This window comes from Putridiphycobacter roseus, assembly GCF_003234935.1.
In the GTDB taxonomy this organism is placed as follows: domain Bacteria; phylum Bacteroidota; class Bacteroidia; order Flavobacteriales_D; family Crocinitomicaceae; genus Putridiphycobacter; species Putridiphycobacter roseus.
This window is the reverse complement of record NZ_QKSB01000013.1, coordinates 1-57,671: the sequence shown is the minus strand read 5'-3', so window position 1 is coordinate 57,671 and position 57,671 is coordinate 1. Positions and strand designations below refer to the sequence as shown.

Annotated in this window: 56 protein-coding genes and 1 tRNA gene (1 of these 57 running past the window's edge); 27 read left to right on the top strand and 30 right to left on the bottom strand. The window is 34.5% G+C overall.

Translation table 11 applies throughout. The features are described 5' to 3' along the window. The 4 genes from DNU06_RS15315 to DNU06_RS15300 form a co-directional block, all read left to right on the top strand. Window positions 1–493 carry the 3' portion of a type 1 glutamine amidotransferase domain-containing protein gene (locus DNU06_RS15315; RefSeq protein ID WP_111064376.1) on the top strand. Its footprint begins 296 nt before the window's first position, so only the last 493 of its 789 coding nucleotides appear in the window; the start codon falls outside the window, past its left edge; the stop codon is at window positions 491–493. 26 nt (window positions 494–519) lie between these two features. Continuing rightward, window positions 520–1,026, top strand: a complete 507-nt coding sequence (locus tag DNU06_RS15310) for a GNAT family N-acetyltransferase (protein WP_111064375.1) — start codon at window positions 520–522, stop codon at window positions 1,024–1,026. Between the two features lie 157 nt (window positions 1,027–1,183). After that, window positions 1,184–1,753: a Crp/Fnr family transcriptional regulator gene (locus DNU06_RS15305; protein WP_111064374.1), complete on the top strand. Its 570-nt coding sequence runs from the start codon at window positions 1,184–1,186 to the stop codon at window positions 1,751–1,753. A gap of 90 nt (window positions 1,754–1,843) precedes the next feature. Continuing rightward, window positions 1,844–2,827 (top strand): NADP-dependent oxidoreductase, encoded by a 984-nt coding sequence (locus DNU06_RS15300; RefSeq protein WP_111064373.1) that lies wholly within the window; start codon window positions 1,844–1,846, stop codon window positions 2,825–2,827. A gap of 196 nt (window positions 2,828–3,023) precedes the next feature. Here the strand turns inward: DNU06_RS15300 and DNU06_RS15295 are convergent, their stop codons facing one another. Further along, complete coding sequence (locus DNU06_RS15295; protein WP_111064372.1) at window positions 3,024–3,230, bottom strand: hypothetical protein; 207 nt, start codon at window positions 3,228–3,230, stop codon at window positions 3,024–3,026. 11 nt (window positions 3,231–3,241) lie between these two features. Further along, window positions 3,242–4,426: an ammonium transporter gene (locus tag DNU06_RS15290; RefSeq protein ID WP_111064371.1), complete on the bottom strand. Its 1,185-nt coding sequence runs from the start codon at window positions 4,424–4,426 to the stop codon at window positions 3,242–3,244. A gap of 130 nt (window positions 4,427–4,556) precedes the next feature. On the opposite strand from DNU06_RS15290, the gene DNU06_RS15285 reads away from it, so the two are divergent. Then, on the top strand, window positions 4,557–5,030 hold the full coding sequence (locus tag DNU06_RS15285) for an Lrp/AsnC family transcriptional regulator (RefSeq protein WP_111064370.1): 474 nt from the start codon (window positions 4,557–4,559) through the stop codon (window positions 5,028–5,030). 24 nt (window positions 5,031–5,054) lie between these two features. On the opposite strand, the gene DNU06_RS15280 is transcribed toward DNU06_RS15285, so the two are convergent. From DNU06_RS15280 to DNU06_RS15265, 4 genes are all read right to left on the bottom strand, one after another. After that, window positions 5,055–5,276, bottom strand: coding sequence for a hypothetical protein (locus DNU06_RS15280; RefSeq protein ID WP_111064369.1), 222 nt, complete (start codon window positions 5,274–5,276; stop codon window positions 5,055–5,057). Between the two features lie 32 nt (window positions 5,277–5,308). Further along, a complete protein-coding gene (locus DNU06_RS15275; protein WP_111064368.1) occupies window positions 5,309–6,193 on the bottom strand; it encodes a diacylglycerol/lipid kinase family protein in 885 nt (294 codons plus the stop codon). Between the two features lie 108 nt (window positions 6,194–6,301). Further along, the gene (mnmE, locus tag DNU06_RS15270) at window positions 6,302–7,672 is read right to left on the bottom strand and encodes a tRNA uridine-5-carboxymethylaminomethyl(34) synthesis GTPase MnmE (protein ID WP_111064367.1); all 1,371 of its coding nucleotides are present in this window, start codon (window positions 7,670–7,672) and stop codon (window positions 6,302–6,304) included. Between the two features lie 60 nt (window positions 7,673–7,732). Then, window positions 7,733–8,203, bottom strand: a complete 471-nt coding sequence (locus tag DNU06_RS15265; RefSeq protein WP_111064366.1) for a Dps family protein — start codon at window positions 8,201–8,203, stop codon at window positions 7,733–7,735. Window positions 8,204–8,409: 206 nt separating this feature from the next. On the opposite strand from DNU06_RS15265, the gene sucD reads away from it, so the two are divergent. The 3 genes from sucD to DNU06_RS15250 all read left to right on the top strand — a co-directional run bounded on the left by sucD (window position 8,410) and on the right by DNU06_RS15250 (window position 12,942). Next, the gene (gene sucD, locus DNU06_RS15260) at window positions 8,410–9,288 is read left to right on the top strand and encodes a succinate--CoA ligase subunit alpha (RefSeq protein ID WP_111064365.1); all 879 of its coding nucleotides are present in this window, start codon (window positions 8,410–8,412) and stop codon (window positions 9,286–9,288) included. A 138-nt stretch (window positions 9,289–9,426) separates the two neighbouring features. Then, window positions 9,427–10,203 carry a GLPGLI family protein gene (locus tag DNU06_RS15255; protein ID WP_111064364.1) on the top strand — a complete coding sequence of 259 codons (777 nt, stop codon included), beginning with the start codon at window positions 9,427–9,429 and terminating at the stop codon, window positions 10,201–10,203. Between the two features lie 18 nt (window positions 10,204–10,221). Then, the gene (locus tag DNU06_RS15250; RefSeq protein WP_111064363.1) at window positions 10,222–12,942 is read left to right on the top strand and encodes an outer membrane beta-barrel protein; all 2,721 of its coding nucleotides are present in this window, start codon (window positions 10,222–10,224) and stop codon (window positions 12,940–12,942) included. 213 nt (window positions 12,943–13,155) lie between these two features. Here the strand turns inward: DNU06_RS15250 and DNU06_RS15245 are convergent, their stop codons facing one another. Beyond that, entirely contained in the window at window positions 13,156–14,178 is a 1,023-nt protein-coding gene (locus DNU06_RS15245) for a DUF6340 family protein (protein WP_146239274.1), read from the bottom strand. Between the two features lie 176 nt (window positions 14,179–14,354). Between DNU06_RS15245 and DNU06_RS15240 the strand changes: the two genes are divergently transcribed. After that, window positions 14,355–15,104 (top strand): hypothetical protein, encoded by a 750-nt coding sequence (locus tag DNU06_RS15240; protein ID WP_111064361.1) that lies wholly within the window; start codon window positions 14,355–14,357, stop codon window positions 15,102–15,104. Window positions 15,105–15,300: 196 nt separating this feature from the next. Here DNU06_RS15240 and rseP read toward each other — a convergent pair whose 3' ends face one another. Beyond that, a complete protein-coding gene (rseP, locus tag DNU06_RS15235; RefSeq protein WP_111064360.1) occupies window positions 15,301–16,617 on the bottom strand; it encodes an RIP metalloprotease RseP in 1,317 nt (438 codons plus the stop codon). 41 nt (window positions 16,618–16,658) lie between these two features. After that, window positions 16,659–17,519 (bottom strand): alpha/beta hydrolase family protein, encoded by an 861-nt coding sequence (locus tag DNU06_RS15230; protein WP_111064359.1) that lies wholly within the window; start codon window positions 17,517–17,519, stop codon window positions 16,659–16,661. Between the two features lie 60 nt (window positions 17,520–17,579). On the opposite strand from DNU06_RS15230, the gene DNU06_RS15225 reads away from it, so the two are divergent. The 4 genes from DNU06_RS15225 to DNU06_RS15210 are packed head-to-tail and all read left to right on the top strand — an operon-like array spanning window position 17,580 to window position 20,726. Next, window positions 17,580–17,963 carry a hypothetical protein gene (locus DNU06_RS15225; RefSeq protein ID WP_146239273.1) on the top strand — a complete coding sequence of 128 codons (384 nt, stop codon included), beginning with the start codon at window positions 17,580–17,582 and terminating at the stop codon, window positions 17,961–17,963. 1 nt (window position 17,964) lies between these two features. Then, the gene (locus tag DNU06_RS15220; RefSeq protein ID WP_111064357.1) at window positions 17,965–18,975 is read left to right on the top strand and encodes a hypothetical protein; all 1,011 of its coding nucleotides are present in this window, start codon (window positions 17,965–17,967) and stop codon (window positions 18,973–18,975) included. Continuing rightward, window positions 18,972–19,970 (top strand): 3-deoxy-7-phosphoheptulonate synthase, encoded by a 999-nt coding sequence (aroF, locus tag DNU06_RS15215; RefSeq protein WP_111064356.1) that lies wholly within the window; start codon window positions 18,972–18,974, stop codon window positions 19,968–19,970. The genes DNU06_RS15220 and aroF overlap by 4 nt, the downstream gene beginning before the upstream one ends. Window positions 19,971–20,000: 30 nt before the next feature. Then, on the top strand, window positions 20,001–20,726 hold the full coding sequence (locus DNU06_RS15210) for a hypothetical protein (protein WP_111064355.1): 726 nt from the start codon (window positions 20,001–20,003) through the stop codon (window positions 20,724–20,726). Window positions 20,727–20,729: 3 nt separating this feature from the next. Here DNU06_RS15210 and DNU06_RS15205 read toward each other — a convergent pair whose 3' ends face one another. The 12 genes from DNU06_RS15205 to DNU06_RS15150 form a co-directional block, all read right to left on the bottom strand. Beyond that, window positions 20,730–21,500 (bottom strand): class I SAM-dependent methyltransferase, encoded by a 771-nt coding sequence (locus DNU06_RS15205; protein WP_111064354.1) that lies wholly within the window; start codon window positions 21,498–21,500, stop codon window positions 20,730–20,732. Between the two features lie 105 nt (window positions 21,501–21,605). Continuing rightward, complete coding sequence (gene hisIE / locus DNU06_RS15200) at window positions 21,606–22,199, bottom strand: bifunctional phosphoribosyl-AMP cyclohydrolase/phosphoribosyl-ATP diphosphatase HisIE (RefSeq protein ID WP_111064353.1); 594 nt, start codon at window positions 22,197–22,199, stop codon at window positions 21,606–21,608. After that, entirely contained in the window at window positions 22,196–22,948 is a 753-nt protein-coding gene (gene hisF / locus DNU06_RS15195; protein WP_111064352.1) for an imidazole glycerol phosphate synthase subunit HisF, read from the bottom strand. The genes hisIE and hisF overlap by 4 nt, the downstream gene beginning before the upstream one ends. Then, on the bottom strand, window positions 22,942–23,655 hold the full coding sequence (hisA, locus tag DNU06_RS15190; RefSeq protein WP_111064351.1) for a 1-(5-phosphoribosyl)-5-[(5-phosphoribosylamino)methylideneamino]imidazole-4-carboxamide isomerase: 714 nt from the start codon (window positions 23,653–23,655) through the stop codon (window positions 22,942–22,944). Before hisA ends, hisF begins: the two co-directional genes overlap by 7 nt. Continuing rightward, window positions 23,652–24,230 (bottom strand): imidazole glycerol phosphate synthase subunit HisH, encoded by a 579-nt coding sequence (hisH, locus tag DNU06_RS15185; RefSeq protein WP_111064350.1) that lies wholly within the window; start codon window positions 24,228–24,230, stop codon window positions 23,652–23,654. The genes hisA and hisH overlap by 4 nt, the downstream gene beginning before the upstream one ends. After that, complete coding sequence (gene hisB / locus DNU06_RS15180; protein ID WP_111064349.1) at window positions 24,227–25,315, bottom strand: bifunctional histidinol-phosphatase/imidazoleglycerol-phosphate dehydratase HisB; 1,089 nt, start codon at window positions 25,313–25,315, stop codon at window positions 24,227–24,229. Before hisB ends, hisH begins: the two co-directional genes overlap by 4 nt. After that, entirely contained in the window at window positions 25,312–26,343 is a 1,032-nt protein-coding gene (hisC, locus tag DNU06_RS15175; RefSeq protein WP_111064348.1) for a histidinol-phosphate transaminase, read from the bottom strand. Before hisC ends, hisB begins: the two co-directional genes overlap by 4 nt. Continuing rightward, window positions 26,327–27,625 carry a histidinol dehydrogenase gene (hisD, locus tag DNU06_RS15170; RefSeq protein WP_111064347.1) on the bottom strand — a complete coding sequence of 433 codons (1,299 nt, stop codon included), beginning with the start codon at window positions 27,623–27,625 and terminating at the stop codon, window positions 26,327–26,329. The genes hisC and hisD overlap by 17 nt, the downstream gene beginning before the upstream one ends. Then, the gene (hisG, locus tag DNU06_RS15165; protein ID WP_111064346.1) at window positions 27,625–28,482 is read right to left on the bottom strand and encodes an ATP phosphoribosyltransferase; all 858 of its coding nucleotides are present in this window, start codon (window positions 28,480–28,482) and stop codon (window positions 27,625–27,627) included. The genes hisD and hisG overlap by 1 nt, the downstream gene beginning before the upstream one ends. A gap of 385 nt (window positions 28,483–28,867) precedes the next feature. Continuing rightward, on the bottom strand, window positions 28,868–29,632 hold the full coding sequence (locus DNU06_RS15160; protein WP_111064345.1) for a discoidin domain-containing protein: 765 nt from the start codon (window positions 29,630–29,632) through the stop codon (window positions 28,868–28,870). Window position 29,633: 1 nt separating this feature from the next. Further along, window positions 29,634–31,031 carry a DUF1501 domain-containing protein gene (locus DNU06_RS15155; protein ID WP_111064344.1) on the bottom strand — a complete coding sequence of 466 codons (1,398 nt, stop codon included), beginning with the start codon at window positions 31,029–31,031 and terminating at the stop codon, window positions 29,634–29,636. A gap of 6 nt (window positions 31,032–31,037) precedes the next feature. Further along, window positions 31,038–32,843 carry a DUF1800 domain-containing protein gene (locus DNU06_RS15150; protein ID WP_158526920.1) on the bottom strand — a complete coding sequence of 602 codons (1,806 nt, stop codon included), beginning with the start codon at window positions 32,841–32,843 and terminating at the stop codon, window positions 31,038–31,040. Between the two features lie 737 nt (window positions 32,844–33,580). On the opposite strand from DNU06_RS15150, the gene DNU06_RS15145 reads away from it, so the two are divergent. Then, complete coding sequence (locus DNU06_RS15145; protein ID WP_146239272.1) at window positions 33,581–34,693, top strand: T9SS type A sorting domain-containing protein; 1,113 nt, start codon at window positions 33,581–33,583, stop codon at window positions 34,691–34,693. A 176-nt stretch (window positions 34,694–34,869) separates the two neighbouring features. Here the strand turns inward: DNU06_RS15145 and DNU06_RS15140 are convergent, their stop codons facing one another. The 8 genes from DNU06_RS15140 to DNU06_RS15110 form a co-directional block, all read right to left on the bottom strand. Further along, complete coding sequence (locus tag DNU06_RS15140; protein ID WP_233503056.1) at window positions 34,870–35,889, bottom strand: WD40/YVTN/BNR-like repeat-containing protein; 1,020 nt, start codon at window positions 35,887–35,889, stop codon at window positions 34,870–34,872. Then, window positions 35,849–36,298, bottom strand: a complete 450-nt coding sequence (locus DNU06_RS17880) for a hypothetical protein (RefSeq protein ID WP_158526918.1) — start codon at window positions 36,296–36,298, stop codon at window positions 35,849–35,851. Before DNU06_RS17880 ends, DNU06_RS15140 begins: the two co-directional genes overlap by 41 nt. Before the next feature lie 31 nt (window positions 36,299–36,329). Continuing rightward, window positions 36,330–36,920 carry a hypothetical protein gene (locus tag DNU06_RS15135; RefSeq protein ID WP_146239271.1) on the bottom strand — a complete coding sequence of 197 codons (591 nt, stop codon included), beginning with the start codon at window positions 36,918–36,920 and terminating at the stop codon, window positions 36,330–36,332. 4 nt (window positions 36,921–36,924) lie between these two features. Next, window positions 36,925–37,605 (bottom strand): head GIN domain-containing protein, encoded by a 681-nt coding sequence (locus DNU06_RS15130; protein ID WP_158526917.1) that lies wholly within the window; start codon window positions 37,603–37,605, stop codon window positions 36,925–36,927. 7 nt (window positions 37,606–37,612) lie between these two features. Further along, window positions 37,613–38,467 carry a hydroxymethylglutaryl-CoA lyase gene (locus DNU06_RS15125; protein WP_111064338.1) on the bottom strand — a complete coding sequence of 285 codons (855 nt, stop codon included), beginning with the start codon at window positions 38,465–38,467 and terminating at the stop codon, window positions 37,613–37,615. Beyond that, complete coding sequence (locus DNU06_RS15120; RefSeq protein WP_111064337.1) at window positions 38,464–39,513, bottom strand: quinone-dependent dihydroorotate dehydrogenase; 1,050 nt, start codon at window positions 39,511–39,513, stop codon at window positions 38,464–38,466. Before DNU06_RS15120 ends, DNU06_RS15125 begins: the two co-directional genes overlap by 4 nt. A 73-nt stretch (window positions 39,514–39,586) precedes the next feature. Beyond that, on the bottom strand, window positions 39,587–40,387 hold the full coding sequence (locus DNU06_RS15115) for a hypothetical protein (RefSeq protein ID WP_111064336.1): 801 nt from the start codon (window positions 40,385–40,387) through the stop codon (window positions 39,587–39,589). Continuing rightward, complete coding sequence (locus tag DNU06_RS15110) at window positions 40,374–40,955, bottom strand: RNA polymerase sigma factor (RefSeq protein ID WP_111064335.1); 582 nt, start codon at window positions 40,953–40,955, stop codon at window positions 40,374–40,376. Before DNU06_RS15110 ends, DNU06_RS15115 begins: the two co-directional genes overlap by 14 nt. A gap of 211 nt (window positions 40,956–41,166) precedes the next feature. Here DNU06_RS15110 and DNU06_RS15105 point away from each other — a divergent pair, with 211 nt between their 5' ends. Then, on the top strand, window positions 41,167–41,505 hold the full coding sequence (locus tag DNU06_RS15105; RefSeq protein ID WP_111064334.1) for a hypothetical protein: 339 nt from the start codon (window positions 41,167–41,169) through the stop codon (window positions 41,503–41,505). On the opposite strand, the gene DNU06_RS15100 is transcribed toward DNU06_RS15105, so the two are convergent. Next, window positions 41,502–42,887: a choice-of-anchor Q domain-containing protein gene (locus tag DNU06_RS15100; protein WP_111064333.1), complete on the bottom strand. Its 1,386-nt coding sequence runs from the start codon at window positions 42,885–42,887 to the stop codon at window positions 41,502–41,504. The genes DNU06_RS15105 and DNU06_RS15100 overlap by 4 nt on opposite strands. Window positions 42,888–43,025: 138 nt before the next feature. Between DNU06_RS15100 and DNU06_RS15095 the strand changes: the two genes are divergently transcribed. From DNU06_RS15095 to DNU06_RS15040, 12 genes are all read left to right on the top strand, one after another. After that, entirely contained in the window at window positions 43,026–43,283 is a 258-nt protein-coding gene (locus DNU06_RS15095) for a type B 50S ribosomal protein L31 (protein WP_111064332.1), read from the top strand. Window positions 43,284–43,346: 63 nt separating this feature from the next. After that, window positions 43,347–44,480, top strand: coding sequence for a GlmU family protein (locus DNU06_RS15090; RefSeq protein ID WP_111064331.1), 1,134 nt, complete (start codon window positions 43,347–43,349; stop codon window positions 44,478–44,480). Between the two features lie 132 nt (window positions 44,481–44,612). After that, window positions 44,613–47,060 (top strand): endopeptidase La, encoded by a 2,448-nt coding sequence (lon, locus tag DNU06_RS15085; protein ID WP_111064330.1) that lies wholly within the window; start codon window positions 44,613–44,615, stop codon window positions 47,058–47,060. Window positions 47,061–47,147: 87 nt separating this feature from the next. Then, window positions 47,148–47,224, top strand: a tRNA-Met gene (locus tag DNU06_RS15080). A 495-nt stretch (window positions 47,225–47,719) separates the two neighbouring features. Then, window positions 47,720–47,950, top strand: coding sequence for a hypothetical protein (locus DNU06_RS17755; RefSeq protein WP_146239270.1), 231 nt, complete (start codon window positions 47,720–47,722; stop codon window positions 47,948–47,950). Window positions 47,951–48,172: 222 nt separating this feature from the next. Beyond that, entirely contained in the window at window positions 48,173–49,072 is a 900-nt protein-coding gene (locus DNU06_RS15070) for a hypothetical protein (protein WP_111064328.1), read from the top strand. Between the two features lie 406 nt (window positions 49,073–49,478). Further along, entirely contained in the window at window positions 49,479–50,870 is a 1,392-nt protein-coding gene (locus DNU06_RS15065; RefSeq protein ID WP_111064327.1) for a PP2C family protein-serine/threonine phosphatase, read from the top strand. A 4-nt stretch (window positions 50,871–50,874) separates the two neighbouring features. Further along, a complete protein-coding gene (locus DNU06_RS15060) occupies window positions 50,875–52,278 on the top strand; it encodes a PP2C family protein-serine/threonine phosphatase (protein WP_111064326.1) in 1,404 nt (467 codons plus the stop codon). A gap of 65 nt (window positions 52,279–52,343) precedes the next feature. Beyond that, on the top strand, window positions 52,344–53,288 hold the full coding sequence (locus DNU06_RS15055; RefSeq protein ID WP_111064325.1) for a tRNA dihydrouridine synthase: 945 nt from the start codon (window positions 52,344–52,346) through the stop codon (window positions 53,286–53,288). A 79-nt stretch (window positions 53,289–53,367) separates the two neighbouring features. Further along, window positions 53,368–55,857 (top strand): ATP-dependent helicase HrpB, encoded by a 2,490-nt coding sequence (hrpB, locus tag DNU06_RS15050; protein ID WP_111064324.1) that lies wholly within the window; start codon window positions 53,368–53,370, stop codon window positions 55,855–55,857. A gap of 522 nt (window positions 55,858–56,379) precedes the next feature. Then, window positions 56,380–56,793, top strand: a complete 414-nt coding sequence (locus DNU06_RS15045; RefSeq protein WP_111064323.1) for a hypothetical protein — start codon at window positions 56,380–56,382, stop codon at window positions 56,791–56,793. Window positions 56,794–56,858: 65 nt separating this feature from the next. Continuing rightward, window positions 56,859–57,671 (top strand): hypothetical protein (locus DNU06_RS15040; RefSeq protein ID WP_146239269.1); only part of this gene is annotated, 813 nt, incomplete at its 3' end.

The following is a 57,671-nucleotide window of genomic DNA, read 5'->3' as shown; positions in this document are numbered from 1 at the left end:
CATATTGTTACCGGGCGGACACGACAAAGGGGTAAAAGAATATTTGGAATCTAAAATATTACAAAAGTTGATCGTCCATTTTTTTTTGGAAGAAAAACCAGTTGCAGCTATCTGTCATGGTGTCGTACTTGCTGCGCGTAGCATTAATCCGGAGACAAAAAATTCTGTAATTTATAACTACAAAACAACAGCACTATTAAAATCTCAAGAACTATTAGCTTATCGCTTAACCAAATTATGGTTAAAAGATTACTACCTTACCTATCCAGAAAAAACAGTGGCGGAAGAAGTGGCCTCAGTATTATCTACTAGCAGCAATTTTTTAAAAGGTCCAAAACCAATATTTCGAGATGACACCAATCATTTATCTAGAGGTTTTACCGTGAGAGATAAAAATTATTTATCAGCACGTTGGCCTGGAGATGTTTACAGTTTTACTTTTGAATTGATGCAAATGCTAGAGAATCCATCAAACAAAATACAGGAAAATTAACGCTTAGAAAAGCCATATTTTGAAACATGTATAAAACGGAACGATTAAGATTTAACCTGTTAAAAGAGGACTACCTGAAGGATTTAACGCATTTATTCTGTGAGAATCATTTGGTAATGCAATCCACCCTTAAAGGGAGTGTTTATTCAAAAGATGCATTGCAACAATTAATAAAAGAAGCATTCATTTCAACAGCAGAAGAGCAATTTGGATTTTTATGCATCACTACCTTGAAAGCAGATAAATTGATTGGCATTACCGGCTTGTTAAAATGTCAGTATTTAAACAAAGATAATTATGAATTTGGTTTTATTCTTCATCCAGATTATTGGGGTAAAGGATTGGCCACTGAAATTGGAAAGTTTTGGCTAGATTTTGCCAAAAACACACTGAATTTAAGTGAAATTATAGCAACAGTTAATCCAAGCAATAAGGCATCCAATGCCGTCATGGAAAAACTCAATATGACCTATGTAACGGAATTGGATACCCAAACGCGTGGAAAGAGATTTCTTTATGTAAAAACATGGTAAAGAAAAACCATTTCTGAATGCATAAAGAATGGTTGGCCCAACCAACCAATTTATCATTCAAAATTACTGAAGTGCAGATAAAAAAATGATCGTTTTAATTACTACATTAGTCCTAGTAAAAATTTTCAGCTTTTAAAATATTTAAACCACCCAAACTTTGCAAGCGTTAATCGATAAAATAAAAAGTCAAATCCAACTTAGCCCCAAAGCAGAAGCGTATCTTTTTTCAATTGGTAAAGTGAAAGAATACCCCAAAGGAACGATCTTAATACGTCAAGGTCAAGCTGTAAATAAAACATTTTATGTCACCGGTGGTTGTTTAAGGTCATTTTGTGTGGACAAGAATGGAAAAGAGCATACGCTACAGTTCGCCATAGAGAACTGGTGGATTAGTGATTACATTGCCATTCATAACCATGAATTAGCGACACTCACCGTAGCATGTATTACCGATTCTAAACTGATTGAGTTTGACGCAAAAGCACTTAACCATATATTGACATTGTTTCCAGAGTATGAGCCATTCCAAAGATATATTTTGGAGCGGCATTTAGTGAGCTTGCACAAGCGAATTTTAAACCAACTACAATTAACAGCGACCGAAAGGTATGATTTGTTTTTAAAACAATACCCAAATATTGAGCAAAGTACACGCAATTATTATATTGCATCTTATTTAGGAATTACACAAGAAAGTTTAAGTCGCATTCGCGCTAAAAAAGCCTAGACTTCATTTCTTATCCTAGGTCAATTTTCTTGGGAATACTTTCCTTTACCTTTGTATCAAATTAGTATAAACACTTAAACAAAAACAAAGATGAAAGCATTACAAATAATTAAATATGGCGAGATTAAAGATAGTTTAGCCTTTAATAAGATCGAAAAACCAGTCGTTCAAGCACAAGATGTATTGATTGAAGTAAAAGCTGCTGCCATTAACCCAATTGACAACATGGTTATACTTGGGAAATTACAAGGCATGCTACCAATACCCTTCCCAAGCACTTCAGCCTATGATGTCAGTGGTATTGTAGTTGCGATAGGAGAAGAAGTAAGTGATTTTAAAATTGGAGACTTGGTTTATTCCAGAGTACCGCAAGAACAAATGGGAACGGTTGCCGAGTTTGTTTCGGTAAACAATGCAGCAGTTTCATTAAAACCAATAAACATTACTTTTGAAGAAGCTGCAAGTATTCCATTGGCTGGTCTTACCGCCTTACAATCACTAGAAAACGCTGGAATTAAAGAAAACGATAGGGTTTTAATCCATGCAGGTTCAGGTGGTGTTGGTAGTTTTGCAATTCAGTATGCAAAAGCAAAAGGAGCCTATGTATATACCACTACTAGTACCCATAATGTAAGTTGGGTTCAAGCGCTTGGCGCTGACCGGGTGATTGATTATAAAAAAGAAGATTACAAACACATAGTTAAAGATGTTGATATCGTATTTGATACGCTAGGACAAAATTATACTGCGGAAGCTTTTCAAGTAATTAAAAAAGGAGGAGTTGTAGTAAGTATTGTTGGACCATTAGATGAAGCGAGTGCTAAAATGTTTGGTATGGCTGACTACAAATTACCGGAAGCATTCACAACGCTACTACATGAAAAAGAAGCCACTTATAAGTATATTTTCATGCATCCAAATGGCGCACAATTAGGCCTGATAAAAACAATGATTGAAGCGGATAAAATCAAACCCATTATTGATTCCGTTTATCCGTTCTCCAAAGCAATTGACGCTTATACTCATCTTGCAACTGGAAGAGCTAAAGGCAAAATTGTAATAAAAATTGAATAAATAATCTTCCCTCTTTTCCCCCTTAACTAATCCACCTAAAAAATTAGTTAAGGGGGATTCCCTCTCTTCATTCCTTATTAGAATACACGTGTATCCTATACTTTAACTCATTTTAAATGGTTGCATTATTTTATGACTTCCATCCCTACACCATCTGTCCTCCATTTTGTTAAAACCACAGTTAACGTTTGCAGGTTTACACACCTGGGATTACCAGATTATATTTGTGGATGTTTTCTGAATAATCCGCCAAAGCATAATGGTAGACCTTGTATCTATTATAATTCAAACATTTTAACTCGTTAATCATGTTCTTTTTTTTGTCATAATACACCTCCACTACACTTTCCATATTATGAATGTTCGCGATAAATTCTCCTAATTTTTCTTTATTAATTTTCATGCTATATTTATTTAGTATTGTTCGTTATGTTGACTTTGGTCTAAACCAAAGTTTTCTAAGTCCCTATTTACTCGCATAGGAATCAATTTATTGGTAATTTTATAAAGAAGAAAGGAGATAAAAAACACGGAAACAAACACCACTATAAGCGCCACTAAATGCACAATAAATGTTTCTGTCTCCCCATATATTAATCCTACATCCTTTGCAAAAACAGCGGTTGCTACCATGCCAAAGATTCCAGCAATTCCATGGGTTGGAAATACATCTAAGGTGTCGTCTAATTTCGTTTTGTTTTTTACAACTATTGCTGCATAACTCAAACAGGCACCAAGCACACCAATAATTAAGCTTTGTAAAACAGTAACAAAACCAGCTGCGGGTGTAATGGCTACAAGACCGACTACAGCACCAATACAGGTACCAACTGCCGAAACTTTCCTTCCCTTAAATAAATCGATTAAAACCCAGGTTACCATAGCTGCTGCACTGGCACAAGTAGTGGTAGCAAAACTCATGGCCGCTTCACCATTGGCTCCGAATGCCGATCCGGCATTAAAACCAAACCAGCCAAACCACAACATAGCCGTTCCTAAAAGAATAAATGGAATATTTACGGGTTGATTGGTCTTGTTAATTCTGCTACCCAAAACCATGGCTCCAGTCAAAGCAGCAATACCAGCCGACATATGCACAACAGTCCCCCCAGCATAATCGAGTACGCCTGCTAACTTTAACAAACCATCCGGGTGCCAAGTCATGTGACATAATGGTGCATAAATAAAAGTTGAAAATAATAGTATAAATAATAAATACCCCTTAAAATTAATCCGCTCAGCAAAACTTCCGGTAATCAACGCAGGGGTGATTACCGCAAATTTTAACTGAAACATAGCGAACAAAATCATAGGTAAATTTGGACTTAGTAATGCGTTTGGTGCTAAACCAACATCTCGCATCCCCAAAAATGTCATTGGGCTACCTATAAATCCATAAACACTATCACCAAAACAAAGGCTAAAACCTACTAACACCCACCAGATAGTTACAATACCTAAAGCTACAAACGACTGAAGCATGGTGCTAATAATATTCTTCTTACTCACCATTCCACCATAAAAAAACGAAAGTCCTGGTGTCATAAAAAAAACCAAACATGTTGCGGTAAGCATCCATGCTATGTCTGCATTATTCATATAGTGCAAGTATAAGTAATATGTAAATTACCTAATGTAGACCGCCATGTTATTACACTTTTATAAAATAAAATTTAGTATATTTATACTTTTATAAAATATAATTCATTTTTACCACCATTACCCACTCATGATTCGAACAATCGACAAAACAGACAAGCAGATTCTATCCTTATTAATTGAAAATGCTAACATTACACACAAAGAAATAGCCAAACAGATTGATGTTTCTCCTGCAACCATTCATTTAAGGATAAAAAAAATGGAGCAAAAAGGGGTAATAAAAGGAGCTTCTGTAAATATAGACTACCAGGTCATTGGTTATAATTTAACAGCTTATATCGGTATCATTTTAAGTCGGACCAAAGGCTTGGAAAAAGTAATGAAAGACTTAATCAAAATACCTGAGGTCACTGTAGCAAATATTACCACAGGACAATTTGGGGCTTTTTGTAAAATTAGGTGTAAAGACACCAATCACATGAAAAAGGTCATCTTTAAAATAAATGCACTAAATGGCATCATTAGAACAGAAAGTATGATCAGTATGGAAGAGACCGTCAATGATAAAAGTCGGTTGTTCAATAGTGCTTTTGATTTTTAACGCAAGCAAGCTCCTAAATTTTAATTAGTCAATATCACCATCAATAATTTCATTGTCAACATTAACTTTCTTGTTTGGTCTTTTTCTTTCTATCCAATTCATTCTTGCTTTTAGTATAAAGTAAGTTGGAATAATGACCAATAAGGAGTTGATTTCAATTTTCCCTTTTGTCATGATAAATAATCCTTCGGATACCACTCCCCCAATGATAAAACTAAAAATGATGAACTTAACTTTTTGACTCATGTCGATTTATTATTTAATGATAGAAAAATTACTTAATTTAATAATTCAATGGCATTTGGTTGAATACTGATCGCATTCACGTTCGCCCCTAACAATTCTCCATCTGCTTCCATCCATTGCTTTTCTCCATTTATTTTAATGTTTGTATTAATTGTCTCAAAATAATGAACTTGGGGATGATTTATCCGCACACCTTTTTTTAATCGATTTAAATTTAACAAATAAGCGAAAACACTGACATTTCCAATGACGGTAATATTTAACTTATTGTTGTTTATTTTTGCATCAGGGTTAATGACCAATCCATGTCCAAATGTCGACCCATTACAAAATGCAACCATTAAGAATTTGCCTTTGAATTCAAAATCATCTCCTGTTAGTTCAATATAGGCCTTTTTATGCAGAAAAAAGGTCCTTAGAATTGCAATGGCATAAGATGCCTTCCCTCCTAACCCTCTATTTCTTTGTCGATTTAATAACTCAACTACTTTTGCACCAAATCCAATATCAGCCACATTTAAAAAAAGTGTTTTTTTTGACTCAGTTTTTACGATCCCGATATCCACCAATTGAAATGAGTTGTTTAATATTTTTGAGAGGAATTCTTCTGGTGATTTAATAAACAATTGGCCCGAAAAATCATTTCCGCTTCCAATAGGAATCACCGCTAACTTTATTTTGGACAATTGGTTTAAACCAATTCCATTGATTACTTCATGACAAGTTCCATCTCCTCCTACCGCTACAATTAAATCGGTATCAAAAGCTATTTGGTTGGCTATTTCTATCGCATGCTTTGTACTTTGTGTATAGTAACTTTCACCTTGTAATTCAGTTGAATCATCAACCAATGCAATTACTTTGGTCGCAAATTTTGACAATTTTCTTGTACTGTTAATGATAAAGGCCACTTTCATTCACCCTAAATATAATCAAATCGAGTGATAACCGACATACTCCCTTATTACCATCAATTTATTGGTGTAAAACTTAGGATAGACTATCCTAATTTCACAAAAGCAAACTTACTTTCCAATACAGAAATTAGCAAAAATATTCCCTAATAATTCGTCGTTTGTAACTGAGCCTGTGATTTCTCCCAAGTGGTGTAAACTTTGGCGGATGTCCATAGCGAGTAAATCCCCAGGGATTTGCATTTCCAATCCTTCTGCAACCTTATTAATGGCATCTAAACTATTGGTCAAGGCTTCGAAGTGACGAATGTTAGTTACAATGGTTTGATTTTCGACTTTTAAAGCACCTACTGCTGCCGTTAAAGCATCCATTAAGTGGTCTTGGTTCGTTTTGTGCTTGGCCGCAATGAATACACCTTTGCCTTCTATGTTTTTAAAGTCTTTTAAATCTACTTGATCAATTTTGTTAAAGACAGGGATAAAAGTTTGGAAACTTTGGATATTTTGCCCTTTGAATAAATTAATCTCATCTAGAATGGCTCTTTCTGTATTTTCAACCAAATCGATAATTAGCAAAACAATCTCCGCCTTCTTTACTTGTTCAAATGAACGTTTGATGCCCATGTTTTCAATTTCATCATCCGTCTTCCTTATACCAGCAGTATCGATAAAACGATAAGAAATGTCATTGATCATAATTTCATCCTCAATAAAATCACGAGTAGTCCCAGCAATGCTAGAGACGATTGCTTTGTCTTCGTTCAATAAGGAATTCAATAAGGTCGATTTCCCCGAATTTGGCGTACCTACAATAGCAACAGGAACGCCATTTTTAATCACATTTCCCAGTTTAAAAGATTGCTTTAATCCTTTAATCTCTTTTTGAATAGTATTAATTAAATTTTCCAATTGACTTCTGTCGGCAAATTCAACATCTTCCTCCGAAAAATCTAATTCCAATTCAATTAAGGAAGCAAAGTCCAATAATTGTTGGCGTAAATCTTTAATTTCTTGACTAAAACCACCACGCATTTGGCTTATGGCCACTTGATGTTGTGCTTTAGAGGTAGAGGCAATTAAATCCGCCACAGCTTCGGTTTGAGAAAGGTCCATTTTACCATTCATAAATGCACGCATTGAAAACTCACCTGGCTTTGCCATTTGCGCACCTTTTTCAATAAGCAATTGAATGATTTCCTGTTGGATATATACTGAACCGTGACAAGCAATTTCAATACTGTCTTCTCCGGTAAAAGAAGTTGGGTTTTTAAATACGGTTACCAACACTTCGTCGATCACGGCATCATTCGACCTGATTTCACCAAAGTGAGCGGTATGCGATTTTTTATCGGATAGGGATTTAGAAAAAATGCTTTCCACAATTGGGAAAGCATTTGGTCCTGAAACTCTTATTACTGCGATTGCTCCCATTCCTTGAGCGGTAGACAATGCGCATATTGTATTTTCTGAAAGATTTGCCATAATTATTAGTCCAAATATACCAACTTATTGGACTTGAAATAGCCTGAACAAATAATTCTTTTAGGAACGCATGTAAGCGTTTAACATCCACAAGGTTTTCTCTGTTTGGCTGATATAATCACTCATTAAACTATTGGTTCCTTCATCATCTGCTTGGTCAGACAAGTCTAATATTACCCGTTCTTTTTGAATCAATGTAGAAAAGTTGTCTATCACATAGCCAACTGCTTCCTTCCCTATATTGTCACTTTTAATCGACTTGATGGTTGAAATCTCCAGATAATCTTCCATTCTATGTAAAGGTGTACCACCTAAGGTTAAAATACGTTCTGCTATTTCATCTACCTTAAGGACAGCATCATCATAAAACTCTTCGAATTTAATGTGCAATTCAAAAAATTTCTCTCCTTTAATATTCCAGTGAAAACCTCTCACATTTTGATAAAACAATTGGTAGTTCGCCAATAAATCGTTTAGTTTTTCACTTAGTTCTTGTACTTTTTCTTGGTTTAATCCTATTTTATTTTTCATGACTTAATTGTTTTGAACAAATTTAAGCAATAGGATAGATTATATCAAATTGAATGCCCTTATATGTATATAGACAGTATCTATTTTTGGTGATATAACGGCGTAAACGGATAATAAAATTCAGATTGTGAATAAAAACAGAAAAAAGACTTGTTATAAACAAATCAAAGCTATATTTTTGAAGTCCAAATCAAACAAGTCTAAAAATGTCAGTATTAGTAAATAAAAATTCAAAAGTAATTGTTCAAGGTTTTACAGGTAGTGAAGGAACTTTTCACGCTTCTCAAATGATTGAATTTGGAACAAATGTAGTAGGTGGTGTAACACCAGGAAAAGGTGGACAATCTCACTTAGACAGACCAGTATTTAATTCAGTAGCTGAGGCCGTAGAAAAAACAGGAGCAGATGTTTCTATTATTTTTGTACCGCCAGCATTTGCTGCTGATGCAATTATGGAAGCTGCTAATGCAGGTATCAAGGTAATTATTGCAATTACGGAAGGAATTCCTGTTAAAGACATGATTATAGCAAAAGAATACATTAGTCAGTATGACACTACATTAATTGGACCTAACTGTCCAGGTGTAATCACTGCAGATGGTGCTAAAGTTGGAATTATGCCAGGATTTATCTTTAAAAAAGGTAAAATTGGTATCGTTTCTAAATCTGGAACTTTAACTTACGAAGCAGCTGACCAAGTAGTAAAAGCTGGTATGGGTATCACTACTGCAATTGGTATTGGTGGAGATCCAATTATTGGAACTACAACGAAAGAAGCTGTTCAATTATTAATGGCAGATGATGAAACTGAAGGAATCGTAATGATTGGTGAAATTGGAGGAAATTTAGAAGCGCAAGCTGCTGAATGGATCAAAGAACACGGAACTAAGCCAGTTGTTGGATTTATAGCAGGTGTAACTGCTCCAGCAGGAAGAACAATGGGTCACGCAGGTGCAATTGTTGGTGGTGAAGATGATACAGCAGAAGCGAAGAAAAGAATCTTAAGAGCTTGTGGTGTACACGTGGTTGACTCTCCAGCAGAAATTGGTAAAAAAATGGCTGAAGTATTAGGCGTTACTGCTTAATTACAACTATTATATATTATTTAAAAGGACGTATTCTATACGTCCTTTTTTTTTAGGCCCAATTTTATTTTTAAATAATTCTTTGTTTGGGTTTAAACCTTTATTTATTTTATGAGTCTAAATTGAAAAACTACCTATATGAAACAATTATTAATCCTACTATTGACCAGCAGCTCATTCATCAGCTTCGGTCAAGTATCAGGAGAAATTATCTACAACACCAAAGTGAACATGCACGCTAACTTGCCAGCTGGCGAACGCGGTGAACGAATGAAACAATTTGTTCCTGAATTTATGGAACTGAAAAATCAACTACTCTTTACAAGTGCTGAAACCATGTATAAAAATATGCCTGCCGAAGAAACTGCTGCAAGTAACTTTAACCAAGAAGATGAACGGCAGCAAAGAATGATGAAAAGAATGGCGCCAGTTGGAGATATTATTTACACCAATATTGAAACGCAATTAGTAGTCGCTAAAAAAGAATTTATGGATAAGGTTTTTTTAATTAAAGACACTTTGAACCTTAGCAATTGGAAGTTTACCAGTGAGACAAAAGTATTTGGTGACATGAACTGCATGAAAGCGGAATACATTCCCAAAGCGGGCGACTCTACCAATATTTATGTATGGTTTACACCCGAAATACCTGTCTCATCAGGACCAGATGGTTATGGTGGTCTTCCTGGACTTATTGTTTATTTAAATGAAAATGAAGGTGAAAAAGAAATATCCTTGTCAAAAATAGTAATGCGTGACCTAGAAAAAGGGGAAATTGAAGCTCCTACCAAAGGGAAGGTAGTGACACAAGAAGAATTTGACGCCATGCGCAAAAAGAAAATGGAACAAATGAAAAAACAATTTGAAGGTAAGGGACATGGCGGACCTGGTGGACCACCTCCAGGAAGACATTAATAATATAAAATATAAGCAATGATAAAAAGTATTATTACTACTGCATGTATACTTGTAGCATCTCTCGTATATAGCCAATCTTCTAAAATCTCTGGTCACTTGATGAATACTGACAAAGAAAGTATTGTAGGTGCATCCGTAATGCTAATTGGTGCTCAAGATTCTATTTTGAAAACCTATTCTGTCACCAATAAAGATGGTGTGTTTCATTTAAACCATGTCAAAGCTGGCGAATACCTGATAAAAGCATCATTTTTCGGCTACCAACCATTTGAAAAAAATATAAATGTACTTGAAAATGCAAGTGATTTAAACTTAGGAGACTTGACCTTGATAGCTAAAATACTTGACGAGGTAGTGGTTAGTGGTCATTATCTACCCATTCAAATTAAAGGAGATACCGTGGAATACGATTCTAGAGCTTTTGAAGTAAAAGAACACCAAGTTGTGGAAGACTTACTAAAGCAATTACCTGGTGTCGAAATTGAAGAAGATGGTACCATTAAAGTACAGGGGAAGACAGTAGAATCTGTATTAGTAGATGGCGAAAAGTTTTTTGGATCAGATGTGACAATTGCCACAAAAAATCTGCCTGCAAACGCAGTTGCTAAAGTTCAAGTGTTCGACAAGAAGTCAGACATGTCGCAATTTACAGGTGTGGACGACGGGAGCGAATCCCCTACCATTAATTTAAAATTAAAAGAAGACCATAAAAAAGGGTATTTCGGAAATATTGAATTAAGTGGTGGATCACAAGTACCCAACAACCAGACCTTAAGGCACAAAACGAAAGGAAATGTACATTATTTCCATAAAAAATGGCAATTATCAGTCATTGGCATGTCTAACAATGTCAATGAAACTGGCTTTACTTTTTCAGATTATTCCAACTTTAAAAGCGGTATGAGTGGTATTTCTCGATCCAATTCTGGTATTAATGTTAATGGTGGTGATGTAGAAAATGGTTTTTTAAATACTAACGCTACAGGTTTTAATTTTAACTATACCCCCACCAAACAAACCACATTGGCCTCTTCTTTTTTCTTTAATAACTTTAACAATGAATATAATGAAACTGTAGACCGAGAAACTTATTTTAATGATTCTACAGTGTATACGAATGAAATAACTACTCAAAATAACATTTCTTATAACAACAGAGGTAGTATTAGTCTAAAGCAAAAGTTTGATTCCACTCATTTTTTTAATATCGATTTAGATGGCGCCTGGAGCAATACGGATTATTTAACTAAAAATTATACTGGAAATTTAAGTAACGATCAAAATATTGTCAGTGCTTTTAATACTGATCTTGGTCAAAATACTTTATCTTATGAATACAGCGGAGACATCAATTACCGCAAGAAATTCATTAAACCAGGTCGATTTACTGGATTTGGATTAGCCTATGACTACACAAATAATGACCAAAAAACTGGTCTAGAATATTTAAACACCCTATATAACTCAGGTGTTCCCATTTCTTTTTTAACGAATCAAAAGCAAATCTCTATTCAAGAGACTAGCGCCATAGAGGGGAATTTTGTTTGGTCGGAACCATTAACTACCAATCAATTATTGGAATTTAATGTCGACTATTTATTAGAAAATGAATCTAGGGATAAAAAGGTGTATGATTTGACAGATGGCTTAGAGAAAATCAATGATTTATTAACGGCTACTGGTGCTTACACGAAAGCAACTTCAGACTTTGCAGTAGCACATAAATACATTTCCTCTACCATGAAAACAACCATAGAAGCAAAATATGAAATGTTAAATTTATCGGGAGCAGAAATATTCTCCACACCAAAAGTGTACCAATATGTATTGCCAAAAGCCACTATCAACTGGGATGTAAATAAAAAAAGCAACTTAAGGTTACAATATAAAACGGCAACCAATGCACCAACACTAAACCAATTACAACCTTTACTAGACAATACGAACCCTTCCCAGGTAGTCTTAGGAAACATCAACCTGGAGCCAGAATATGAACACAGTTTAAATTTGAGATACCGAACGTTCAACCAGTTTAACTTCACTTTTTTTATGGCTAATTTAACCGGTTCGTATACGCAAAACAACATTGTATATGCTCAAAATTTAAATGCGGACTATGTGCAGGAAATCATCCCAGAAAACTTTGGCACAGAAAGAAGCATCAGTTCATTTTTGGTTTATGGGTCTTCCCTTCATGCCATAAAAACTAAGTTTCATTTTGGGAACACCGCGTCTATTTCTAACGGATTAATAAACTTAAACAATGTGCGTGATGAATACACGACATATCTTTTAAGTCCTTCTATTAATATTGAAAATATTGGTAAAAAAACATGGGACTTAAGAGGTGGTTTTGCTTACAACTACTCCCTTAATCGGTATAAAGACAATGCTTCTTTTAACAACAACTTTCAAAACTATAACTACTATGGAGACATTACTTATAACATTAAGGATAGATGGGTAATTAATGGAAAAGCAAAACATTATTTTTATCCTGACTTCACCACTAATAAACAACAATTAATTGTCGATTTTAGTATTGGACTCAACCTTTTGGAATCTAGAAAATTACAAGTATTTGTATCTGGAAACGATTTACTGAACCAAAACACTGGCTTAAGTCAAAGTTATACGCAGAACATTTATGAGCAACAAACCACACTTACACTTGGCCGATATGGTTTAGTTGGTCTTAAGTATGCCTTTGAACGGTTAGGTGGTGCAAAAAACTAATAAAAAAGGGAGCAATTATGCTCCCTTTTTTATTTTAATATGGGTAGAGACAAGCTTATTTTTATAAGGTCGTTTAAAAAATATCACAAGACAAAATACTTATAAAGTTAAAGCTATTTAACACCCCAAAACTTTAATTTATTCCGTCAGTTCGACTTTCTCCTTAATCCAATGGGTTTTTGAGTGGTTCTCTTCCCCATTTTATGCTGGCACTTATTTTAAGTATTGATTATTATTAATTCTTTGTTGAATGATTCTTGCATATTCTTTTCCCATTTTAATATTATAGGTAGTATAGGCTTCTTGCGCATATAATAAAGCTTGATCCAAGTTTCCGTATATCTCTTCATAAATCGCCATATTATAAGTCGCTCTTCCCTTTGTCTTACTCTTAGTTGACGCTGTCATTTCCTTTCTCCAAATCTCCCCAGCTCCTTTCCAATCTTTCACTTCCGCTTTTCTATTGGCCATTTTTAAAGCATCAGAACCTTTTTTATAAAAAGTTCGATAAACACTTACTTGCTGATCTAATAATCGAGAAGCATAATACTCCCCCATTCTACTACTCAAATTAATTACGCCCGGCTCACGGTTCGCAATTGCAGCCAACGCCATAATGGGGGTTATTCCAGAACCGGAAGAAACAAAATCATTGGTTAAAATAAATTCATCAATAATTTGCTTGGTTTCCACATCATAAATACGCCAACCAGTTTTTATAAAAGTAGTCACCGTTGCCGTGTGTTGCACAAATGGGATATTACCCAAGGGCGTTGCCTTATTTACTTTTTGGGTACCGTATTTTAATTGGGTATCGGTATCATACAATTCTAAAGAAAAAAGCAATTGTGCATTATTTCCACTTGTTAAATCCGCAACTTCATCCCAATTTAATGGATTAGGGAAATTGGCTACCGGGCCATTTACCACGGATAAACTATCTAATATTTTAATGATTTTCATTTGTGGATTTAGGGACAACTGATCGAAAAAAGAAGTAATAATTTGTTGCGCGCCTTTTTTATCGATATCTCCTTCTAAGGTTAACCCTTTTTCGAGAATATCAATCACCTTAGAATTTCCGGTTGTAAAAGAACGATTGACAACGGCCGCTGATTGAAGTTCCGGCGCAAGATAAACCGCCGCAGGTTGCGTAATTGTTAAATAAACCTGTTGCTTACAAGATGCTAACCCCAATACGATAAAACTCCATAATAAAATGTATTCCTTTTTCATAAATTGTATTTTTAATTGCCCAATTTTACTCATCTCTCGAACGTAGAAAAGACAAGTTAAATTTACTCAAAAAAATGTATTTTTCACATAAAAAGAAAAGCTTTATGTCATAATCAGCAGGCGCAACATTATAATAACTAACACTTAACTACGTTATTCAAGTAAATTCTTTGATTATGACCAAATACTTTTTATTATTCGCCATAGCTTTAGTAAGCTGTAAAAAAACAGCGCACAAGCTAAACTTAGCAGCTTATTTGAGCGAAAACGCTGCTTTAGAGCAAGGAGACATTCTTGTTTTTGCTGCCAAAGCAATAGACCCAGAACTTTACCCCCAAGGTACTGGCAATATAAAACCCACTGTCTATTTTCATGCAGAAAATAATGCTGATGACTTTAAATATTTTGAATTAAAAGACAAGGAGGAACCGTATGATTACAAATCATACAAACCAATAAACAAATACCCAATAGTGATAGAGCCTTTATTTAATGGTGAAGTAAGTTCATTTTCAATTCCAACCGAAAATAATGAAAAGTTTATTGTGATAACTTATAAAAGCAGTGACAAGCTTTACGTTTCAAGTCCGATTAAACTGGAGACAAATAAAATTGAAAAAGCAACTGAAGATTTATTAACCATTACCACAAGTAATAATACAGCTACATTTACTTGGGAAGATAAAACAGCACAAAGTAATACCACTTATTTACAATTGATAAATGACTCAACAGGTACCCTAATTTCTGGCACCTATACCCAAGATAAAACATTTACTACTGCTGATTTTTCTAATGTGACCGATAGGTTTATGGAAACAAACTTGGCATTAAACCCAAACTCTAAATACTACATTTCTGTAATCGGAATAAGTGAAAACAATTGGGCAAACATGTTGGTATCAAAAGTTTTTTACACCCACTAAAAGTACACTGCTACGGGATGACAGCTGGTAAAACCAACTTACTACTTTCCCTAGTTATTACAAATGACTGCCATGCATTTTAAAGCACCTTGCTTGACTTTAATACGGAATTTGAAAAAACAAAGAAAGCCAAAGTAGAACTTTGGCTTTCACATCTTTTATAAAGACTTTCTTATTGTTATAAGTACTTACTTGCTTATCCGCCGGTAAATAATTTCACCACATCATTTCCATTGGCATAAACCAATAATGCCAATAAGAATATCATTCCTGCTACTTGTGCGTATTCCAAAAATTTCTCATTTGGTTTTCTACCAGAGATAATCTCATAAGTTAAGAACATAATATGTCCACCGTCCAAAGCTGGAATTGGTAAAATATTCATAAAGGCTAAGATAATGGATATTAAAGCCGTATTTTCCCAGAACGACTGCCAGTTCCAAGTCTTATCAAAAAGACCACCAATAGCACCAAAACCACCTACACTAGTCGCTCCTTTAGCCGTAAACACATATTTAAATTGTTTTACATAATTTACTAAAGTGGTAAAACCAGCCTCAACCCCTCTAGGTATACTGGCCAAAAAGCCATAATTAATAGTCGTTATTTTGTCTTCTATATTCGATTGCAACGCCACACCAATACTCCCCATGGAATCCACTTGCACTTCTAACGGTACAAAATTACCATCTCTTTCAACCGTAATGGCTAATAGTTCGTTTTTATTTTCTTGCACCAAGTTTCTAAATTCATCCCAATAAGCAACCTCTTGTCCATTGACACTTTGAATGACATCATTCTTTTGTATACCCGCTTCTGCAGCTACACCATAGGTGGAATCAATTATTGCTGGTAACCTCATGGTAAAAGGGTTCATAGCCCCCTCTTTAAACATAGTCATGTCAATATCTTCAGGCAAAACTATGCTTTCTTTTTCCCCATTACTATGTAAAACGTCAAATGTTCTTGCATCATTTAGGGCTATCTCTAATCCTAACCTTGAAATATCTTTCGGTGTTTCTCCATTAATGGCAATAATTTTATCACCATCTTCAAATCCAAACTGTTTAAAATAAGTCTCAATTGCAAACCCATTTTCGGCCTTATCAGCAGTAATGACTTGCTCTCCCCAAGCGAACATTAAGAAAATATAGATAACACAACCCAAGACTAAATTTACCGTTACTCCACCAATCATAATGATCAAACGTTGCCAAGCTGGCTTAGACCTAAACTCATAATCTTCTGGTGGTTTAGCCAATTGTTCCTTATCCATTGATTCATCAATCATACCAGATATCTTCACATATCCTCCTAAAGGAATCCATCCAATTCCCCATTCTGTATCTTTAATTTTCTTTTTAAAAATAGAAAATTTATAATCAAAAAATAAATAAAATTTTTCCACACGCGTATTGAACCATCTTGCAGGTAAATAATGTCCGAATTCGTGTAAAACTATTAATAGTGAAAGGCTCAATAACAATTGTCCGCCTTGAATAATGTATTCCATGGTTGAATTTTGAAAAACACAAAGTTAAGGGTTTTATTTTTTTATCCTTCTATGGAATCACTTGTAATTTGATTTTCTTTCTCAAAAAATGTTAAAGTAGCTTCTAACACCCTTAATAAGTCGGGAGGCAACTCTGTTTCATTCCATGGATGCTTGGTTTGGAAGGTGTGTCCTGCACCCTTTACTATGCAGATTTCCGTATCTGTCCAACGAGAAATCATAATCCCCTCACTGATACTTACCGCCAAATCCATATCTCCATGTATTTGTAAAAATGGTTGCTTTAATATTTCACAAGCTACTTTAATATCTAGTTTACTTTTATGTAAAATATAGTCTTCATACATTTGGTAATAATGGGGCATCTGTTGTTTGGTTCTTCCATTTTCAACGATCCTTTCCCCTGCTATTTTCCAATCATCCAACTCTTCATCCACCGGAAAACGTTTTTCAATATCTGAAATACCTGCCCAAGAAACTATCTTATTAATTCTTGGATCATGTGCCGCATGAATAATCGCCATTCCGCCACCTCTACTGTGCCCAATTAGGTAAACAGGCACTTCAAGCTTTAACTCACTTAAATACTTATAAGTAATTGAAGTCATTTTATTTAAATCAAACAATTCTAGGGAATAATTATTATTTCCAAAAGCATCTAAATCCGGAAAATCAATTGGATTTTCAACCGTTCCACCATTATGTGAAAAATTAAATTTAACAAAACCATAGCCAGCATTTACAAAATAGTTTTGTACCGCATTCCATGCACCCCAGTCTTTAAATCCCTTATAACCATGCGCAAATAGAATAATTGCCTTCGGCTCCTTTGGTATTTGAATATCGTAGACAGATATCCTGTTATTACCGCCAATGTATTTTTTGTTTATCAGTTCAATCATAAAAGCTATATTTATACCTTCATTTTAGTTGAAGTATAAATGTATAAACAATCTTTCAAAATGCCCTTTAAAACCATCATTTTAGTATGCTTTTCCTTTTTATTGTATGCCTGTGGTACGCCAAATGGTAAAATGAAACAATTTGGCAATCTAGAAATATATTACACCAAAGAAATTGATGTAAGCTATGTAGATGCTTTGGGTTCTTATTTTCAAACGCATCAATTAATTGCTGCAGATAAAACACAATCTGTTAAATTGACCAGTAATTCTGAGGAATTTGTCTTAAAAATGATTTTAAATCCCGAATACGATAGTATTCCAGCTAAAATGTGGAAAGATATTGTATTTTTAGAACGTGCAATTGACACTACTGTATTTAAAAACCTTAATTTTGCACTTGAAATTACGGATGCCTATTTTAATCCATTAATCACTAAGTAAATTGAAAATTTCAGCTTCCATTTATTCCGACAAGGAAAACGATATACTGACAACAATAGAAAACTTGAATGCTAACCACGTGGACTTAATTCATGTGGATTGTAAAGACAATTTAGGTGTTTTTGAAGACATTAAGACTATTCAACAACATTCTGATATTCCAGTCGACTTGCATATCATTACAGATGATGCAACTAAGTTTTACAACGAGCTTATCGCTTTAAATGTGGAATACGTTACCTTTCAATACGAAGACTTAATAGATAAAAAACTAGATATTCCTAAAGAGTTTGATGGAAAACTAGGCTTAGCTATTACTTCAAATACACCTATTGATGTGTTTGACAACTACATAGATAGCTTTGATTTTATTTTATTTATGGCGACAGTTCCAGGGGAAAGTGGTGGAAAGTTTGACCATAGTAATTTTAGACGCATTCGAGATTTTAAAAAGAAATATCCAAATAAGCGCATTCATGTAGATGGTGGTGTAAATGGAGAAGTATCGTTTATACTCAGGAACATGGGAGTTTACGCTTCAGTGTCTGGCTCATACCTATTCAATGCCAGTACCATTGGCTCCGCTTTATTAAACTTAAAATTAAATGAGATTGAGTCTCATTTTCTAGTCAAACACTTTATGTTAGACCTAGATGAGTCACCCTATATTTTGGATACAGAATTTGACTTAGAAAACATATTAAATGCCATGAAAAAAGGGCATTTAGGATTTACTTCAATTGTCGATAAAAATCATATTTTTAAAGGCATTATAGGTAATGCAGACTTAAGGCAAGGCTTAATGAATCATTTGGACGATTTAAACCAGTTAAACCTTGAAGAAATGGTAAACAAAACACCATTAGTGGCAAACGAAAACTATACCGTTTACCAACTATTAAGGTTTGTCAAAAAGCAAAATAAAACAATACTTTACCTACCGGTAATAAACAATAACCAAGCGTTAGTTGGAACAATTAATTTTATGAATTTAATAAAAGGAGAATTATGATTATTCACTTAAAGAAAGAAATAGGGAATACAAAAGCTAATGAAATCGCCATTAAAACAAACTCGTTTATAGTGGAAAAAAGAGACTTTTTTGTCTTGATTTCATCCTCATCATTAAAAGAAGTACCTAGTGAATTTAGGGAACATGTATTAGATAGCTATGTTTTTAAGGACGACATGCAATTGGCTTCACGTGAATACCAAAAAGAAACCAGAACCATACAGTTTGGAAATGTAAAAATTGGTGGAAATACAAACAACACCATCATGATTGCTGGTCCATGTTCGGTGGAATCAGAAAGCCAAATTCAAGCTTCCTCTGCCCTATTAAAATCACACAACTTAACCATGCTACGTGGTGGTTGCTACAAACCAAGAACCTCACCATATAGTTTTCAAGGTCTTGGTTTTAATGGACTTCAATTATTAGACAAAATGCGAAACCAACACGGTTTAGCCATTATTACAGAAGTAAGAGATGCGACGCATGTGCACGAAGTAATTGAGCATTCTGACATCATTCAAATTGGTGCAAAAGCCATGTATGACCAAGGAATCTTAAGAGCTTGTGCAAAGACACATAAACCGGTAATGATTAAACGTGGATTTGGTTCTACTCTGCAAGAAACTGTTCAATGTGCTGAATTTGTACTCTCCGGTGGAAATGATAATGTGGCAATTTGTGAGCGTGGTTTAAGAACTTTTGAAAACAAAACTAGATTTACACTTGACTTATGTGGTGTAGCTTACTTAAAAGAATACACCAATTTACCTGTTATTTTAGATCCAAGTCATGCAATGGGACATGCATATGGTGTTCCTGATTTGACAAGAGCTTGTATGGCAATGGGTGTTGATGGCTTAATTATTGAGGTACACCCAGACCCATCTGTAGCAAAATCTGATGCATCACAACAATTGAATCACGACCAATTTAATGCCTTGATGCAATCTTTACCTGCTATTGGAAATGCTGTTGGAAGAAAATTGGTGTAAGCATTAATCCATTTTGTAAATACAAAAAAAATGAAAAAAAATATTATTTTATTGTTTAGTTTTTTAATCATTCAATTTGCTGGTTTCAATCAGCAATTGAGTGAATTAAAAGGCCTTGACAATGCCCACATTGCTGAATTTTATATTAATTATTTAAAAGATGGCGTCTTGTTGGTTAGGCTACAAAAAAAGCAAAGAAAAATTGATATTTTAACAAGAACTGGCAATCTTGCAGATGCAGAAAATGTGCGCCAAGAACAATTGAAAACCAATAAGTCTATTGTCGCTGCTTTCAACGATAAATTTACCTTCTGTCCAACTTATTTTTTCTACAGTGACGACTCAAAATATGTCGCCAATAACCAGCTGGACAGTGTAACGTTTTTAGATGTTATGCTCATGCCTAAATTAGTTAAATTTGATTCAAATGTTAATTTTTTAACCGCTGAATTTGGTATTATCAAAGAGGACACCGCATTAAATTATGCAGGAAATAGACTTGACGGAGATTACAGATACTATAAAGATTCATCAAACCGAACCTATAAGAATGATTATTATAACGGTGGAACAAATATGAGTTTTGGCGCTTTATTAATAAAAAGTAATATTTTTATTCAATTATCTCCTCCTTTTCCTTTTTATGCCCGAACACTCGCTACGCTTCCTATTTTAAGAAGAAGTCACAACAAGGTAGTTGAAATCATGAATAGCAAATTGATTGCTTATTACGAGCGGCTCTATGGCATGGAATAAAGTTTACTTTGAAACAATATATAATACTTCTGACTTAGGTATTCTATAGCGTTCAAATACTTCTGTCGGTAATTCCTTAGAAAAATCAACCACTTCTACATTAAATCCAGCTTCTCTTAATCGGTCAGGATAATTTAAACCATACAATCTCACATGATCGTATTGCCAAAAATGCTTCTCTCTCTCTTCAGGAGTAGTTATCGACCAATCTTCATAAGTTGTAGTACGAGAAGTATCGATAGGCACTTGCATGATTCCCCAGCCTCCAGGCTTCATAATTCTATACAATTCTTTCATACATTGTAAATCATCTTTTACATGTTCCATTACATGGTTACAGAATATTACTTCGTATTGGTTATCTTCTAAGGGAATATCATGTAAATCAAAATGTAAGTCTGCAATTGGCGACAATAAATCACCAGTGACATAATCTAAATTCTTTTGCTTTTTAAATTTTCCATGAAAACATTGCTCTGGTGCTATGTGCATCACTTTTAAATCTGGTTTTGTAAAAAAATCTGTCTTTTGTTTTAAATACAACCACATCACACGGTGACGTTCTAAGGTTAAATCGTAGGGACATAAAACATTATCTCGGTGCGCTACATCAGAACCATAAGATAAAAACTTACGGAACTTATGCTCACATACTGGACATTCTACCTTGTCGCCTTTATACACCAAAGGTGCAAATACTCTAAAAACATAACTCAGCCTAATCAACATTGGTCGAGGTAAGTTATTCAGTAAATACTTATATATTTTTTTCATGCTAATCGATTTCCGCGCACGAAGATAAGAAATAAATTTTCAAGTGCCTTCGCTTAATCCTGTTCAATTGTCGCGAAAAAACACCTTAAAAATTGATTTAATCTCCTATTTACGCTTTATTCTTCCTTTCAAAACCCCTTCTATTTCTTTCAAATTAACATTTTTTGCTTTTAATAAAATTAAATAATGATACATCAAATCTGCCGCTTCATTTTTAAACAAATCTATATCCTCATCTTTGGCTTCAATTACCAATTCAACAGCCTCTTCTCCTACTTTTTGCGCCACTTTATTAATCCCCTTTCGATACAATTCATTCGTATAAGAATCTTTAATGTTATTATTAATTCTATCAGATATAACAGCTTCTAATTCATATAGAAAAGACGTGTCAATTAAAGTAGAAAAACAAGAAACATTTCCAGTATGACAAGTAGGACCTATTGGGTCAGCCTTTATCAACAAGGTATCCTTATCACAATCTAACTGAATGCTTTCTACGTTTAAAAAATTCCCACTTTCTTCTCCTTTCGTCCACAATCTTTTTTTACTCCTACTATAAAATGTTACTTGTTTTTCTGCAACGGTTTTAAGGTAAGCCGCTTCATTCATATAACCTAACATCAATACTTGAAAAGTGTCTTTGTGCTGTATAATTACAGGAACTAAACCGTTCCCTTTTTTAAAATCTATTCTCATCTTACTGGTATATTATATATGTTTAAAAAATTTTTAATAGAGGATATCGATACAATGTCTTCGTGAAATATACTAGCTGCAAGCGCGGCCGTTGCATTGGTTTGTTTAAATACATCATAAAAATCTTCCTTTTTCCCGGCCCCACCTGAAGCTATAACAGGTATATTGACCAAGGCACAAACCTGTTGGATGACATCCAAAGCAAAACCTGCCTTAGTACCATCTTCTTTAATGGAAGTTAATAATATTTCACCCGCTCCTAAATCTGCCACTACTTTTACCCAATCTATGGTATTTAAATTAGTTTCTTCAAGTCCTCCTTTTGAAAATACTTTCCATGCTTCTCCTACATAATCCGTATCAATGGCTACTACTACACACTGACTTCCAAAATTATTTTTAATGGCTGTAATTAAATTTGGATTTTTAATTGCCGCGGAGTTAATACTCACTTTATCTGCTCCCGCTTGTATCACTTTACTAACATCTTCAATAGTACTAATTCCACCACCAACCGTGAATGGAATATTAATATTGGCTGCTATTTCTTTTATAAGAGGTACAAAAGTTTCCCTTTTTTCGGCAGTAGCAGTGATATCTAAAAACACCAATTCATCTGCTCCTTCTGCAACGTATTTAAGCGCCAATTCTACAGGGTCTCCTGCATCTTTTACACCAACGAAGTTAATTCCCTTCACCACTCTTCCTGCTCTAATATCTAAACAGGGTATAATTCTTTTCTTTAACATATCCTTCCTAAATCTTCTAAAGTAATTTTCCCTTCGTAAAAAGCTTTCCCTATAATGGCACCAGCGCAACCTAATTTGGCTAGTAATTCTAAATCTTGCAAGGAAGAAACGCCACCACTCCCAATTAAATCCACTTTAGTTTCCGCTATTATTTCTTTGTACAAATCATTAGCGGTGCCAGCCAGCATGCCGTCTTTACTAATCTCTGTACATATTACATGTTGGACGCCTTTGTCGCGATAATTTTTAATATAATCCACTACATCAATTTCGGAGGTAGCTAACCAGGCATTTGTCGCTATTTTTCTATTCATACAATCTGCACCTAAAATAATTTTTTCTTGTCCAAATTTAGACAACCAATCTAGGAATACATCTGGTTTTTGAACTGCAACACTCCCTACAATAACTTGATCGGCACCGGCTTCAAAAGCTTTTACTAGATCATCTTCCCCTCTTATGCCACCGCCAAACTCAATCTTTAAATTCGTTTGCGTAGCTATCTCCTCCAATATTTTATTATTAACTACTTTATTCGCCTTGGCTCCATCTAAATCCACTACATGTAAATATTGAACACCATGGTCTTCAAATGACTTTGCTACTTCTAAAGGATGATTATTATAGATTTTTTTTGCATCATAATTACCTTTAGTCAGTCGAATACACTTTCCATCTATGATATCTATTGCTGGTATTATTCTCATAATTTTAAAAAATTTAATAGTATTTGCTCCCCTACTTTTGAAGATTTTTCTGGATGAAACTGTGTGGCATAAAAATTATCGTCTTCCATTACCGCGGAAAATGGTTGAATGTAGTCGCAAACAGCTGTAGTTTCTCTGCTTATTTCCGCAAAATAGCTATGTACAAAATACACATCCTCTTCTGCTTGTATATTTGCAGTTAGTTTCCCAGATCTTTTTACTAAGTTATTCCATCCCATATGTGGGACAATATCTCTGGGCGGAAACAAGCGAACATTGGCATTAAATATCCCCAAACATGCCACGTCTCCCTCCTCGCTATGTTTACACATTAACTGCAACCCTAAACAGATCCCTAAAAAGGGTTGTTTTAGGGATAAAATCACTTCATCTAGTCCTTTTTCTTTAAGGAATTGCATTGCGGACTTTGCTTCACCAACGCCTGGAAGAATTACTTTACTTGCATTTTTTATTACATCAATATCATTAGTAATCACACTTTGGTACCCTAAATTTTTAAGTGCGTTTTGTACTGATCTGATGTTACCAGCATTGTAATTTATAATCGCTATCATAATATTCCTTTTGTACTTGGTATTTTATAATCCTCTGTTTTTTTTATAGCCATTCTTATCGCCTTAGCAAATCCCTTAAAAATGGCTTCAATTTTATGGTGTTCATTCGTTCCACTTGCCTGGATGTTTAAATTACATTTTGCGGCGTCAGAAAATGACTTAAAAAAGTGCATAAACATTTCTGTAGGCATATCCCCTACTTTTTCCCGCTTAAAATCAGCTGCCCATACCAACCAAGGTCTACCGCCAAAATCAATGGCTACTTGTGCCAAACAATCGTCCATAGGCAATAAAAACCCATATCTTTCAATCGCTTTTTTTGATCCTAAAGCTTTTAAAAAAACCTCTCCTAGACATAGGGCAACATCTTCAATAGTATGGTGTTCGTCAACTGCCAAATCACCCTTTACTTGAATATCTAAATCTATATTTCCATGTCTAGCTATTTGTTCTAGCATATGATCAAAAAATGCCAATCCAGTATCTATGTTATTTTTTCCATTGCCATCCAAATTCAATACAATATCTATATTGGTTTCGTTAGTTACCCTTTTCAGACTAGCCACACGTGCTTCATTTTTTAAAAAATAGTAAATATCTGCCCAACTCTTGGTACTCAATATGGCGTCCTCTTGCATGTCACCAATAAATATACCGGTACAGCCTAGATTTTTTGCCAATTTTAAATCACTTGATCGATCGCCAATTACATAAGAATTACCCAAATCATAGTCGCCATACAAGTACTTATTCAACAACCCTGTTCTAGGTTTTCTTGTTGTTGCATTATCTGCAGGAAAACTTCTATCAATCAGCACCTCTTCGAATACTATCCCTTCATTTTTAAATGCTTGAATTATTTTATTTTGTACCGGCCAAAAAGTCTCTTCAGGAAAAGAATTCGTCCCCAAACCATCTTGATTGGTTACCATCACTAGTTCATAATCCAATTCAATGACAATTCTAGAAAGAAATTGGAAAACACCGGGATAAAACTCTAACTTCTCAAAACTATCCAACTGAAAATCAACCGGTGGCTCAATGACTAAGGTGCCATCTCTATCTATAAATAATACTTTTTTCATATTTCATATTTTTTTAAAGCGCTAATCAAAGCATTGTTTTCTTTGGCATTACCGACACTAACCCTAATAGAGTTGGCCATAATTTTGTCCCTATTTCTGACCACCACCCCATTAGCTAATAAATAATGATAAATAGCCTCTGCATGGTTTACTTTGACCAGTATAAAATTGGTTTCAGAAGGGAATATTTTTTCTACGATTTGTAATTGGTTTAAAGCGCTTATCAGTTTACTTTTCTCTTGTTGAATCCATAATATATTTTTCTCGTAAACAGATTTATTTTTCAACACCTCTAAAGCTTTATCTTGATTGAGTTGACTCACATTATAGGGTGGTTTAACCTTATTTAATAAACTATTAATAAAGTCATTGGTGTAAGCAACACCTAGTCTTATCGCAGCAGCTCCCCAAGCTTTACTCAATGTTTGTAGTACAATTAAGTTTGAATAATCAGCAATAGATTTATTCCAAGAAGCCTGTCCACAAAAATCAATATATGCTTCGTCGATTACAACAATACCTTGAAAATTACTACAGATGGAAGCAATCACTTTTTGATCCATCAGATTACCTGTTGGATTGTTAGGCGAGCATATAAAAATAATTTTCACTTTAGAATCCGTATAAAACGCCTCCAATGCACTCCTTGGGATTTGAAACTGCTCATCCAATGGAATTTTAATATATGCTACATCATTGATATTTGCAGACACTTCATACATGCCATAAGTTGGGGTAAAAGAAATCACTTTATCTAATCCTGGTCTGCAAAATATTCTAAAAATCAAATCAATAATTTCGTCACTACCGTTGCCTATAAAAATATTATTTTCTGGAATGGATTGACTTAAGGACAAGTGTTTTTTTAATTCATTTTGATAGGGATCAGGATATCTGTTCAAGTTACCAAAGGGACTTTCGTTTGCATCTAAAAAAATGGCATCCTCTCCATTAAACTCATCCCTTGCACAGGAGTAAGGGGTTAAATTCAGAATATTGGGACGAACTAGTTTACTTATTTTCTTCATCTTCCAAATTATTTAAACGCAGGGTGACAGCATTTTTATGTCCGTATAATTTTTCTTCAGTAGCCATCACCTCTATGGCTTCTCCTATATTCTTAATCCCTTCTTTAGAAAGCTCTTGAAAAGTAATTTTTTTAACAAAACTATCTAAGGAAACACCACTATACGTTTTTGCAAAACCGTTAGTAGGTAAAGTATGGTTAGTTCCGCTGGCATAATCACCAGCGCTTTCACAACTATAATTCCCTATAAAAACAGAACCTGCATTAGTAATTTTATCTACCAAATTTTCAGTTTGCGTAGCAGCTAGTATTAAGTGTTCGGGTGCATAAGTATTACTAAATAGTACACAATCTTCTAACGTAGAAAAGAAAATCACCTTACTATTTTCAAGGGCCAATTTTGCAATTGCTTGTCTTGGTAAATCCACTAATTGTTTTACTACCTCTGCTAACACTTTTTCGATCATCACTTTGTCATTTGAAAGTAAAATCACTTGACTGTCTACACCGTGTTCTGCTTGTGACAATAAGTCGGCAGCAACAAATTCGGGTACAGCTGTTTGGTCAGCAATAATCAACAATTCACTTGGTCCGGCTGGTAAATCAATAGCTATTCCTGCTTGTTGCGCAAATTCTTTCGCCTTTGCCACAAATTGATTTCCTGGTCCAAATATTTTATCTACTTTTTGAATACTTTCCGTCCCATAAGTCAATCCAGCAATTGCTTGTGCACCTCCCATTTTATAAATAATGTCTACTCCAATCAATTGTGCAGTATATAAAATACTAGCTGGAACTTTCCCCGACTTTGAGACAGGAGTACAGAGTACAATTTTTTTACACCCTGCAATTTTAGCTGGAATTCCCAACATGAGTACGGTAGAAAAAAGCGGTGCAGTACCTGCAGGAATATACAGTCCCACACTTTCAATAGCTACAGATTTCCGCCAACATTTTACGCCTTTGGTAGTTTCAACTATTGGCTCCACTATATGTTGACTTTGGTGAAAAGCAGTAATGTTTTTTCTAGCCACTTCAATTGCTGCTTTTAATTGATTAGGTATCGTTAAAATTGCAGCTTCAATTTCTTTTGGAGAAACAATTAAACGATCTAGATTGACGCCATCAAATTTTGCATTGTATTGGAAAATAGCCAAATCTCCTTTTTGCTTAACATCCAACATGATCTGTCTTACTGCATTGTCCAGTTTTTCTTCTTTTATTATCGGTCGTCTCACTAAATTTGACCAATTACTTTTTAAGGGTTGTTCAATTATTTTCATTATAATACCATTTTATCAATTGGAACGATTAAAATATCTTCGGCACCAGCCTCTTTTAAAGAATCAATAACCTCCCAGAATTTTTTTTCTTCAATTACAGAGTGAATAGAACTCCACCCTTTTTCTACCAGTGGAAGAACCGTTGGACTTTTTAAGACAGGTAAAATATTTGAAATTGCAGCTACCTTATCATCCGGTACATTCATTAATATATATTTAAACTTTTCTGCCTTTTGCACAGCTTTAATTCTAAACAATAACTTATCGAGCAACTTTTCTTTTTCAACATCCAATTGATTGGATTTGACTAGTACTGCCTGAGATTCTAGGAGGACAATACTTTCTTTCAGTCCATTTTTAAACAAGGTGTTTCCGGAGCTTACAATATCACAAATACCATCTGCCAAGCCAATATTTGGCGCAATTTCTACCGAACCTGAAATGTGGTGAATGTCAGCATTAATACTATTTTTCTCCAGAAATTTTGTCAAAGTATTGGGATAAGAAGTAGCAATTTTTTTACCTTCGAAATAAGATAAATCCCCTACTTCTACTTTTTTTGGCACTGCCAAGGATAATTTACATTTTGAAAAACCTAACTGTTGCACCGTAGTTACCTTTTTCTCTTTTTCAATTAACAGGTTTTCTCCCACTATACCAATATCTACAATACCATCTTCTAAATACTGTGGGATATCCGCATTCCTTAAGTACAATACTTCTAATGGAAAATTAGTGGCATTTGCTTTTAATTGATCTTTTCCATTGTCGATAAAAATTCCACAGGATTTCAATAAGTTAATAGAATCTGTGCTTAATCGACCACTTTTTTGGATTGCAATTTTTAGTTTACTCATTTTTAAATTAAAATATCTGAGTAAACAAAAGGATAGAAAACAAAAAACCCATCTGATTTACTCAGACGGGTTTGAAAATATTTTTAAATTATACCTATATCAATTCCTGTTCGCCTGAGAGCAAATATGAAAATGATGATGATGTAATTGATTGAAATTCATGTTTTGTTTGTTGCAACAAATCTAATTCATTTAATTCGAACTTTGGGTTAAAAAAGTTACGTTTTTTTTCTAAATAAGGATAAAAACTGTTGAAAAATACCACAAACGACTATTATTAAAAAGATTACGTAAATTATTTTTTCATAATTTTTTTCTTATTTATCCTGAAGGAAACAACCTATTCCGATTATTTACCCGTTAAAACCAGTGTAAAATTCCTGATTTATTGTTTGACAATCTTATATTCCGACTTGGCATAATTGGACAATAAAGTCACAATATAAACCCCCGGAGCCAATTCTTTACCTTTAAGAATTTCTACCGTTTCATTCAAAGCAATGGGTGTATTTTGAATCAATATTCTACCATTTGCATCCGTCAAATTGTAATTAACGGCGTGGACACATTGTTCGTTTAAGGTAATGTACAATTCATTATTGATCATTGGATTTGGAAATACATCCGCCACAATACAAATAGAGTCTGTTGACAAGGAATCTGTTACTGAAGGATCTGTTGGGACAACTTTTAAAGAATCGACTTCTAATTTCATTTCTGCAAAACCAGCACAATTTCCACCGTAGTTGCTTTCGCTGGTAATCAATAAATACTTTGCTACAGCTCCATTAAAATTCAACACATTTTGTCCTTCGTAGGTGTTTTCACCTGTACCTTGGTTAAAGGTTACTTCACCGTATTCTAACCAGGTAATGCCATCTGAAGAATAATCTATATTGGCTTTTTGTATGCCATCACTCAATAAGTCGGGTGCATTGATGTTCCAAATATTCAATGTATACATTTTCATTTCAGTTCCAAAATCATACATAATCCAATGTGACGCTGGTCGTGTTGTATTTGGATTCTCCGTTTTTTCACAAGAAATCCATTGGTTAAACCAGGTGGTATTATGCCTTTCGGGATAGCATTGCGAAAATCCGTTGGTGGCTAAAGTAAAGAGTAATATGGTCGAAAGTATATATTTCATCTTACATGGTCATGAATCCCATTGGGGGATTTTGTGTGTTTAAAGTGGCCAAATTATGGAAATTACCCACATTCGGAAAAATGGTTGACAAATCGTTTGGTTCCACACCATACCAAAGTGCCAATTCAGAAAACATGGAATCGGTTGCTGTGGTCGGCACCAAAACGCCACCATCTAAATATTGTGGACTGTTAATTTGTAGAGAAGGATAATTTCCGTAAACGTTATTTCCAATTACATCTCCTCCCATTAAAATCGCATTTCCGCCCCAAGCATGGTCACTTCCGTTTCCGTTTGAAGTCAGTGTTCTTGCAAATTCTGACCCTACAAAAGTGGTCACATCACTGAAGACGCCCATTTCGTCCAATACATTTTTAAATTCTACCATGGCATCATTTACCTCTTGCATTCCATTGGCATGGTTGATCAATAAATCATCATGATGGTCCCAGCCATTGTGTTGCACAAAAAATATTTGTCTTTCAAAGCCTAAAGTATCTCTTACCGCAATTGTTTTAGCAATCATTTCCATTTCTTGAGAAATACTTGATGCAGAAAAGGCCGTATTAAAACCTGGTAAACTGTTTACAGCTTGTTCAAATTCTATACTCGCCTCAATTGACTTTCTAAAAGTATCCGCATAAGTTTTTTGAAAAGGGTCGGAATAATTGTGTGCCAACAAACTATCGGTCATTGCCCTTCGTTCTTGGTTATTGCCCCATGTTTCGTTATAATAAAAAGGCAATTTAGGACCATTCTGGTTCATGGCAAATTCCACGGTTTGATTGCCAAATTGAAACAAATTTGAACCCGACAAGGAAACATTCATGGAAATATTTTGGTTGATATTGGTCGATCCCAATAAATCTGCAATTTGTCCGCCCCAGCCTACATTTACTCTCTGGTCAGCACGACCAGAATGCCAGTGATTGTATTGATCGAGGTGTGAAAATAATCCGACAGGAATAGGCGCTGTACCCTGTTGGTATTGGTTTACTGTAGTGGGTTCTATCAGTGTCCCTACATTTGCAACCATGGCCGCATCTCCTTGGTCAAACAATTGTTTGATACCTCCCAAATTTGGATGTAACCCGTAATTATTTCCTGCGATTCCAAACAAGTCGTTTTGAGGAATGGCGAGGTTTGAGCGGGTTGTTGCATAATCGTTATACTCCGAAGTAGTATTCGGCATAAGCATGTTAAAAGAGTCATTCCCCCCACCTAAGAATACAAACACCAAGGCTTTGTAATTTCCAAAAGGCGGCGGCGGCGGTGCACTCATCATGGCATTTACCGCCTTAAACTGTATCATTGCAGAAACAGGTGCTGAAAGTCCTAAAGCAGCCAAACTAGCTTGCTTTATAAATCTTCTTCTTGAATTATCGCCTTTCTGTTTCATGTTTAATTATTTTAAGACCACATAATCGGGACTAATCATTACGGTATAAACTGCTAATCTAATTTTTGCATCAATGCCCGACAAACCAGGGTCCAAAGCATTTAATTGGTTTTTTATAATCGACCTTGTGTTTTGCGACAATTGTCCGTGGCATAAATAAATATCTAAATAATCAATCAAGGCATCTTCATCTTTTGCCAATTCAGTCAGCGAGGTCAAGTCGGAAGTGGTGATATGACTATTCAAAGCATCTGAAGAATAAGACAAAAATAAAATTTCTGATTCTACCCAATAATAAACCATATCAGTATAACCAATGCTCGTTCTGGTATTGTGGATTTCAAATTCTGGTCCAACCAAATTGGCATTTGCCAATGGGCCGTTTGGTGAAAAAGCGGGACTATAAAAATTAAATACCGTTTGTGCATGCAGGGGTGCTTGATCTACTCGGTCTCTCAAAAAACTTGGGTAATTAAAATACCTTCCACCTTGGTGTGGACTATTGCCTCCAAAAAATCTAGCAAACTGTGTGTACCGCAATACTGGTTCTCTTAATTTCCCTTGAGCGGGGTCGTTTATAGCTGCACAAGTCCTTGCTTCTGGATGCATTAAAATGGTACTAAAGACTTTTTTCATATCTCCCCTAACACCTTCTCCATTATCATTAAATGCTTCAGCTACTGTTTGAATATAGTTAGGCGAAGGATTAGACTTTACCAATTGCTGAATCAATCGCTTGGCCATAAACGGACCAACATTTGCGTGGTTAAACAAGTGGTCAATCGCATCCGCTATATCTTCTTTTCCGGTTTGACCAGCAGGAATAACATGGCCATCAATAATTGTTTTTTGCCCCGCTTCATGTTGGTCTTCATACATCATCATGGGCACCTTAAAATCTGCAGCCCATGTTCCTAAATAAAAATACAGGTTACCACCATCTTCTCTAGCTCCAACTGAGAGTCCGGTAAAAACCTTTGCCAATTCTTTAATGTCATTATTGTCGTAAGTTGGAATTGGATTACCGTTTCCATCCAATTTTTGAGAACCGTCGATATTCAATTGAAAAAGACCGATACTGAACAACTGCATGATTTCTCTAGCATAATTTTCGTCTGGATGAATATTATTCGCAGTGTCGGATTTTGGATTATTTAAATGGCTCAAGTAAGCGCCCATGGCCACGTGTTCAGAAATTTCTGACAACATGGTTTTATAATTCCCAAAAGCATTTCTTATTAAAATATCGTAATAGTCTGACACACCAATACCATAACCTGCCAAGTCGCCTTCAAAAGAAATGACCATAATTTGGCTCAATGCATAAGCCGCTCTTTGTCTCAATTGATCTTTTGCCAACATGGTATTGGTCCACCAAGCATAACTGGTATGTCTGGCATCTGGTCGATAAGTATAATTCGAAGAGTCACCACCGTTGGCTATGTAATTTTCGAGACCGATATCATAAGCCATTTGGGTAGAATCCGCCAAATATGTTGGTGACATTGCCAATTGATTGGCTAGCCATTTTTCAATACTGTTATTGGCAATCCAATCTATTTCATCAAGTGTTCCTCCGAACCCAGCTTGGGTCAAGAAACGGGTGGCTTCCATTTTTTTTGCGATCAGTCCTTCTCCTTGCAAGGTGTTTTGAGCTGAAGCAGTATAAATTCCTGGATATATTTTCGCGTTGTGACTACTGGTTACGGTAACACCTTGTGCATTTCCTGCCCCAATATATTTTTGCGCGACTATTTTATGGCTGAAAACCAAAGAAGTACAAAACAGTACAAGTAAATAGATTTGCTTCATTACCAAAAGTCGTTTTTTAAATGTAAGAATTTTTAATTTAGGAACCATAAAATTTAATTGAAAGAAGTGGAAGTTATCTACTTTTTTCAGAACGATACTAGAAGCTAGACACTAGATGCTAGACGCTAGACAAAATAAGTAGTTAGACAAAGTTATTACGTCTAGATTTAGTTTAACTGCTTGTAAAACTATACTTCTATCCGACACCAGAGGATTGAATAGATTGCAAACTGTTCAATAATCCCGATAGCTATATGGAGATTGAAATTGGCAACAGCCAAGAGTAAGTTTTAGCATTAAAATAGTAGATTTTAGATGCTAGACAGTCAACATATGTCCAAACTATGCTTTCGTTCCAATGTTGTACCAACCTAGCTAAAACTAACTGTAATCCACTGCAGTTAAATAAGCAATTAAATTTTTCCAAATAAAGAAAAAAACTTCAAAATTTCATCAAAAAACTAACCTAAAAACTTATTATACAGCTAATAATTATTTAATTTGGGTCAAAAATTTAAAATTTATTTTATGAAATACTTTATTTACTTTTTTTTTTCTTTCATTTCCAATTTATTTATGCACAATACACGAGTATTCCTGATGGTGCATTTGAAATCTATTTAATCAACTTAAACATAGATTCGGACCCAATTGCGGATGGACAAATTTTAAATACTGATGCGGAAGCCCAATCCTCCCTGTTTATTAACGCTCCATTTATAAGTGACTTGACAGGTTTGGAAGCTTTTAATAATTTAAATGAACTACAGGTCAGTCAATACAGTGGCAGTTCTTTTCCGATTCACACCATGGATTCTTTAAAGGAACTAACCCTTTCATATGTTGCAGTAAATAATCCAGATTTAAGTCAAAACTTAAAATTAGAAAAAATTCATTTTTCCAATTCAACAATAGATTCAGTGAACATCATGACAAATACCGAATTGAAGTATATTTACTTATCAAATTTAAGCTGTAATAGCATTAATTTTAGTCAAAATCTAAATTTAGAGATTCTACTTATTGGAAATTTAGGGTTAGATTCTCTCGATATCAGTTCAAATTACTCATTAAGAGAGCTGACTTGTTCTGACTCATTAATTGAACTTGATATATCTCAAAACCCACTATTAACGTATTTAAATCTCAATAATAATTTATTAACATCTTTAGATTTGAGTCAAAATGAAAAAATAAGGACACTTTTCATGGAGAACAACTTAGTCACTTCTCTTGACTTGAGTGAGCAAGACTCCTTAGAAAAACTAGGTTTAAAAATTAATCTATTAAACGCGCTGGATGTGTCCAATTCTAGCAAATTAGAACTTTTAGATTGCGATTCGAATAACATTCAAGTGTTAAACTTACAGAACAACCATGAACTTGAATGGATTAATTGTGCTAGCAATAATTTGCATCAACTAAATTTACAAAATGGCAATAATAGTAACATTTTGATAGATTATAAATTTGACGTAAGAAACAACCCAAACCTTACCTGTATACAAGTAGACGATATTGCTTTCAGTAATAACGCATGGATTAATAAAGATAATCAGTCATATTTCAGTTTAAATTGTCAATATGATCTTGGTGTGCAAAATAAAAATTCAAAGTATCAAATATTATTATTCCCCAATCCAAGTGATGGAACATTTCATGTTAACACACAGGATGACAAACATGTATTAGAAATTGAAATCTATAATACTTTAGGACAAATAGTATATTTCGAGAAAATTAAAGAGTTAAATGATTTAACTATTCGAACAAATTTGAACACTGGAATATACTTGGTAAAACTCAATTCAAATCTAATTACTCAAGTTAGAACAATGATTGTAGAATAGTGTTTGCTAATTATTTAATTGAAAATAGACACTAGAAGCTAGACAAAAGACATAAGACATAAGACATAAGACAAAAGACAAAAGTATTAAGACACAAGTACCAATTATTAAGACAAATGTTAATCGCTAATTACTAAAGGCTAAAGGCAAAAAGCCAATAGCTAAAGGCTATTAAGCTAAAAGCTATAAATCCCTATCCTACCATTTTTTCCAGACAGAAAGACATAGGAATCACTGAATTTAACGGTGTAGTAAGCCCTTTTAGTCAGTAGCTTCCATTTTTCGCCTTGGTTGAGGGAATAATAAGTCCCCATACGGCCGGTGGCGACGATTAACTTGCCATCCTTAGAACTTTGAATACTGCTCATATAACCTGGTAAGCCTTTGCTAATGTTTGTCCAACTTTGGCCACCATCATTGGTAATGAATGTCATACTATCACAATAAGAAGAATCTAAATAACTGCCACCAGTAATAACACCTTCTTGTGCATTCCAAAAAGAAAGTGCATAAATGCCATAAGAAGCTCCAGCAACCATTGGCGTATTTAAATATTGCCAACTTTCCCCCATATCGGTAGACTTTAATACTCGAGTCACTGCTCCCCCACCTGTTCCTATATAAATGGTACTGTCTATTAACTGCATACTGCAATTACTGGCTGCGTAAGCCGCTTCATTTACCAGCGCATTGGGCAAACAATTGGTATCCATCCAATGCCATGTTACTCCACTATCCACAGTCTTTAAAATAGAAAATTTTGAATCGATTGGGTCGCCAAAGGCAAAGCCAATGCCTTGGTCGTTTATACAAATACCATCTAAAAACAAATCGCTTTGCTTAAAAACAGTTTGAAAAGCACTATCGTTTTGCAGGTAGACATTTCCTTCTTTGCCAGAATTGATACAAATTATTGACTTTTGTGGACCAATAACTAATCCCCTCAGGTCTTCTGCCCCAGAAATAGGTACATTATCAACTTCACATAAGTTCACATAATCAAAAGTGGTGACATTGCCTTTTTGACTGCCGATATACAATAAAGAGTCTTGGTAATCTAAAGCCCTTGCATGCGTTTTGACACTGGTTTCACCTTGATATAATAATTGAATAGAAAATGGATTACAACTCGTGAGCAATAAGGCAAAAAAAAGACTAATAGTAAATCGATATTTCTTCTTGTGTTTCATCTTCATAATTGCTGCGATACGCTCTTTTATCCATACAAGTATAAGTAAATTCAATGGAATCGGATTGATGGACCAATAAGGATTTAAAGGAAGTATTATTAAAATCAATGAGTTGATGTTTAAATTCATCACCACTCACCCATTTATAAATTAAGGTATCTGCATTTTTATTAAAACTAAAATTACCTTGTTGATAGGACCAATTCCCGAAGGACTTTAACTTATTAATCACAAAAGTATGGTCCTTATAAAACACTATTGTCCACCTCTCCTTTCTATCTGTTGGTATTTTTTCTACACCGTTAACCATTTGACTTTTTAACAACCAGACTTTTGCACCATTGTCGTGAAACAATTCATAGGGTGCAATTTTAATCACTTCCGCTTGCCGATCGCAACTGCAAAGCAATACCATGAAAAAAGATAAAATTATATTTCTCCACTGATTAATAACCAGCATTGAAATTAGGTAAAAACAATTGATTGATAGAATCCTTTAACGCTTCTTGGATAAAATACCCATTGATTTCTTCGACATCAACTGGCTCGTATTTTTCTTTATCCCAAGCATGTTTGATTCCAATTAAACCCATTTCGGGATCTTTATACCCCATTAACAAATCGTTATAACCTGATTCAGTGGTTCGATATTCCATTAAAAAACCTAAATAACGGTTAATAATTTTATACTTGTTAAAGCTTTTTTCAATGACCAATACTTGTTTTACAGGTGAGTCATACACTCCTTCTTTCATTTCTAGGATAAAGCTTTTAGCCAAATCAATATTTGGACCAACCGGAAAGATTCTAAATTTTGTGTAATCACACAATGCAATGGTCGTGCTGGTATCGGAAAGCGTACAAATTTTCAAGTCTTGCATGGCTTTTAACACCACTTCATTGTCAATACCTGGATAATCATTTTCGACCAAAACGGTGTCACTCGGAAAATAGTTATCTATTTTATTTACGCTGCTTTGATTATTACAGCTTACCAATATAAACACAGCCAAAAGGCTATAAAAAAGTACTTTCATTTGATTATAATTTTTCAATGGTTCCACCCAATTTGATAGATTTAGACAATTCTACCGGATTTCCCTTATAAGAAATAACACCTCCAGCTTTCACCGTTGCAACAAGAGAATTGGTAACATTTAATATTATTTCTCCACCCATTTGCACCGTTGCTGCACAAGTTTCCACCAATAAAAATGAAGCTCCAATTAGTCCTCCAGCATTGACATCCGCTTTTAAATAAGTTACTTTACCATCCACATGTATTGAACCGCCTGAAGAAACTTTGACCAATAAATTTTCAGTATTGACTTTAACGTCAATTTTTCCACCTGCATTTACAAACAAGCTTAAATCATTCGTGAAGGGGGTTTGGCAAGAGATTCTCACCCCTCTTTTTCCTTCAATCTCAATCAACTCTTGGTAATAAATATCGATAGTTAAGTTACGTTTCACATAAGTATCATACTGCAGCTGAACGGTCAATATAGTATCAATAATGGAAAATAAAATAGCCTCATCAGGTACTTTAGCATCTTTATTATCAACCACAATTTTAGAAACATCCCCTTGTATTAAGTTGACTTCATAATTACCAATAATCTTAACTTTATTAAACTTCCCTAAAGTCTGCTCAAACTGACCAGCTTGGGTGGTAAAAGTTAGTAAAATGAGTATAATACTGGTGAATATTTTTTGCATCATTATTAAATTAAATGGGAAATACCTTGCTTGCTTCATTTTCCGCTTTCTGAAAATAATTCATATCAATATCATGTTTAATGGCCTGGTCATCTAGGTAACTTATAATTTGTTCGGTTGCCATATTTCCAACCAAATCGTCAGCCGCCATTGGGCAACCACCAAAGCCTTTAATGGCACCATCAAATCTTTTACATCCTGCTTTTACTGCCGCATCAATCTTTTCAGTTGCTGTTTCTGGCGTACTGTGCAAATGTGCCCCAAATTCTACTTTTGGAAACTCATGAATTAAATGCTTAAATAAGTAAGTTATATTTTCCTTATTCGAAACACCAATAGTATCGGAAAGTGCTAAAATATTAATGTCTAATTTCTCATGTAAAGTCTCTGCCCATTTTGCAACCACATCTACATTCCAAGGATCTTCGTATGGATTTCCAAAAGCCATGGATAAGTATACTACCATTTCTTTATTGTGCTTCACGCATAAATTTTGAATAGCTTCTACTCTAGTCAATGATTGTTCGATACTGGAGTTTGTATTCCTTTGTTGAAACGTTTCCGAAACGGAAAAAGGAAAACCTAAATAATTTATTTCTTCAAATTGTACGGCATCATTGGCTCCTCTCTCATTGGCTATAATGGCCAATAATTTAGATTTTGTATTGGTTAAATCTAATTTAGAAAGTACTGCTGCAGTATCTTTAAGTTGTGGAATTGCTTTCGGAGAAACAAAGCTACCAAAGTCAATGGTATCGAACCCAACTTTTAATAAATCATTTATATAAGCTGCCTTTACCTCTGTTGGAATAAAATCATGCAAGCCTTGCATGGCGTCACGTGGACATTCAATTAATTTAATCATTTTGTATGTAATAAGTTCAACTTAGCAATTTCTTTATTGATGGATTTCACCAATTTTGGTCCTTCATAAATAAAGCCTGTATATACTTGTACCAAGCTAGCACCTGCTTTTATTTTCTCAATCGCATCCTTGGCTGAATGAATGCCACCTACACCAATAATTGGAAAGGCGTGATTAGAATTTTTAGCCAAGTAAGCAATTACTTTCGTACTTCTATCTTTCACAGGTTGACCACTTAGTCCACCATTTCCAATTTTATCCAATTCGGCTTCACTCATTTTCAAATCTGCTCTGTTAGTAGATGTGTTGGATGCAATTACCCCTTGAATTTTAGCGGCAAGAACTACCTCAATAATTTCATCCAATTGTTGGTCATTTAAGTCCGGTGCAATTTTTAATAAAATAGGTTTTTGTTTCTTTTTGGAATGATTAATAGCTTGCAAAGCATTTAATAGTTCTAAGATAAAATCTTTGTCCTGCAATTTTGCCATACTACCGACATTGGGACAGGAAATGTTAACGACAAAATAATCTACTACATCATGGAGTTTCTCGAAAGTTTGTTTATAATCCTCAATGTATTGATCGGAATCACTTTGGGTATTTTTTCCAATATTTCCACCAATAATGGTATCGGTTTTTCTATTTTTCAATCTTTCCACTAAGGCATCCACCCCTTTATTATTAAAACCCATTCGATTAATGAGTCCACGGTCTTCTTTCAGTCTAAAAAGTCTTTTCTTAGGATTTCCTTCTTGTGCCACAGGGGTAACGGTCCCTACTTCAATAAATCCAAATCCAAAAGCAGACAATTCATTAAAAAGTTCTCCATTTTTATCGAATCCAGCTGCTAGTCCAACTGGATTCTTAAAATTTAAACCAAATAAATTTTGTTCCAATTTTTTATCCTTTACCGTATAGACACGACTTAAGATACTGGAAACAAATGGAATTTTATGGACAAATTTGATAAATCCAAAAGTAAAATGGTGTATTTTTTCCGGGTCGAATGCAAATAAAATAGGTCGGATAATCGCTTTGTACATGAATTATTTTTTACAAAGGTAAAAAATGCCTTTCATTTAGCTATTTGAATCCAACGATTTTTAACAATTCAATTTATTTCGACAAGGAATACTTCAGGGGGGATAATCTCATTTTTTTTCCTCCACCTACATCACCTTGAATATTTTCAAAGTAAATTTCACTATTCACGCCTTGTTTTAAAATTGCATTTTTCATTTCATTTGTCAGAGCATTGCTATTATTTTGATACACTTTTGCACCAAATTCGGTGACGACATGTAATTCAAAGCTTAGCACTTCTATTTCTGAATCCGTTAAAATATTGAAATTATTTTCTACTTCAGACATTTTTAATTTTCCGCCAATTTTCCCGTTTATTCTTGGGTGATTATCTAAGTAACCCGACCTAACATTTGCTGATTTATCTAATGGTTCTGATGGCTTTTTTTCTTTTTGAACAGCAGGCTCTTCTACCATTGGTTTAACCGTATTTTCAATTAAAGTATTTGTGTTATCATAGTTGTTTTTTTTTTCGTTTTTCACTTTTTTTAATTCTCGCTTATTTTCATGCGGTGATTGCATGGCCAAAACCTTTTCTGGAGCAGGTTCCATCACTTCAAGGCTGACTAATTTGGCTTCCAGTTTTGGGGAATCATTTTTCACTATTTGCAAAGCTTGCTCCTCGGGTTTATGGCTGGAGGAAGTAAAAGTATATACTCCCCCCAATAATAAACCGATCGTTGCCATTCCTGTCACCCCAAAAAACCAGGGTGACTTTCGAAAAGGCCTTTTAATAATTTCATGATTATTCATTAATGTATCAAAATCTTTTCGCTGTACAATCTCTTCGGACGTCAACTTTGGTCGATCTAATTTAATATTATAATTGTCCATATGATTTTCTATAAATTTTTTTCATTTTATTTATTATTCTATGCGTTTTTACTTTGGCGTTGTTTTCAGTCAACTCCAATATTTCTCCAATCTCTCGGTAAGATCGTTTTTCAAAATAACGCATCTCCACCAACTGAACTTCCTCTTCTTTTAAACCGCCAATAATACTCAGCAGTACTTTTCGATTGTCTTCTGTTCGGTCTTCCTCCCATTCCTCTATCATCCCTTCTAATTGAAAAGACTCAATACTAACAGTTCTCTTGGCTTTCTTATCTCTAAACGATTGATAGACTTCACTTTTGGCGATCCTGTATAACCACGACGAAAACGGGACACCTCTATATTCATATCTTTCAATGTTATTCATGGCTTTTAAAAACACCTGACTGGTGACATCAAAAGCAAGTTCTTTATCGTCCATCCGCTGGTAGATATACCGGAAGATTTGTTCATAATACTTGTCGTAAAGTGGCGCGAACCGCTTTGGATTTTTTTGCGCCGCTTGCACCCACAGAAGCTCTTCTTTTAGCTTTTCCTCTGTGTGATGGTAAATGGGATTAATTGGCATAATTACTTTGTTTTGGTTTTGGTTTTTTTTTCTTGCATTAGCATAACCAACTTTAAAGAATTGGTTACAACTTATCCATTTAAACGCAAAAAGCCCGGTTTTATTACATTTGTGGCTACTTTTGTTTAATTCATATTAAATTGTTGATTTCAATCTGTAAATATTAAATGATTACTTTTGATTCTTTTATATATTTGTCAAAACGTTATCCATGAAACAATCATTTTTATTTTTATTAGCAATTCTCAGTATTTTCACCATTGCTTGTAACAAAGACAAGACAGTAACCGCTTGTATTGAAATGGATAAAACTACCATTAATACCGGAGAATCAATCACTTTCACCTCTTGTTCAGAAAATGAATGGAGTTATGCTTGGACAATAATCGGACCTGATTCCGCAGTTGAAAATACTATGGGTTGGAATGACATCTATTTTGTTCAGAAATTTGATACTCCGGGGAGTTACCAAGTAAAATTGGTGACCTATAGTGACTTTTCTTTCTTAGGAGAAAGTGCTAAGGATTCTGCTAGCTTTACCGTTAACTAATTTTCGTAAGCACCAATCGTTGGTGTACTTACATTTCTTGCGCTACCAGTTATATCTGTTGTAAGACCAGTTAAATTATTTCCTGCACCAAACAATGGAGAAGCGTCCATTAAATGAAAATCAAAAGTGAATACATCAGTAAACAATGGATCTTGATTCCAAATCATGTTTGTAAAATTAGTATAATTATAAACCTCTTCTCTTTTAGATAAGCAGTTTCTAAATACGACATCAAAAGGTGCTGGACTTGTAGCAATGGTATCGACCACCAATTCATTTTCCACATTGCCGTACATGATACAGTTATCAAAACTGGTATTCAAAAAAGGCCTGATGTAAATCGTATTTTCTACTTCAAAATAATCTTTAATGGCAAAACTTGGTCCGCCCCTTGAGCCCTTCCAATAATTTACCATATTACAATGCTTGAATTTTGCTTCTCCGCCAGCAAAAAGATAAACAGAAATGATTCCTGCATCACCAAAAACAGAATTCTCAACAGTGACAATGGGTCCTGCATTTAAAAACAAGTTATAAAACTGACTATTTTGAATGATGGTATTCTGCAATAATAAAGTTTGTGGTCCACCAGTAGTATCTACGCGCAATCCAATGGCTGCATTTTCAATTTTGGCATAATTGATGACTGAGTTTTTTGATTGGGTCAGAATAATTCCACCCCACTGCCCTGCTTGATCATCATAGTAAGACTCGAATCTATCGTGTTTAAAGAGGACTTCATTTTCATAGGAACCATTGATTACTAAAGTACTTTTATAGACATAGAGGTAAGAATTTTTATGTCCAAACACTTCTGTACCTGCTGGAATAGTTAAGGTTAAATTAGAATCTACACCTGGAAAACCAACACCTGCAATACCATATATTACATGTGGTTTATCGTTCATCCATGGTTCGTTATCACTTACAATTTCATTGACATGAAAATAGGCATCTTGTCCCCAAACCACCAGCTTGACATATTGATTTTTGCCATTGGTTTTAAAACGGATAGAGTCTTCAATAACCAAAGGAAGGATTCCGTTGTTCACCGAGAGGGTAACCTCTACAAATACAAAAACAGAATCGTCGCTTTTTAAAGTAACCGCTTCAAAACTATCCCCTGAAACACCATCTACATTAATATTAAAAGGAGAATTACTTCCCCCCATTAATTCAATTTCTTCAACCAGGATAGGCAAAGTATTTTTATTGTAAAATTTCAATCTTTTAGTCGTCGACCCAATGGTGGTAAAAACGGTATCGAACAAGACCGTATCTACCGAGAAACTCAAATTTTCTTTAGATAATATTGTATTTTTCTTGCAAGAGGATGCAAAAATTAATAGTAATAGTACAGTAAGGGTTAGAATATTTTTCATAAATTTGTTACCTCAAAGATAGTATACGTAATTTAAATAAAATTATTTTACGATTATATTTATTGTTATTAAAAATAAATTTAATACATTTGCACTCCGATTTCGGAAATAAAATTGACGCATTAATATAGAATTAAAATGAAAAAAGGAATTCACCCAGAAGAGTACAGAAAAGTTATTTTTAAAGACATGACTAACGAGTATGCATTTTTATGCAATTCATGTGCACCTTCTAACGAGACTATTCAATGGGAAGATGGTAATGAGTATCCATTAATTAAATTGGATATTTCTTCAAAATCTCACCCATTCTTTACTGGAAAATTACAATTTGTGGATACTGCAGGTAGAATCGATAAATTTAAGAACAGATACGGTAAAAATTTAAAGAAATAATTAAAAATTATTTATACTTTTATAAAGCCTCAATTTTGAGGCTTTTTTTTTACCCAAAATTTTATGAAAATACAGTTTTCTGATAACGACAAGCATTTAAATTTCGCTCCTCTCACCTTAACCCGACCAGTTGCAAAACTAAGGCTTGGTATGTTAACCATTGAAGAAACATGGCAGCGATTATTAAACTTTTCAAAAACTGACACATTTTACCAGACTGAATCCTATTTGCAAACACTTTTTCCAGCGGATGAAACTGCGGATTATCACATTGCAGCAAATTGTAAGCCTGGCGTTACATTAATTCAAGAAATTCAAAGCCTACAAAACAACCAGTCCTTATATTTAAACAATGAATGGATTTGTACGAAGGGCGAAAAAAATGCGAACAGAATAGATTCACTTTGCAAAACTTCAATCCTCCTACATGAAATATGGGATTTGTTCCAAAAAAATGAAGCTGCGGCTAAAATAGATTTCAATTTATTGACCAAAGACAAGCAAAGCGCACTTATTAGTGACAGTAATCAAGTGATGGGTAGTGAAAATATTTTCGTTGCACCTGGAGCAAAAATTGAATGTGCTATTTTAAATGGTAATACTGGTCCTATATATATAGACAAGGATGCGGAAGTAATGGAAGGTGCTATTATCCGTGGCCCTTTTTATTTGGGCGAACACAGTACGGTTAAAATGGGCGCTAAAATATACGGCGCGACTACTATTGGTCCAGAATGTAAAGTTGGAGGAGAAATATCAAACTGTATTCTTCAAGGCTACAGTAACAAAGGTCATGACGGGTTTATTGGTAATTCTGTAATTGGCGAGTGGTGCAATCTAGGTGCCGACACCAATTCATCCAACTTAAAAAACAATTACGGAAAATTAAAAATACACAGTTACAAAACCAAGACCTTGGTTCAAACGGATAATATATTTTGCGGGGTGATGATGGGTGACCATTCCAAAACAGGTATAAACACCATGTTAAACACCGCCACAGTTATTGGCGTATCTGCCAATGTATTTGGCGGCGGATTTCCACCCAAATACATCCCTTCTTTTTCCTGGGGATTAAACGATCAATTTAAATTCGATAAAGCCATTGAAGTAGCAACTAACATGATGAAAAGAAGAAATATTACTTTAAGTCCTGCTGATATCGATCTATTAAAATATTTATACCAGACTGTTTAAATTTGGCACAAAGGTTGACTTACTACAGGACTGAATACAATCATTCCAAAAAAGTAAGAAAAACAAGCTTTTTTTGACAATTTCAAATAGGTATTCATTAATTAAATGACAAACTGACAAAAAACTGAACATATGTCTGACTTTATGCAAGAAGATTTTTTAGACTTAGCAAACATTATCGACCAAGAAACTGAATTCGTTCCGCTCATCTCTGATGAAGAGGAGGATAGTATGAATAAGGAATCCATTCCTGAAGTACTACCCATATTACCCTTAAGAAATAACGTATTATTTCCTGGCGTAGTAATACCGATTACGGTTGGACGAGATAAATCTATCAAACTAATAGAAGAAGCCTATAACACCAATAAAACGATTGGCGTTGTAGCACAAAAGAAAACCGATATACAAGAGCCAACCAAAGAGGATTTACACACTTTGGGTACGGTTGCTACTATCATTAAAAAACTAAAAATGCCGGATGGTTCAACGACCATTATCATACAAGGTAAAAAAAGATTTAAAATTAACTCATACATTCAAGAAGAGCCTTATTTCAAAGCTTTGGTGACAGGTATTGTTGACGAGAAGTTAGACATGACCCAAGCCAAAAACCAAGCTTTGGTGGATTCCATGAAAGAAATGGCTTTAAAAATCATTAAAGACTCACCAAACATTCCTTCAGATGCTGCTTTTGCCATCAAAAATATTGAAAGCCCTACTTTCATGGCTAACTTTATTTCTTCGAATTTAAGCAGTGATGTACATCAAAAGCAAGAATTATTGAGCATTGCAAGTATTGATCAACGTATTGAAAAAGTGTTAGTACACTTATCGCACGAGATCAAGATGCTTAAAATGAAGAACGAGATTCAAAGCAAGGTAAAAGTTGATATTGATAAACAGCAAAGAGAATACTTTTTGAATCAACAAATGCGTACTATTCAGGAGGAATTAGGTGGCAATCCAATTGAGGCTGAAGTAAAAGAATTTCAAAAGAGAGCGACAAAGAAAAAGTGGTCGAAGAAGATTCAAAAAGCATTTGATAAGGAAATAAAAAAATTCCAAAGAATGAATCCGCAGAGTGCAGAATATTCTGTACAGTTAAATTATATTGATTTATTATTGGATTTACCTTGGAACAAAAAAACAAAAGATGTTTTTGACTTAAAAAGAGCGCAAGCCATTTTAGACAGAGACCACTTTGGGTTAGACAAGGTAAAAGAACGTATTATAGAGTACTTAGCGGTATTAAAACTAAAAGGAGACATGAAGTCCCCTATTCTATGCCTATACGGTCCTCCAGGTGTTGGTAAAACATCCTTAGGAAAATCAGTAGCTGAAGCCTTGGGGAGAAAATACGTAAGAGTTTCTTTAGGCGGTGTTCATGACGAGGCAGAAATTAGAGGCCATAGAAGAACCTATATTGGTGCTATGCCAGGTAGAATTATTCAAAACCTAAGAAAGGCAAAATCATCCAATCCAGTATTTGTATTAGATGAGATTGACAAAGTGGGTAGAGACACGCACGGAGATCCTTCTTCTGCATTATTAGAAGTTTTAGATCCAGAACAAAACAGCACTTTTAACGATAATTTTGTCGAGTTAGATTATGACTTATCTAAAGTCTTGTTTATTGCTACGGCGAACAATTTAAATACTATTCAAGGTCCATTGCGAGATAGAATGGAGATCATTGAAGTATCGGGTTATACTGTTGAGGAAAAAATTCAAATTGCAAAACGTCATTTAATTCCACAGCAGATAGAGAATCATGGTATTAAAAAATCTAATATTTCTATTTCTGATAAAATTTTAGAAATTGTAGTAACAGATTATACTGCGGAGTCAGGTGTAAGGAGTTTAGAGAAAAAAATTGCTAAAATTATTCGAAACCGCGCAAAATTAATTGCCATGGGCGAAAAATTCAATGTAGTGGTTCACGAAAATGAATTAAAAACAATTTTAGGTCCTGCACACGGTAAGGATAAATACATTGGCAATGAATTTGCAGGTGTGGTAACCGGTCTGGCATGGACGCAAGTTGGTGGAGACATTTTATATATTGAAACAAGTTTAACCAAAGGAAAAGGTAAATTAACCTTAACTGGAAGTCTAGGCGACGTGATGAAAGAATCTGCAGTATTAGCACACCAATACTTAAAAGCAAATGCAGAATTAATCAATGTGGACTCCTCTTTGTTTGACAGATGGGATACACACGTACATGTTCCTGAAGGAGCCACCCCAAAAGATGGTCCTTCTGCAGGGATTACAATGTTAACCGCAATGGCTTCTGTATTCACCCAGAGAAAAGTGAAAAAGAACCTCGCAATGACTGGTGAAATCACATTAAGAGGTGCCGTTTTACCCGTTGGAGGAATCAAGGAAAAGATTTTAGCTGCAAAACGTGCAAATATCAAAGAAATTATTTTGTGTGAGCAAAATAAAAAGGATATTGACGATATTAAGCCAAGCTACTTGAAAGGCCTTAAATTTCATTACGTTAAGACCATGGATCAAGTCTTGAAAATTGCATTATTAAAGGAAAAAGTGAAGTCACCAAAAATAATTGATTAAAAAATTACGATTTTGATTTGAAAGAATCAAAAATCAATTATATTTGCACCCTCTAAGAAAAAAAACACAATTTATTTGTGTTTGTGCGGCGAGGTAGCTCAGTTGGTTAGAGCGCCGGATTCATAACCCGGAGGTCAGGAGTTCAAATCTCCTTTTCGCCACCAAAAACCAGTTTAGATTTTCTAAACTGGTTTTTTTTTTGCCCAATCCCGAATGAAGCTCGCTTCAATGAGCGGATGGGGCAAAAAAAAACCAAGCGCGACAGCGCTTGATGGTTTTTGATGATCAGCTCCCCCCCTTAAGATTCACGTAAGTAAATCTCCTTATTAATTCTTCCATCAAGCAATGTTCACGAAGTGAACGAGCAGTGCTAGTAAAACAACAAACAAACTTCACGCAGTGAAAAACAAACTTCACGCAGTGAAAAACAAACTTCACGCAGTGAAAAACAAAACTTCACGCAGTGAAGAACAAAAACTTCACGCAGTGAAAAACAAAAACTTCACGCAGTGAAAAACAAACTTCACGCAGTGAAGAACAAAAACTTCACGCAGTAAAAAACAAAACTTCACGCAGTGAAAAACAAAACTTCACGCAGTGAAAAACAAAACTTCACGCAGTGAAAAACAAAACACAACAAATTACCAATACTTAAAGAAATGCACAACATTTCAGTCTTCACACTTTTGACCATCATGTCTGAAACATTCAATCGATCATTGACTTTGTGGTCTCCATCCAAAAACAGTTCAATTTCTATATCTTCAACAACGATTGCCATTGTAGACAGACTGATGCTCCAATCGTATAACTTTAATGCCTTGTCTTCATTTACGTTTTACACACAAGGTTCATCTTCAATAATTGCTTTTCTTTCTGACTGTACATAAAGTTCATTATTTAAAAGAAAAAAGCAGTACACAATAGACTGAATATGTTCCATCATAAGACTGTAAGATATTATGCTTTCTCAAAAAAAAATGGCTAAAAATAAAGCTATCCAATTAAAATAAAAAGATCCATTTATGCATACTTTACACTAATTTACATTCTATAACAGCTATTTTATATGAATGTCACGTACCTTTAATTAAAACCTAAAAAATTGCGCTATGCATAATAAAATAATATTTCAACTTACAATAATGGGTCTATTTTCATTTTATGCTTGTTCTCAGAACAATGACCAAGACAAGTTAAACCATTCCGCTGCAGCAGTGGCGACTGTTAAAACGGAGCCACATTCCTTTGGCGGTTGGTACTGTCCAGATAATTTAAATGGTTTTCCTGCTGTAGATATTTCAGATTGGCAAAATGTACCTGTGGTACATGATCGACTACCAACAAAAAGCGAAACACAAAATGGGACCTCTTTGATATATATTGACCAAGAAAAATATCCAAATGCAAAACCTATCGTAATGCCTTTACCACGCTTGGCAAAGTACTATAATCATTCTTCAAAAAGAGAAGACTATATTATAGTAATACAAGCAATACAGGTGCAAGAAGATTCAGTGGTTGGCTTTAGGTTATTAAACGGTGGAAATGGCAGTGCAAGATGGAATGAAATTCAATGGGTAAGCACGGATGACATAAAAAAAATACCTGTTACCCAATTTGTTTCCATCCAACTTCCTATACTAGCATCTCCAGATAAGATATGGGACGTGATGACCAAACCAGAAAATGCCCATCTTTTTAAGCAGGTGTTAAACCAGCAAAAATTATTAAAACCTAATTGGAGAAGTACAACTAATGTAAATTATTTTTATGGTAAAAACGGGACCTTAACTGCCAATTATGCGGCTTTATTATTCGGTAATTATTATATCCAAAATGATTACCAGCAGGAGAACTACACAGAAAAATTTTTATTAGTAGAAAATAAAGAAACCAATCAAACCGAATTAAAAATAGTTTGTGGACCATTTGCTGCTGATTTCGACGTGCAAAAAACTATTTTAATGAACTGGGCAAAACAAGTCAAACTATGGAGTGAAGCGCCCTGAATTCAAATTTCATATGATTTGAACCTAAAACTCATCTTTTTCACAAAAAAATATTTTTTTTAAAGTCCCAGCATATATAAAAGAGAAAAGGCCAACGTAAGCTACAATGGTAGTACTCTTTTATATTTTCAGAAAATAAGGGACCTATAGTCATTGGTTTTTATCAGTTTAAACATAATTGGTTTGATTATTGATATGTCCAATAAAAGTAAGTCTAATTCCGCTAAAAAAAGAAGCATTAGATTGTACTGTAGTTAAAATTGAATTTTATTGCATTGGTATATTTTCATTGCTACAACAGTTATTATTAAAGGTTATAGCAATGAATGTTAATTATTTAAACTATTTTACGCATACTTTTAAAACTGTTATGTGCAATAGCTGTATTCATTTTAAAGAGTAAACTATGTATGATAGGATAAAAAATTATTTAATTGGGGATGCAATAAAAAATGCAAAAACTATTTTTGAAGTCACCAAATTAGAATTGATATTTCATATCGTATTAATTTATTTGGTAATTTATTTTTTAGGAACCATACCAGCATTAATAGGCAAGTATTGGCTGATTGTCTCGGCGCAAATATTTGGTTTCTCTTTTATCATTGCCATGGCCATTGCACTAAAAGTAACTAAAGACATTCGATTACCCCGGAAAATATGGTTTGTTTCTGGAATTGTTTTCACCCTTAGTTCTGCACTTCTAAACAATGGACAAGCCTCCTTTATTACCTATTCCTTTTCCATGGTAAATGTGGTGATTTCTTTCTTAATGTTAGGCCGTTTTTTACGAAATATTGCAGTGACATATTACAGCGTTTTTTTAATAATTTCGCTTTCAATAACTTTAAACCTTTTACCAAAAATTAACCTGCCTTATGATTTGGATAGGGAGCATTATTTTTTTGAGCAACCAAATATTTATGCTATTTTAATTGCATTAACTATGATTACTTTTATCATACATAGTTTTATAAATTCTCAAGCGCGTGCAAAATTAGAAGTGCTAAAGCAAAGAGAAACTTTAATGCTACAAAAAGAAAAACTGGAGCGAAAAAATGACACCATAAAACTAAGTATAGAATTGGCTTCAAAAATTAAAGACATTGAGCAAAAAAGTGAGTTTGAAATAGAATCTTATTTTTCAAGTAGTTTTTTCTTTCATCAACCAAAGCTTAAACTACCTGGAGAGTTTTTTTGGGAAAAAAAAGTAGGTGACATTGTATATTTTGCTTTGGTCGACACTGGAGAGGTTGGCATCCCTGGATCAATGTTTACATTCTTAGTAAAAAATGGCTTAGAAAAAGCCGTAAAAAAAGAAGAAAATAAATCTCCTAAAAGTATGCTTCAATTTTTAAATCACTTTATGAATGAAAGCCTACTTAAGGTAAACAATTTAGATTCTAATATTAGAATTACTTTTTGTCAATACAATTACCAATCCCAATCGCTTCATATATCTGGCGCAGGACAACCATTTATAGTTCAAAAAGGAAAAAGGTCTAAAGCTTACCACCCCAAATACCATAAATTAAGTTATTTAAGTAAGACACATGAATTTGATGAAATAAATATAAAACTAAATACAGGAGATATTCTTTATCTTTTTACAGATGGTATTGCTAAAACGAATGCTGACCATGAAATGGGAGATTACAGTCTTTTTAAAGCGCTTATAAGAAATTCAAATCCTGACAATTTTAATGCAACAGAAATGGCAATTACCAGTCATTTTGAAGCTATAAAATTAAGAGAAGAACAACTAGATGATATCACCATTATAGGTTTAAAAATATAAATTAATGTTAAAAAAGCAATACTTCAAATTAAAAGTGTTTCTGTTGGGAGCTGAATTTGAAAATAAACTTGATTTATTTGAAAAAGTAAAAACGGAACTGATTTTTAATTTACTTTTAATATTCTCCTTTATCTATTCCATAGGGTTTATTAAAATTCTTGTGTTTGGTTATTGGTATTTATTTTTTATTCGAATAATAGGACTAATTATTTTTGTATTTGCATTTATTGCGCTAAAAAAACAACAACATTTTCGTATTCCATCCGCCATTTGGTCCTTAGGAATAATGGTATTAGGTATACAAGGGTTATTGGTCACAAACGGACAAATTACTTATGCGAATCTTGGTTATTCCTTATTAAACATCAGTATCATTTTTCTTATGTTAGGTAAAACCTTAAGAATAATAGCTTATGTGTATTACCTATTATTTTTAACCTATGGTTTAGCCGTTTATTTTCAGCTAATTCAAAACTTAAAAATTGGACTAGATTTTGGGTATGAGCAAACATTTTTTAACCAAAATATTGCTTTTGCAATGATGCCTTTTTTCTTACTTATTTATGTGTTGTATGCTTTTATTACATATGAATTTAGGGTAAGAAACAAATTAAATGCCCAAATAGAAATCATCAAAAAACAAGAGTTGGATATTCACAATACCAACCTTACCATGAATAAAAGTATTCAATTTGCCAGTCAAATTCAAAAAGCTTTTTTACCTAGTTTAAAAAATGTTCACCAGTTTATTGAGGACCGTTTTATTTTATTAAAACCGAAAAATGAATTATCGGGCGATTTTTATTGGTCGGCTGTTGTAGATAATAATTTATTTATCGCTATCATAGACTCTTCAGAAAATAACATTTCTGGTGCTATATTAAGCGCCTTATATTTTGATGCATTAGATACTGCTGTAAAAAGAGAGAAGCTTATTGGTCCCCAAGAAATCATCAAATATTTAAATGAATTCATTCAATCAAACGCAGACATTAAAGGAGTAAAAGATGGCATTCATATTTCAATCGTTAGATTCAATAATCACAATAATAAACTATACTTTTCTTCTGAAAAAAACAGCCTTTTGATTGCTAAAAAAAATAAAGACGTAATTGATGAATATAGCGCAAGAATAGTTTCTATTAAAAACCAACCTTTAAAATATAGCGAAGAAATCATTGAATTTGAAAAAGGAGACAATCTTTACTTAAGTTCGGATGGTTTTGCAAATCATTTTGAAGGATTCGATAATATTAAATTTAAACAAAGTGTTTTAAAATCGTTCCTTTTAGAAATAAAAGAGGAACCAATGGCAACACAAAAAATACTGTTAACAAACAAATTATCTAGCTGGATTGCGGATGACATTCAAGGAGATGATGTTTGTATGGTTGGCATTAAGTTTTAAAGAAAAATGTAAGAAAAAAAACACTTCTAACAGTTTCCAACTATATTTGACCTGAAATATTTTGAATGTCGACTACACTGCTATCTTCTCCACTACAAGGTTTCACTGATTTTAGGTTTAGAAACGCACTGAATCAATATTTTGGTGGTATCGACACTTACTTCGCGCCATATATTCGTTTGAACGGAAAACTAGACATAAAACCAGGTTATCAAAGAGATTTAATACCACAAAATAATACGGTAAATACTTTACATCCTCAAATCATGACTAATGATGCGGATGAATTTTTATTTGTCATTAAATATGTGCAGGACTTAGGGTATAAAGAATTAAATTGGAATTTAGGTTGTCCCTACCCTATGGTCACCAAAAGAGGTATGGGGTCTGGACTCATCTGTCAACCTGAAAGGATCAAAGAGATTTTAACCCGTGTATACAATGAATCCGACATCACGATTTCAATGAAAATGAGGATGGGGTATGACAATGCAGAAGAAATATTGGATACTTTTCCAATATTGGATAAATTCCCACTTAAAAACATAGCCATTCATGCCAGAATAGGCGCACAACTTTACAAAGGAGGCGTAGATTTAGATGCTTTTGATACTTGTTTGAAACACAGTAAACATAAAATTTATTATAACGGTGACATTACCTCTGTAGCTAGTTATAGAGCATTAAAAAATCGTTTCCCTACTATTGACCATTGGATGATTGGTCGTGGATTAATCTCAGATCCATTTTTAGCGCAGATGATTAAGGAAGATACCGAAGTTTACCCAGAAAATAGAAAAGCATTGTTTACCCAATTTCACGATACACTTTTTGAAGGATATGCTTCAGCCTTATCAGGTAAAAGTCATGTACTGACAAAAATGACCTCCTTTTGGGAATACTGGGCAACAACTTTTGATAATCCCCATAAAACCTATAAAAAAATTAAGAAATCAAAATCAATACCCGCTTATGAAGCTGCAGTTGGTGAAATTTTTCGAACACTTTAATTTTCCATTTGCTAACTGCCCTTTGCTTTCTTTAATTTTCTTCTTTTCATTGATTAACTTTACCCCATAATTCGCCTACATGCCATTTAACATTAACGACCATCAATTGCCTATTGTTTCAGTGACTGCTGAAGTAAAAGAAAAGCTTATCCAACACAATACACTAATTTTAAGTGCTCCTCCAGGCGCTGGGAAAAGTACGCTTTTACCATTGGCATTATTGGATATGCCCTTTTTAAAAGGGCAAAAAATTGTGATGTTGGAGCCGCGTCGTCTGGCGGCCAAAACCATTGCACAACGATTGGCTGATTTATTGGGTGAAAAAGTAGGTGATTCCATTGGCTATCGCATTCGATTTGAATCTAAGACCAGTGCGAATACTAAGCTCGAGATTCTTACTGAAGGTATATTGACCAGAATGTTGCAAAGTGACAATGGCTTGGAAGGCATTGGAATGATTATTTTTGATGAATTTCACGAGAGAAGTATTCATGCAGATGTGGCCTTGGCTTTGGCAAGGGCTTCCCAAGAAATACTGCGGCCCGAATTGAGAATATTGGTGATGTCGGCAACCTTAAACATGCCCGAATTGATTGACTTATTAAAAGCACCTTTTGTGCAAAGTGAAGGGCGACAATATCCGATTGACGTTAAGTATGTCGACCAAAACGACGAGCAAATGATGGCTGAAACCACTGCTCAAGTCGTGAAAACAGCCTTAAAGCAAGAAGAAGGAGATATTTTGGTTTTTTTACCCGGACAGCGAGAAATAAAAAACTGTGCAAGTATATTGCGGCGATCATTTGACGATTTGGCGGTGCATGAACTTTATGGAAAGTTGCCCTATTCTGCCCAACAAGCTGCGATAATGCCTAACCGAGATGGTAAGCGAAAAGTAGTGATTGCCACAGCCATTGCCGAGACCAGCTTAACCATTGAAGGGGTAAAAGTAGTCGTAGATTCAGGTTGGGGAAGAAAAGCGAAATACGATCCAAAAACTGGATTGTCTGGCTTAGTGACTTATCACATCTCAAAAGATTCTGCAGACCAAAGAGCAGGACGGGCTGGACGATTGAGTCCAGGAACATGCTACCGCATGTGGTCCAAAGGAAAACATGCCCAATTGGCCAAGTTTAATGTGCCTGAAATATTAGAAGCCGACTTGACGCCATTGGTCTTAGAATTGGCTGCTTGGGGAATCAACGATCCTAATACCTTAACATGGCTTTCTCCTCCACCCGCATATGCATTAAAAGAAGGTACTGCGACACTCGAAAGCTTAAACGCCATTAAGGATAGTAAGCTGACCGAACACGGAAAAGCCATACAAAAATTACCTTGTCACCCTAGAATTGCCCATTTGTTATTGATGGCCATTGAAGATGACCAAGCACAATTGGGGACAGATTTGGCTGCTATTTTAGAAGAAAAAGATCCATTGCCAAGAGAAACAGGAATCGACATTAATTTAAGAATTGAAGCCTTGCGCAGGTCGAGGAAACAAGATAAAAAAGGCGGAAAATTCTCAAAAATTGAAAAGGTAGCCAGTCAATACCGCAGAATGCTTAAAATAGAAGTGGACAATGCTACATTCGATCCCTTTGATACGGGTTTATTACTGGTACACGCCTATCCCGAACGCATTGCATTTGCAAGACCGGGCAACAATGCCCAATTTCAATTGGCCAATGGTAAATTTGCCATGGCAGGACACAAAGACGACTTGGCTTATGAGCCTTGGTTAGCCATTGCCCACATGAACGATTCCGACAAAATGGGCAGAATTTACTTGGCCTCTCCACTTAATCCAACCGATTTGAAACCATTTGTAAAAAATGTCGAAACTATCCAATGGAATTCCAAAAAAGGAGGATTGATTGCGACCAAGGACACCAGAATTGGGAGTATTATTTTACAGTCAAAACCCATTCTTGACATTGAACCTGCCGAAATTGTAGCTGCCATTTCGGAAGCGATCATCAAGGAAGGCGCGCATTTATTAGACTTCAACGAGGAGGTACAACAATGGCAAAATAGAATTATCACCCTACAAGCCTTGAATCCAAACCTCCAATTTCCAAAAGTGGACACAGCCTCCTTGTTAGCAAACAATGAAACATGGCTTGCCCCATACCTAAATGGCATAAAAAAAGCAGAAGATTTAAAAAAGATTAACCTTTTAGAAGTATTGACCCACAGTTTAGATTTTGAACAACAAAAAACATTAAACAAGTTAGCGCCTACTAAAATTGAAGTACCAAGTGGCTCTCACATCAAGCTCGACTATCAAGCAAATGGAACCACTCCTATCCTACCGGTCCGTTTACAAGAAGTTTTTGGCTTGATGGATACACCAACCATCAACGAAGGAAAAACAGCTGTATTAATGCACCTATTATCCCCCGGTTTTAAATTAGTACAAATCACTGGGGACTTGAGTAGTTTTTGGGAAAATGCTTATTTCGCAGTCAGAAAAGAAATGCGTGCCAAATACAAACGACACGCTTGGCCTGAAAACCCATTGGAACATCCAGCTATTTCGGGGACCAAAAGGAGGAATGGACTTTAATTAGATACTAGACGCTAGATGCTAGAAACTAGACGCTAGATGCTAGAAACTAGACGCTAGATGCTAGAAACTAGAGGCTAGAGGCTAGACGCTAGACAATAGACAAAGCACACAGTATTTCTCTCCTTGAGGCATGTACTGAGCTATTGCCGAAGTGAGGGCCCCGATAGCTATCGGGGAAGGGAGGTGAAAATTTTAGTGAACCTATCTACAAACTACTGAACTATATTGTTTACAAGTATTTAAATACGTTTGTTTTATTTTTTCTTACAAATCAGACTACACAAGGCTTTCAGACCTAAAACACTACTAAACAGCTTAAAAACTGCATATTTTCGACCAAACGACTTATTCTATCGATTACCCCCCCCCATTTTTGTAGACGAAACACCTAAAAACAATGATATAGCTACTGTATTTCAAGTTTTTACATTTTTTTAATTGCTTTTTTATATGTAGCTTGCATAATTAACATAAACATGGCCGTGTTTTATTTTTTATTAATCTTTAAAATGAAATAATATGAAAAATTTAAACAAATGGCTGCTAAGTGCAGTTTTAGCAATGGTATTGTCTAATGGCTTTGGACAAGCACAATCCATAAAAATTGATAACAACTATGTAGACGACATTATATTTCAGGTTTTTGCAGTAAATGATTGTAATGACCCAAATTGGCAAGTGGTAAGTAATGTTGTTATACCAGGTAATTCAGGAACTATTGTTTCTCCATTATTTGATATTGCTGTATATCCAAATGCGGAATGGATTTGCGTGAGGGCTGCGGTGTATGGTGAAGTTGGTTATTATGCCAAGGACAACCCATTTATGTGTTCAAGTATTATCAATTATCCATTCGGTAGTATGGGAATGAATCCACCAACTAGTCTAACTATAGTCACATGGATTTCATCATTCTTAGTCGAAATCAATTAATTAACACCAACAATAATTTCCAAAGAACATTTTGTTCTTTGGAAATTATTTATATTTGAAATATAATGAAACTAATCTTTACTGCAATATCTATCGTTATTTATTTTTTTGGAATCTCCCAAGAGATATGTGACAATGGTATGGATGATGATGGAGATGGGTTGGTTGATTTGTTGGACGAAGAGTGTTCTTGTTTCATTAAAAGAGATATTATTCCTAACCCTTCGTTTGAAAACTTGACTCCTTGTAATCAAAATGGATCTTCTGTAAATGATTTCAATAAGGTACAAAATTGGGAGGTAAGTTCTACAATGGCATTTATTTATAGTAATATTTGTCAACCAAATACCATCCACAATTCAAATTTTATACCTTCTGTTGTGGCTGGTCAAAACTATATTTATTTGAGTATTTTTAATGGGAATACATACGCAAATTTAATACGTTATGGTGCTTTGGCCGCAAGCACTTGTTTAAGTGATACTTTATTTGCTAGTCACACTTATGTATTAAAAATAAAAGGTAATCATCACTATAATCAAAGTTACCAACTTTCGCCAATGTCAAACCCAATCACCATAGAACTTTTTGGGAAGCCAACATGTACGGCCGGAATTCCAACAAGTAACCAATGGTTTAATAATATTGATTACTTAACAAATATTGATCCTAATTGGTCATATTTATCTTCGGATACTTTTAGTGTTGCTCCTAACAATTGGGAACAGTTTAACTTAGTTTTTACTCCGACTGTGGATATGACATCAATATCAATCACTGGCTTAACGCATGCAGTATCAACAACGCAAGACAATGGTTACAACTTGTTTATTGATGATTTAGAGCTATTTGAAATCCTTATCCCCGACACTATTACT

What these genes read in the sequence shown, in the direction of transcription:
- DNU06_RS15225 (WP_146239273.1), top strand. Translation starts at nt 17,580, where the DNA reads ATGCCCTTTAAAACCATCATTTTAGTATGCTTTTCCTTTTTATTGTAT.
- hisC (WP_111064348.1), bottom strand. Translation starts at nt 26,343, where the DNA reads ATGAAGAAAATAAGTAAACTAGTTCGTCCCAATATTCTGAATTTAACC.
- lon (WP_111064330.1), top strand. Translation starts at nt 44,613, where the DNA reads ATGTCTGACTTTATGCAAGAAGATTTTTTAGACTTAGCAAACATTATC.
- DNU06_RS17755 (WP_146239270.1), top strand. Translation starts at nt 47,720, where the DNA reads ATGCACAACATTTCAGTCTTCACACTTTTGACCATCATGTCTGAAACA.
- DNU06_RS17880 (WP_158526918.1), bottom strand. Translation starts at nt 36,298, where the DNA reads ATGGTATTGCTTTGCAGTTGCGATCGGCAAGCGGAAGTGATTAAAATT.
- DNU06_RS15255 (WP_111064364.1), top strand. Translation starts at nt 9,427, where the DNA reads ATGAAACAATTATTAATCCTACTATTGACCAGCAGCTCATTCATCAGC.
- DNU06_RS15110 (WP_111064335.1), bottom strand. Translation starts at nt 40,955, where the DNA reads ATGCCAATTAATCCCATTTACCATCACACAGAGGAAAAGCTAAAAGAA.
- DNU06_RS15065 (WP_111064327.1), top strand. Translation starts at nt 49,479, where the DNA reads ATGTATGATAGGATAAAAAATTATTTAATTGGGGATGCAATAAAAAAT.
- DNU06_RS15055 (WP_111064325.1), top strand. Translation starts at nt 52,344, where the DNA reads ATGTCGACTACACTGCTATCTTCTCCACTACAAGGTTTCACTGATTTT.
- hisH (WP_111064350.1), bottom strand. Translation starts at nt 24,230, where the DNA reads ATGATAGCGATTATAAATTACAATGCTGGTAACATCAGATCAGTACAA.
- hisD (WP_111064347.1), bottom strand. Translation starts at nt 27,625, where the DNA reads ATGAAAATAATTGAACAACCCTTAAAAAGTAATTGGTCAAATTTAGTG.
- DNU06_RS15265 (WP_111064366.1), bottom strand. Translation starts at nt 8,203, where the DNA reads ATGAAAAATAAAATAGGATTAAACCAAGAAAAAGTACAAGAACTAAGT.
- DNU06_RS15140 (WP_233503056.1), bottom strand. Translation starts at nt 35,889, where the DNA reads ATGAAGATGAAACACAAGAAGAAATATCGATTTACTATTAGTCTTTTT.
- DNU06_RS15310 (WP_111064375.1), top strand. Translation starts at nt 520, where the DNA reads ATGTATAAAACGGAACGATTAAGATTTAACCTGTTAAAAGAGGACTAC.
- DNU06_RS15300 (WP_111064373.1), top strand. Translation starts at nt 1,844, where the DNA reads ATGAAAGCATTACAAATAATTAAATATGGCGAGATTAAAGATAGTTTA.
- DNU06_RS15250 (WP_111064363.1), top strand. Translation starts at nt 10,222, where the DNA reads ATGATAAAAAGTATTATTACTACTGCATGTATACTTGTAGCATCTCTC.
- DNU06_RS15060 (WP_111064326.1), top strand. Translation starts at nt 50,875, where the DNA reads ATGTTAAAAAAGCAATACTTCAAATTAAAAGTGTTTCTGTTGGGAGCT.
- hisF (WP_111064352.1), bottom strand. Translation starts at nt 22,948, where the DNA reads ATGTTAAAGAAAAGAATTATACCCTGTTTAGATATTAGAGCAGGAAGA.
- DNU06_RS15105 (WP_111064334.1), top strand. Translation starts at nt 41,167, where the DNA reads ATGAAACAATCATTTTTATTTTTATTAGCAATTCTCAGTATTTTCACC.
- rseP (WP_111064360.1), bottom strand. Translation starts at nt 16,617, where the DNA reads ATGGAATACATTATTCAAGGCGGACAATTGTTATTGAGCCTTTCACTA.
- hisB (WP_111064349.1), bottom strand. Translation starts at nt 25,315, where the DNA reads ATGAAAAAAGTATTATTTATAGATAGAGATGGCACCTTAGTCATTGAG.
- DNU06_RS15120 (WP_111064337.1), bottom strand. Translation starts at nt 39,513, where the DNA reads ATGTACAAAGCGATTATCCGACCTATTTTATTTGCATTCGACCCGGAA.
- hisIE (WP_111064353.1), bottom strand. Translation starts at nt 22,199, where the DNA reads ATGAGAATAGATTTTAAAAAAGGGAACGGTTTAGTTCCTGTAATTATA.
- mnmE (WP_111064367.1), bottom strand. Translation starts at nt 7,672, where the DNA reads ATGGCAAATCTTTCAGAAAATACAATATGCGCATTGTCTACCGCTCAA.
- DNU06_RS15160 (WP_111064345.1), bottom strand. Translation starts at nt 29,632, where the DNA reads ATGAAATATATACTTTCGACCATATTACTCTTTACTTTAGCCACCAAC.
- DNU06_RS15090 (WP_111064331.1), top strand. Translation starts at nt 43,347, where the DNA reads ATGAAAATACAGTTTTCTGATAACGACAAGCATTTAAATTTCGCTCCT.
- aroF (WP_111064356.1), top strand. Translation starts at nt 18,972, where the DNA reads ATGATTATTCACTTAAAGAAAGAAATAGGGAATACAAAAGCTAATGAA.
- DNU06_RS15070 (WP_111064328.1), top strand. Translation starts at nt 48,173, where the DNA reads ATGCATAATAAAATAATATTTCAACTTACAATAATGGGTCTATTTTCA.
- hisG (WP_111064346.1), bottom strand. Translation starts at nt 28,482, where the DNA reads ATGAGTAAACTAAAAATTGCAATCCAAAAAAGTGGTCGATTAAGCACA.
- DNU06_RS15285 (WP_111064370.1), top strand. Translation starts at nt 4,557, where the DNA reads ATGATTCGAACAATCGACAAAACAGACAAGCAGATTCTATCCTTATTA.
- DNU06_RS15135 (WP_146239271.1), bottom strand. Translation starts at nt 36,920, where the DNA reads ATGAAAGTACTTTTTTATAGCCTTTTGGCTGTGTTTATATTGGTAAGC.
- DNU06_RS15095 (WP_111064332.1), top strand. Translation starts at nt 43,026, where the DNA reads ATGAAAAAAGGAATTCACCCAGAAGAGTACAGAAAAGTTATTTTTAAA.
- DNU06_RS15245 (WP_146239274.1), bottom strand. Translation starts at nt 14,178, where the DNA reads ATGAAAAAGGAATACATTTTATTATGGAGTTTTATCGTATTGGGGTTA.
- hisA (WP_111064351.1), bottom strand. Translation starts at nt 23,655, where the DNA reads ATGAGAATAATACCAGCAATAGATATCATAGATGGAAAGTGTATTCGA.
- DNU06_RS15295 (WP_111064372.1), bottom strand. Translation starts at nt 3,230, where the DNA reads ATGAAAATTAATAAAGAAAAATTAGGAGAATTTATCGCGAACATTCAT.
- DNU06_RS15045 (WP_111064323.1), top strand. Translation starts at nt 56,380, where the DNA reads ATGAAAAATTTAAACAAATGGCTGCTAAGTGCAGTTTTAGCAATGGTA.
- DNU06_RS15125 (WP_111064338.1), bottom strand. Translation starts at nt 38,467, where the DNA reads ATGATTAAATTAATTGAATGTCCACGTGACGCCATGCAAGGCTTGCAT.
- DNU06_RS15155 (WP_111064344.1), bottom strand. Translation starts at nt 31,031, where the DNA reads ATGAAACAGAAAGGCGATAATTCAAGAAGAAGATTTATAAAGCAAGCT.
- DNU06_RS15100 (WP_111064333.1), bottom strand. Translation starts at nt 42,887, where the DNA reads ATGAAAAATATTCTAACCCTTACTGTACTATTACTATTAATTTTTGCA.
- sucD (WP_111064365.1), top strand. Translation starts at nt 8,410, where the DNA reads ATGTCAGTATTAGTAAATAAAAATTCAAAAGTAATTGTTCAAGGTTTT.
- DNU06_RS15205 (WP_111064354.1), bottom strand. Translation starts at nt 21,500, where the DNA reads ATGAAAAAAATATATAAGTATTTACTGAATAACTTACCTCGACCAATG.
- DNU06_RS15115 (WP_111064336.1), bottom strand. Translation starts at nt 40,387, where the DNA reads ATGGACAATTATAATATTAAATTAGATCGACCAAAGTTGACGTCCGAA.
- DNU06_RS15210 (WP_111064355.1), top strand. Translation starts at nt 20,001, where the DNA reads ATGAAAAAAAATATTATTTTATTGTTTAGTTTTTTAATCATTCAATTT.
- DNU06_RS15230 (WP_111064359.1), bottom strand. Translation starts at nt 17,519, where the DNA reads ATGATTGAACTGATAAACAAAAAATACATTGGCGGTAATAACAGGATA.
- DNU06_RS15240 (WP_111064361.1), top strand. Translation starts at nt 14,355, where the DNA reads ATGACCAAATACTTTTTATTATTCGCCATAGCTTTAGTAAGCTGTAAA.
- DNU06_RS15290 (WP_111064371.1), bottom strand. Translation starts at nt 4,426, where the DNA reads ATGAATAATGCAGACATAGCATGGATGCTTACCGCAACATGTTTGGTT.
- DNU06_RS15275 (WP_111064368.1), bottom strand. Translation starts at nt 6,193, where the DNA reads ATGAAAGTGGCCTTTATCATTAACAGTACAAGAAAATTGTCAAAATTT.
- DNU06_RS15280 (WP_111064369.1), bottom strand. Translation starts at nt 5,276, where the DNA reads ATGAGTCAAAAAGTTAAGTTCATCATTTTTAGTTTTATCATTGGGGGA.
- DNU06_RS15130 (WP_158526917.1), bottom strand. Translation starts at nt 37,605, where the DNA reads ATGATGCAAAAAATATTCACCAGTATTATACTCATTTTACTAACTTTT.
- hrpB (WP_111064324.1), top strand. Translation starts at nt 53,368, where the DNA reads ATGCCATTTAACATTAACGACCATCAATTGCCTATTGTTTCAGTGACT.
- DNU06_RS15150 (WP_158526920.1), bottom strand. Translation starts at nt 32,843, where the DNA reads ATGAAGCAAATCTATTTACTTGTACTGTTTTGTACTTCTTTGGTTTTC.